We start from the raw sequence: 40959 nt of genomic DNA, 5'->3' as shown, positions 1-40959 counted from the left end.
GTACTGTAGGCGCTGGTGTTGTTGCTAACGTATTGAACTAATCCTTAAGTCTCAGCAATGAGCTTATGAATTAGTCACAAAAAAGGTCATCCTATCTAGGGTGGCCTTTTTTTTTGGGAGAATGTGAATCATTATTATAATTAGAATAATAGCTTTAGCGAAACAATAACTCACGATATGTGAGATAGAGATAATTATTTGTTAGATAGCATATTGTAATCTACGGCATAGCTTGTTATATTATCGCTGCACTTAACGCTAGCAGTTATTTTAGACTGCAGTGGTGCAAAATCAGGTAAAATTAATAATTTTACCGTCAAGGGCTTGCATTCTATGCTAAATATTGTATAATGCTGTCCTTTACACCCATAGGCGATTGGCTCAATTGGTAGAGCATCGGTCTCCAAAACCGAGGGTTGTAGGTTCGAGTCCTACATCGCCTGCCATCTTCTTATCATATCTTTGTTGTACCCCACCATCTCCGAAGCGAGTTCTTTATGAGCAATGATCAAGATAACCTCGAGACTAAGTTATCTGATGCCAAGGCGGTTGCTGGTGGAATGCTGTCTAAAAATAAGCATGTTTCAGCTAGCGGTACTACTGCTGTTGAAGTGGCTAAGACTGGCTCAATAAAAGATTTGATTTTGTGGCTACTTGCCGCAGCTGTGTTAATCGGTGCGACTCTAGTAAATCAATACTTACCAGGCTATTGGCAACCTGCCAATGACGTCTGGGTACGTATTGGTATTATTGTCGCACTTGTTGTATTTGCATTAGTCTGTTTGGCGCTAACGCATCAAGGCCGTGCTTTTAAAATATTATTAAAAGACGCTGCCGTTGAGCTTCGCCGAGTGACGTGGCCAGGTAAAGACGAAACCTTTCAATATACATGGCAAGTGATTGTCGTAATTGCGATTGCCGGTTTCTTTATTTGGTTATTGGATAACTTTTTTAATTGGTTCGTTGGTATCTTTATCGGTTAATAGCACGTATTAGTGACTATTAGCGAGACATTTACTCATAACGACTTATTTATAATGATCAGGAGCGTGATATGCGTTGGTATATTGTCCAAGCGTTTTCAGGATATGAAAAACAAGTACAACGTTCATTAACTGATCGTATTAACCGTAGTGACTTCGCTGAGTCATTCGGTGATGTATTGGTTCCTACTGAAGAAGTCGTCGAAATGAAAGACGGCAAAAAACGTAAGAGTGAGCGTAAGTTCTTTCCTGGATATGTATTGATCCAGATGGAGATGAACGATAATACTTGGCACATCGTAAAAGATTGCCCACGTATTATGGGCTTCATCGGTGGTACGCCTGAGATGCCTGCACCGATTACGCAAGTAGAAGCTGATCGCATTTTAAACCGTTTGAACCAGACTGAAACTGACCCACGTCCTAAGACTCTATTTGAGCCGGGCGAAGAGTTGTTGGTTATCGACGGTCCCTTTACTGACTTTAAAGGGTTGGTAGAAAAAGTGGATTATGAGAAGTCTAAGCTACATCTGACAGTAAACGTATTTAATCGACCTACACAGGTTGAGCTTGAATTTAGTAAAGTTGAAAAACTGGACTAAATTAGCAAAAAATTCATCAACCGGGGAGCTGTTAGTCAATTAGGTATATACCACGTTGATTTGGCGCTATTACCCATTTAGGAGAGTATCATGGCTAAGAAGATTGATGGTTACATCAAACTGCAAGTGCCTGCAGGCAAAGCAAATCCTTCACCACCTATTGGTCCAGCTTTGGGTCAAAAAGGCGTGAACATCATGGCGTTCTGTAAAGAATTTAACGCTGCGACCTCAGGCCAAGAGCCTGGTCTACCGATCCCAACTGAGATCACAGTATACAGCGACAAATCTTTTACCTTCATCATGAAGTCACCACCAGCTGCATACTTACTACGTAAGGCTGCTGGTATTGCTAAAGGTTCAGGTACACCGAACACTGCTAAAGTTGGTAAAGTTGACCGTGCACAACTAGAAGACATCGTTAAGACTAAGAATGCAGATTTAACTGCTGCTGATCTTGACGCTGCTGTCCGTACCATCGCTGGTACTGCACGTTCAATGGGTATTACCGTGGAGGGTGTATAATGTCTAAGCTAACCAAACGTCAAAAAGAAATTCAAAGCCGTATTGATAACGAAAAACAGTACACTATTGAAGAAGCGGTTCAAATCCTAAACGATTTGCCAGCGCTAAAATTCAAAGAGTCTATCGATATCGCGGTAAACTTGGGCGTTGACCCACGTAAATCTGATCAAGTAGTTCGTGGTGCAACTAACCTACCTGCTGGTACTGGTAAAACCAAACGCGTTGCTGTATTCGCTCAAGGCGCTGCTGCTGAAGCCGCTAAAGAAGCTGGTGCAGACATCGTTGGTTTTGAAGACCTAGCAGAGCAAATCAAAGCCGGTAACATGGACTTTGATGTTGTTATCGCAGCTCCAGATGCAATGCGTGTTGTTGGTCAGTTAGGTACTATCCTAGGCCCACGTGGTCTAATGCCTAACCCTAAAGTTGGTACGGTAACGCCAAACGTTGCTGAAGCTGTGACTAATGCGAAAGCTGGTCAGGCTCAGTACCGTGTTGATAAAGCTGGTATCATCCATGCAACTATCGGCCAAGTTGGTTTCACTGCTGATCAAATCGAGCAAAACGCGCAAGCGATTCTTTCTGATCTAAAGCGTGCTAAGCCTGCTACTTCTAAAGGTACTTTCATTAAGAAAATTACCTTGTCTAGCACGATGGGTCCAGGTCTAACGATCGACGCTGTTCCTTATCGTACTGCTAAATAATTAAAGTTTTTATCTTCAAATATTTTGAATGATAAACACAAACAGTTTTTAAAGAATTAGGTCAGCGTAGTATTTGCTACGCTGTCTAAGACCGTAGGTAGAGAGTAGTTTAGAGTCATAGTTAGCGATCTTCGGATAGTTGTTTATGACAATAAGTCACTTTTGTTAATCGACGACAGATGAAAATCTTAGTTGTCCTACGCAGACGGTGGCCCACACAGTTTAAGACACGAGCGAATAGGGCGATAAGATTATTTATAATCTTCAAACTATTACTCAACGTCATTCTGATAACGGTGCCGTAATCAGTCGTTACCAGTAGATGCTTTTTTTATTAATTGAATCCGCTGGTAATGTGTCGTATCAAGTCAGTCTTAGCTTACAGTTTGAGCGCATAAAAACCTTGTTTTTGGCACTTTTATTATAAGTCGATTGATAAGATTAAAGGAGTCAACTTATGGCATTAACGCTAGAACAAAAACAACAAGTTGTGGCTGAAGTGTCTGAAGTTGCTGCTAATGCTTACTCAGCAGTAGCTGCCGAATATCACGGTATTGGTGTTGCACAGCTTACTAAGCTGCGCGAACAAGCTCGTGATAAAGGTGTCGTTTTAAAAGTGGTAAAAAATACACTAGCAAAACGCGCTTTTGAAGGCACTAAGTTTGAGAGCATGTCAGACCGTATGACTGGTCCACTACTTTTGGCTTTCTCTATGGAAGATTTGGGATCTGCTGCTCGAGTCGTTTTCGACTTCAGCAAAGATAACAAAGCTTTAGAGACCAAATTAGTATCAGTCGGTGGTGAAGTTTATGGTCCAGAAGAGCTAGAGCGCGTATCGAAGCTACCAACTCGCGACGAAGCAATCTCTATCTTGATGGCTACTATGAATGCACCAGTGACCAAGCTTGTCCAGACTATGAACGCTGTTCCTGGCAAGTTCGTTCGCACTGTAGCGGCAATCAAAGACGCAAAAGAAGCTGCTTAATTGCTTGTTTTAACGTAACTTTAACATCGCTAATTTTGGTTGCATTTTATTGTCACATTAGGCAAGCAATCAAGGCGATATTAGAATCAATTAATTTTTATCAGATAACGGAGAGTTCTCATGGCACTATCTAAAGATGACGTGTTAAATGCAATCGCTGAAATGTCAGTAATGGATATCGTTGAGTTAATCAGCGACATGGAAGAAAAATTCGGCGTAACAGCTGCTGTTGCTGCTGCACCTGCTGCTGCTGGTCCTGCTGCTGCTGCTGCTGAAGAAAAAGACGAATTTGACGTAGTTCTTGCTAGCTTTGGCGAGAAGAAAGTTGGCGTAATTAAAGCCGTACGTGAAGCTACTGGTCTTGGCCTAAAAGAAGCGAAAGATTTGGTTGAAAGCGCTCCAGCTCCAATCAAAGAAGGCGCATCTAAAGCTGAAGCTGAAGAGTTGAAAAAGAAACTTGAAGAAGCTGGTGCAACTGTTGAACTAAAATAAGTTTAACACTGTACGAAAAAAAGCTGGTAATGCCTTGCATTGCCAGCTTTTTTTTACTATAATTCGTAGCTTGACCTTTTGTGTCTGCCAACAGTCGTATGCAACATCACGGTGGATACCCATCAAAAGGACAGACGATATACATGCAAGCACACATGCCAGTTTTTGAAATCAGTTAATATGAGCTAAACGTCTGTAGATGTTTGGCATTTTTTTGTGTCTGCATGCTTTCCTATCAACACTATAGTTTATACTGATTCTAAAAGTTATAGTTACCCCGATTATTAATCCTGAAAAAAGCGGTATTCTTAAAAAAGCTGTTGATCATAAGTTGCCTACTTGGTGTGGCATGACTGTCGACATTCAGTCTTATAGACAGTTTGTATGTGTAGGGAACATGGTTCGGTAATAAGTAGTCTAGATGGCAAGTGGTATGGATGCAATCTTAATAGACATTATTTCCCAGCAATGTATTTGTAAAGTAAGCCTGATAGGCAATGCGTTATAGATTATATAATATTGAATTTTTTGGTTGCAACAGTCATATAGACTGATTCACTTACCATGAATATAGCAACCAACGACGAGATTAAGTGAAGTGTGCTAGGTAAGCACTGAAGAGTAAAGTAGTAATTGACAGAAAAGACATGAACTGAACACGAAGACCCGTTTTATATTATCGTTTACGTCGCCATGTTTGCATCGTATTTATGCATACTGGCCACGCTTTTAATTTGTTTCCACGTTTACTGTAAGGACTCTCGATGGCATATTCTTATACTGAAAAAAAGCGTATTCGCAAAAGTTTTGCTGAATTGCCCACTGTAATGGACATTCCCTATTTACTGTCTATTCAAGTAGATTCTTATGAGCAATTTTTGCAAGAGCACAAAAAGCCGAAAGCTCGTGAGAATACTGGTTTGCAAGCTGCGTATTCCTCTATTTTCCCAATTGAGAGTCACTCTGGTAACGCTGAGTTGCAATTTGTTGAGTACTATTTAGGCACGCCTGAATTTGATGAGCGTGAGTGTATCTTACGCGGTTCAACGTTTGCAGCGCCCATGCGTGTCAAAATCCGTTTGATCATCAAAGACAAAGACAGCAAAGACAAAGATAGCAAAGCCGCTATCAAAGATATTCGTGAGCAAAGCGTCTATATGGGCGAGATGCCTTTGATGACTGCTAACGGCACCTTTATTATCAATGGTACTGAGCGTGTTATCGTATCTCAGCTACATCGTTCACCTGGTGTATTCTTTGATCATGATAAAGGTAAGTCGCACTCAAGTGGTAAAGTGCTTTATAACGCCCGTATTATCCCTTACCGTGGTTCATGGTTGGACTTTGAATTTGATGCAAAAGACTTAGTATTTGCTCGTATTGACCGTCGCCGTAAGCTGCTTGCGTCAATCATTCTGCGCGCACTTGGCCTAACAACATCTGAAATTTTAGATTTGTTCTTTGATAAAGTCGCTGTTTATAAAGCCGAAGAGACGTTTGAGATTGATCTAGTTGCTGATCGCTTGCGTGGTGAGATGGCGCAGTTTGATATCGTATCACCTGAAGGTGACGTTATTGTAGAGCAGGGCAAACGTATCAATGCACGCCGCATCCGTCAGCTTGAAGAAGCAGGTATGACGAAAATTGCTGTGCCTGATGAGTATTTATATGAGCGTATTTTAGCCGAAGATATCGTTGTTAACGACGAGATCATCGCTAAAGCAAACACGCCAATCGACCATGAGTTATTGGTAAAATTGAACTCATTTGAAGCCAGTGGTGCCATCAAAGAGTTTAGCATCCTATTCACGAACGATATCGATCAGGGTAGCTATATTGCTGATACGCTACGTGCAGATAGCACATCAAGCCGTGAAGAAGCGTTGATCGAAATCTATAAAGTAATGCGTCCAGGTGAGCCACCAACGGTTGAAACTGCTGAGAAACTGTTTGAAAGCATGTTCTTTAACGCAGATCGTTATGACTTATCAAATGTCGGTCGTATGAAATTCAACCGTCGTCTTGGTTTAGAATTTGATAACACTGATGATCCTGATATCCAGCGTGAACGCAGTGTATTGACCAACGATGATATCGTTAACGTTCTAAAAGAACTTATCGAGATTCGTAACGGTCGCGGTGAAGTCGATGATATCGATCACTTAGGTAACCGCCGTATTCGTTCAGTGGGCGAGATGGCAGAAAACCAATTCCGTGTTGGCCTAGTACGTGTTGAGCGTGCGGTTAAAGAGCGTTTGAGCTCAGCGGAATCTGATAACTTGTCACCACAAGATTTGATTAACTCTAAGCCAGTAGCAGCTGCGGTGAAAGAATTCTTTGGTTCAAGCCAGTTGTCACAGTTTATGGATCAGAACAACCCGTTGTCTGAAGTTACCCATAAGCGCCGTGTATCAGCGTTAGGACCTGGTGGTCTAACTCGTGAACGTGCAGGCTTTGAAGTACGTGACGTACATGATACGCATTATGGCCGTGTATGTCCTATTGAGACTCCTGAAGGTCCAAACATTGGTCTGATCAACTCACTAGCGACTTTTGCTAAAACCAACAGCTTTGGCTTCTTAGAAACGCCTTATCGCCGTGTGGTTGATGGTAAAGTTACTGACGTTATTGAATATCTATCAGCAATCGAAGAAGTAGGTACTGTCATTGCACAGGCTGATTCTCCGATGACTGAAGATGGCGCGTTATCTGACGAGATGGTCAGTGTACGTAGCTATGGTGAATTTGTTCGTATGCCGCCAGAAAAGGTGACACATATGGATGTATCACCAAGTCAGGTAGTATCGGTTGCAGCAGGTCTGATTCCGTTCCTAGAGCATGATGATGCTAACCGTGCCTTGATGGGCTCGAACATGCAGCGTCAGGCTGTTCCTACGCTACGTGCTGATAAGCCGTTAGTAGGTACTGGTATGGAGCGTCACGTTGCTCGTGACTCTGGTGTCTGTGTTATCGCTAAGCGTGGCGGTGTGATTGAAGATGTTGATGCATCGCGTATCGTTGTTCGTGTAAACGAAGACGAGATGACTGCTGGTGAAGCGGGTATCGATATCTATAACTTGATCAAATACACGCGCTCTAACCAGAACACTTGTATCAACCAACGTATCATCGTTAACCAAGGTGACGAGATTGCTTTGGGTGATATCTTGGCTGATGGTCCTTCAACGGATCTTGGTGAGCTAGCACTAGGCCAGAACATCCGCATTGCATTTATGCCGTGGAATGGTTACAACTTCGAAGATTCAATCTTGCTATCTGAAAAAGTAGTTAAAGAAGATCGTTTCACTACTATTCATATTCAAGAATTGACTTGTGTGGCTCGTGATACCAAGCTAGGTACAGAAGAGATCACTGCTGATATTCCAAACGTTGGTGAAGCAGCACTATCAAGTCTTGATGAAGCAGGTATCGTCTATATCGGTGCTGAAGTTGATGCTGGCGATATCCTAGTTGGTAAAGTGACGCCAAAAGGTGAAACGCAACTAACGCCAGAAGAGAAACTGCTACGGGCTATCTTTGGCGAAAAAGCGGCTGATGTGAAAGACACTTCACTACGCGTACCGACTTCTAGTAAAGGTACGGTTATTGATGTACAGGTCTTCACCCGTGATGGCGTTGAAAAAGACGCACGTGCAAGAGCGATTGAAAAATCGCAGCTTGATAGCTATCGCAAAGATTTAAAAGAAGAGCTACGTATCTTTGAAGAAGCGGCTCGCGGCCGTATTGGTAATCTATTAGATGGCCAAAAAGTCAGCGGCGGTGCTGGTCTAAAAGCTGGTACGGTTATGGCATTGGCTGATATGAAAGATATGAGCCTTGAGACTTTGCTTGATATCCAACCAGTAGAAGAAGAAATCTCTGAGCGTCTAACGCAAATCGCTGATTACTTGGTTGACAAGCAAAAAGACATCGATGTGAAGTTTGCTGAGAAAAAACGCAAATTGACTGCTGGCGATGACTTGCAACATGGCGTACAAAAAATCGTTAAAGTATATCTAGCGGTTAAGCGTCGTATTCAGCCTGGTGATAAGATGGCTGGTCGTCATGGTAACAAAGGTGTTGTATCGCGCATCATGCCAGTTGAAGACATGCCTTATGATGAAAATGGTAATACCGTTGACATCGTATTGAATCCACTTGGTGTACCATCTCGTATGAACATCGGTCAGGTTCTAGAGACGCATTTGGGTATGGCAGCGAAAGGATTGGGCGAGAAGATTGACGGTATGCTCAAATCGCAAGCAGCGATCAAAGAGCTACGTGACTTCTTGGACAAAATCTATAACCAAGTAGGTGGTGAGCAAGTTGATCTTGATAGCTTGAGTGATGATGACATCATGGCGCTAGCAGACAACTTACGTGGCGGTGTACCGATGGGCACAGCAGTATTTGACGGCGCGAGAGAAAGCCAAGTTAAAGACTTGCTCGAGCTTGCTGGTATGGATCGCGATGGTCAGCAGACGTTATATGATGGTCGTACAGGTCAGAAGTTTGACCGCAAGGTAACGGTTGGTTATATGTACATGCTCAAGCTTAACCATTTGGTTGATGACAAAATGCATGCGCGTTCAACGGGTTCTTACTCGCTAGTCACTCAGCAGCCACTCGGCGGTAAAGCACAGTTCGGTGGTCAGCGCTTCGGTGAGATGGAAGTATGGGCACTAGAAGCATACGGCGCGACTTACACGTTGCAAGAAATGCTAACGGTGAAGTCGGATGACGTTGAAGGCCGTACTCGTATGTACAAAAACATCGTTGATGGTGAGCAGTATATGGATCCAGGCATGCCTGAGTCGTTCAACGTACTGACCAAAGAAATCAAATCACTGGGTATTAATATTGAGTTAAAACAAAGCAACTAGCCCGTTGTTTAACTTAGTTGTCCACTAAAGGCAGTCTGCTTTATTGCTGCTGCTTTTAGTGATTTGTCTCAACCCTATTCATTGCCTTCATTCATCTTATCTGCGTCAATGGTACGCTGTCAGATGATTATAAAGATAACGGAGAAGCAACTTGAAAGATTTACTCGATATCATGCAAAGCCCTACCGGCAACGGTAACCAAGAGTTTGATAGCATTCAAATTACTTTAGCCTCACCTGACGTTATTAAGTCATGGTCGCACGGCGAAGTGAAAAAGCCTGAAACCATCAACTATCGCACGTTCAAGCCTGAGCGTGATGGTCTTTTTTGTGCCAAAATCTTTGGTCCAGTAAAAGACTTCGAATGTTTATGTGGTAAATATAAGCGCCGTAAGTTCCAAGGCGTTATCTGTGAAAAATGTGGTGTTGAAGTTACCACTGCTAAAGTTCGTCGTGATCGCATGGGTCATATCGACCTAGCCAGTCCAGTTGCGCATATTTGGTTCCTAAAATCATTACCAAGCCGCATCGGTCTATTGCTAGACATGACGCTACGTGATATCGAGCGCGTTCTATATTTTGAAAGCTATATCGTTACTGAGCCTGGTCTAACTAGTTTAGAAAAGTACCAGTTGCTTGATGATGAAGATTATTACAAAGCGCTTGAAGAGTTCGGTGATGAATTCACAGCCAAAATGGGTGCTGAAGCCGTTCAAGACCTATTAAAAGACATCGATATCGATCTTGAAATCGATGAGCTACGTGAAGCGATTCCACAAACAGGTTCTGAGACTAAGCTTAAGAAAATGTCTAAGCGTCTCAAATTATTAGAAGCATTCCGTGATTCTAATAACAAGCCTGAGTGGATGGTAATGAACATCTTGCCAGTACTACCACCAGATTTGCGTCCTCTAGTACCGCTAGAAGGCGGCCGTTTTGCGACGTCAGATCTAAACGATCTATATCGCCGTGTGATCAACCGTAACAACCGTCTTAAGCGTCTGCTTGAGCTAAGCGCACCTGACATCATCGTACGTAACGAAAAGCGTATGTTGCAAGAGTCAGTAGATGCGTTGCTTGATAACGGTCGTCGCGGTCGTGCCATCACTGGTAGTAACAAGCGTCCATTGAAATCTTTGGCAGATATGATCAAAGGTAAGCAAGGTCGTTTCCGTCAGAACTTACTTGGTAAGCGTGTCGATTACTCTGGTCGTTCGGTTATCGTTGTAGGTCCAACACTACGTCTACATCAGTGTGGTCTACCTAAGAAAATGGCACTAGAATTATTCAAGCCATTTACTTATAACAAACTATTGTCTCATGGTTTAGCGACGACAATTAAAGCTGCCAAAAAGATGGTAGAGCGTGAAGAGCCACAAGTGTGGGATATGCTGGCCATGGTTATCCGTGAGCATCCAGTACTTCTTAACCGTGCGCCAACACTTCACCGTTTGGGTCTACAGGCATTTGAGCCAGTACTAATCGAAGGTAAAGCAATCCAGTTGCATCCGCTTGTTTGTACTGCATTCAACGCCGATTTCGATGGTGACCAAATGGCCGTTCACGTGCCATTGACGCTAGAAGCGCAGCTTGAATCACGTGCCTTGATGATGTCTACCAACAACATCTTGTCACCTGCGAACGGTGATCCGATCATCGTACCATCTCAGGATGTTGTACTAGGTCTATATTACATCAGTCGCTCGTCTATCAATGCCAAAGGCGAGAGCATGATTTTTGCTACCGTTAATGAAGCATTGCGTGCAATTGGTTCAAACGATCTACATGTAAACGCCAAGATCAAAGTGCGTGTTACTGAGACGCAAATTGACGAAGAAGGTAACGAGACCAAAGAAATCAGTATCAAAGATACGGTTGCTGGTCGTCTACTTATCTGGAACATCATGCCTAAAGGTATGACGTTTGATGAGTGTAACCAAGAGATGACGAAGAAAAATATCTCTCGTTTGATTAACTCTTGCTACCGTAAAGTTGGCGTCAAAGAAAGTGTTATGTTTGCTGACCAATTGATGTATCTTGGTTTTGCTCAAGCAACACTGTCTGGTGTGTCTATCGGTATCGACGACATGGTCATTCCACCACTTAAAAAGCAAATCATCGAAGTGGCAGAAGGCGAAGTTCGCGAAATCGAAGATCAGTTCGAGCAAGGCTTTGTAACTGCTGGTGAGCGCTATAACAAAGTAGTTGATATCTGGTCACGTACCAATGACAAAGTCGCTAAGGCGATGATGGACAACTTGGCAACAGATAAAGTTATCAACGCACAAGGTGAAGAAGACGAGCAGAAATCATTCAACTCGATCTTTATCATGTCAGATTCTGGTGCTCGTGGTAGTGCGGCACAGATTCGTCAGTTGGCTGGTATGCGTGGTTTGATGGCGAAACCAGATGGCTCAATCATTGAGACGCCGATTAAAGCCAATTTCCGTGAAGGTTTGACCGTACTACAGTACTTCATCTCAACTCACGGTGCACGTAAAGGTCTAGCGGATACGGCACTGAAAACAGCTAACTCGGGTTACCTAACTCGTCGTCTGGTTGATGTGGCACAAGATTTGGTTATCACTAGCGATGATTGTGGTACTGAAGAAGGCCTACTCATGAAACCACATATCCAAGGTGGTGAAATCATTGAGAAGCTAGGTGAGCTAGTACTGGGTCGTGTCACTGCTCGTGACGTTACTTATAATGACGATGCTGATAAAGTATTGATTCCAGCTGGTACATTGATCGATGAGTACTGGGTTAACGTCCTTGATAACAACGCAATCGATGATATCTGGGTACGTTCAGTAATTACTTGTGATATCGAACATGGTGTATGTTCACAGTGTTATGGTCGTGACCTTGCTCGTGGTCATAAAGTGAACATTGGCGAGTCAGTTGGTGTTATGGCTGCACAGTCTATCGGTGAGCCAGGTACTCAGTTAACTATGCGTACATTCCACGTGGGCGGGGCAGCAAGTTCAGCCTCTGTGGACAACAGCATCTCTGTACGTAACGCTGGTCAAGCGCATTTTGAAAACATGAAAACGGTTCAACATACTGATGGTCACTTAGTCATCGTATCGCGTTCAGCTGAAATCGCGTTAACTGATGAGCTTGGCCGTGAGCGTGAGCGCTATAAAGTACCGTATGGTTCAAGCGTACTTGTGAAAGACGAAGAGCAGGTTGAAGGCGGTCAAACTATCGCTAAGTGGGATCCGCATACGCATCCAATCATCACAGAATTTGCTGGTACAGCACGCTTCAGTGACATCACTGATGGTATGACTGCCACAGTAAAAGTTGATGATGCGACTGGTATGAGCTCATTTGAGATTCTTGCTACTCGTGACCGTTCAAGCTCAGCAAAAGACTTACGTCCTGCAATTATCTTGAACACGGACGAAGGTAAAGAAGTGGTTTACTTCTTACCAGCTGAAACCATCATTCGCGTTAGCGATGGTGAAAAAGTAGCAGCTGGTTCGATCCTAGGCCGTGTACCACAAGCATCTTCTGGTACTAAAGATATCACCGGTGGTCTACCACGTGTTGCTGACTTGTTCGAAGCACGTCGTCCAAAAGATCACGCCATCATGGCAGAAATGACTGGTGTGGTTAGCTTTGGTAAAGAGACTAAAGGTAAGAACCGCTTCATTATTACTAATGAAGATGGTGAAGTGCATGAAGAGCTAATCCCTAAATGGCGTCAAATCAACGTCTTCGAAAACGAGACGGTAGCACGTGGTGAAGTGATCGCTGATGGTCCACAGAACCCACATGATATCTTACGTTTGAAAGGTCAGACTGCACTTGCTGATTATATCGTCAACGAAGTACAGGACGTTTATCGCTTGCAGGGTGTAAAAATCAACGACAAGCACATCGAAGTTATCATTCGTCAGATGTTGCGTAAAGTTGAAATCACTGACGGCGGCGATTCAAGTCACTTCAAAGGTGATCAGGTCGAGTATGCAGATATCAAAGCATTGAATGCGAAGCTAGAAGCGGAAGATAAATTCCCAGTACAGTTTGAGCGTCAATTACTAGGTATCACCAAAGCAAGTCTAGCAACTGAAAGCTTTATTTCAGCGGCTTCTTTCCAGGAAACAACCCGTGTACTAACTGCGGCTGCTGTGACTGGTAAAGTGGATGAGCTACGTGGTCTGAAAGAAAACGTGGTTGTGGGTCGCTTGATTCCTGCAGGTACGGGTCTTGCTTATCATAAAGCACGTAAAGAGAAAGCAGATCAGAAGCTACAAGATAAAGATTTGAATGCAGCGTTTGATATGACTGCAAGCACTGATAGCAAAGACTTTGCAAGCTTTGATGAAGCATTTGCTCAAGAGTTAAATCAAGATAATTAATCGCATTAAGTATTTTGATTCATTCTTAATTTGATAAAAAAGCCAGCCTAAGTTGCTGGCTTTTTTGTGCGTATAAAAAACTGAGAAAGGCATGGTGCTATTATCTAAAAAAATAGTACACTGGAAATAGGCTCTAATTCACTACTTATAGAAGGATAATTAGCAAATGGCAGGTAAAACTCGCGTCGCCAAATATCAAGCAGATCGAACCAATCAAAAGTTATATTTCTGTCGTTTATCTTGCCAATCTGCAGGAAGTACCAATGATAAGCAGTTATACCAAGCACACTGTGAGACTGCTATTTTTCACTTGCATGGTGCTTTATTGGCATTTATTCAGGAGCTCGGTCATTTCTATAGCCTAAATATGACGGCGCCAACTTTGCTCGATATTGAGCAAGCACTGAGCGAGCGTACCCAAGTATCTCCTGAGATTCAGCGTTTGCAGCAATTACAGCAGCAAGGTTTTATCGCCAATATAGAACGTGCTTATCAGCGTTGTCTGTATGCAGTACCGCCAGATACTATCGTCGATGAAGCGCCAAGCAGTCATTCAGCGTCGCCAGACTTGATTGTCAATGTTGTCACTTTATCTAACCAATGGCTACCTGATGAAACAACGATACGGGAATGGCGTAATCAGCTTTTGGAGCTGATTGAACAACTGCGTGCAGGTATGGTTGAATTCTAATAGGAAGTAAACTAGCAAATTTATTCTTTGACCGCTATTTATTGAACCATTTTAAAGTATGATTAAGTAGGGTAGGCCATAGTCTACAGCGCATAAAAAAGGCTTATTCAGTCATTGCTGAATAAGCCTTTTTCTTATTAACTAAAAATAGTCTTGTTTGTTACTCTGGCATCGGTGGCATACTTTCAACGGGTGTCACCGTTAATGGATTTTCCGGTACGCTGTCATCACTACGATTGCTACTTGGTTTCGTTGATGGTGGAGTGCTCGTCTCCTCAGTAGGCTCTGGAACCGAAGGCTTACGCTGCTGGGTTTGAGTCTTGACTGGTTTTGCTGATTTATTGGAGGAGTCGTTAACTAGGACGCCATCATCAGTCATCTCTATGATACTTTGCTGTTGCTTTCTGGATTTTGAGCGATTATTGATAGATACCCATTGGCTTGGCGTGTCTTTCAGCTGAGCTTTCATAAAGTCCATCCATACTGGCAGCGCTGCTACACCACCATATTCACGGCGGCCCATAGTAGATGGTTGATCGAATCCCATCCATACTACTGTCGCATTGGTAGGATGGAACCCTGCAAACCATGCGTCTTTGGCCTGATTGGTGGTACCAGTTTTGCCACCGATATCATTGCGACCTAATGCCTTTGCTCTTACCGCTGTACCGCGTTGGACTACATCGCGTAGTATATCGGCCATCTCAAAAGCGACTCTAGGTTGCAGTATGCGCGGTGCTTGTTTGGCCCTTACATATTGTACGGCAGGCGCTTTCAGGCGGTCTGACTGTGGACCTGCGTTATATACCGTTAAATCAAGCTCTTTATCTGTTGTTTCGCTATCATCATTGCTTTCTGATGATGAATTATCGGCGGTTATTTCATTAGTAGTCTCATCAAGCGCTTCAATTGACTTCTCATACTCTTCAACTAAGCTGCTATTAACCTTCTCAAGTTTTTCGTTAAAGCATAGTGCACACGCTTGACGTGGATTTGCCTGAAACAACAGCTCGTTTTTATAATTGTAAATTTGTTCAATAAAGTAAGGTTGGACACGATGACCACCATTGGCGAAGGTTGAGTAAGCCGTGGCCATTTGTAATGGTGTGGCTTGTCCTGCTCCAAGTGCTAATGACAAGGTTGTTGGTAGCTTTTCTTTATCAAGACCGAATTCATCTAATAGGTTGCGCGTACTTGAGATACCGATCGCTTGTAACAAGCGAATAGATACGAGGTTACGCGACAAATATAAACCACGACGTAAAGTGATATCACCTAAGAAACGTTCATCAGAGTTTTTCGGTTTCCAGTCACCTACTTGAATAGCTCGGTCAGAAACGATGGTATCTGGACGATAACCTTTTTCTAAAGCAGCGGTATAAACAAGTGGCTTAATGGTTGAGCCAGGTTGACGCCAGCCCTGTAGAGCGCGGTTGAACTTACTGTGGTTAAAATCAAAGCCACCAACCAATGCATTGACAGCACCAGTCTCTGGATTTAACGAGACCAAACTGCCTTGAATTTTAGGTATTTGACCTAGTTGCCAGTTGCCATTCGTAGTAGGTATCACACGAACGATATCGTTTTTCTTAACAACTTGACTGGCATTGCTAGGGTAATAACCAATACGGTCAGCAGAAATATATTTGCGTGCCCATTTCATACCAGACCAATTAACGGTCACTTCTTCACCAGATTGTAGGACTGCATTAAAACTACGAGAATTGACTTTGGTCACTTTGGCAGGAGACATATTGCTGTAGCGTTGGAAGTTCTCGAGAGGCTCATCATTTGCTTCAGCCCCGCGCCAACCATGGCGATGCTCGTAGGCAATCAATCCTGTTACTACTGCTGCTTCTGCATCTGTTTGTGCTTTACTATCTACTGTGAGACGTACGCGCCAGCCACCGTGCATGACTTGATCGCCATAACGTTCGACCAAAGAAGCGCGCGTCATTTCTGCCAAATAAGGCATATTTACATCGAGCTTTTCTTTATATAGGTTGATACCTATAGGGGAGTTGACCGCTTCATCGTACTGAGCTTTAGTAATATAGCCAAGCTCATGCATGCGTCCAACGATCCAGTTGCGGCGAGTCAGTGCACGGCTAGGATTGGCAACAGGATTATATTTAGAAGGGGCTTTCGGTAGGCCGGCTAACATGGCCATTTCAGCAATGGTTAAATTGTCTAATGACTTACTATAGTATTTTTTGGCCGCAGCACGAATGCCGTAGGCACCTTCGCCTAGATAGATTTTATTGACATATAGCGTCAAAATATCATTTTTACTCAGCTCGTCTTCGATTTTCCGCGCCAAAAACAACTCTGTGAGTTTGCGGTTTAAAGTACGTTCTGGACTTAAGAAATAGTTTTTAGCGACCTGCATCGTAATGGTAGAGCCACCAGTTTGACCATCGTCATCAGTGACTGCTTCGGTGACAGCGCGACCAAGACCTTTAATACTAATTCCGCTATGCTGAAAGAAAGAAGCATCTTCGGCCGCTAAAAAAGCATGAGTTAAATCTTCAGGAATCTCATCAAAACTAACTGGTAATGATAAACGATTGCCGTATTGGCCGATTAATTTATCATCACTACTATAAATCTGTAATGGCATTTCTAATTTGGCTGTTTTAATTTCTTGCGTACTAGGTAGGGTCGGCGATAGATACATGGCCATCCCATAAAAACCAATAGGTACAGCAAGTGCTAGAACAACTGCCAATGCTAGGCAAGCGATAAAGAGTCCCACCAAAAAGCGAATGAGACGAGCGGTAGCATTTGTTTTGGCCATAATAAGACTTATTAGTTAGAATTTGTAGCAGACAATATTATTATACATTGAACAAAATAGGCAGGTCATAATAAATGTGTAAGTTGGCCTTAATATATTTTTAAATGCTTGAATCTATCAATTAAGTAAAGTATTGTATTGAATTATTACAAATAACTACCAGATTGTACACTTAATATAAGGTATAGAGCTAGTGAGGCTATTTACTTCCAAAAGTCGACATTTGATTGGCGTGGATATTTGTGCCACTTCAGTAAAGTTGGTTGACATACAGCGTCAGCAAGGCATGTTCCACCTAAAATCTTATGGTATTGAAAGACTACCGGAAGGTATCGTGGTTGATAAGATTCTAGTAGATACAGAAGCTGCCGGCAATATTATAACGAGCTTGGCACGACGCTGCCAAGTCGCGGGTAGCAATGCTGCGACCGCTGTTTCTGGCTCTGCAGTGATTACTAAAATCATTGATATGGATATGACACTCAGCGATGTAGAGCGTGAGGCGCAAATACGTTTAGATGCCGACCAGTATGTGCCTTATCCATTAGAAGACGTTAATCTAGACTTTGAAGTATTAGGACCGTCTTTGGTTAGTGACGATATGGTTCAGGTGTTGCTTGCTGCTTCTCGTTCAGAGAACGTCGACCAACGTGTCGATGCTTTAGCCTTTGGTGGCCTACAAACGAAAGTCATGGATATCGAATCTCATGCAATCGAGCGTGCGTTTGGATTGATGGTAGATAGTTTGCCAAATGTACCAGAACTAGTAGCGTTGGTAGATATCGGCCACAATCAGACCACGTTATATATTGCTAAGAATGGCGAGTTTATTTATAGTCGTGAGCAGTTATTTGGCGGTGCTCAGCTGACCGAGGCAATACAAAATCGCTATGGCCTATCAGCAGAAGAAGCGACACTAAGTAAACGCGAACGTACCTTGCCTGATGACTACTATCCTGAAGTACTAACCCCTTTTATAGAAAATACCATTCAACAGATCACTCGCTCTTTACAGTTTTATTTTTCATCAAGTCAATATAGCAGTATCGATCATGTGGTGCTTGCAGGGGGCAGCAGTTCTATTGCAGGTCTCGCTGGTATGGCACAACAAAAGCTTGGTGTAACTGTCAGTGTTGCCAACCCTTTTACCAATATGACTATTGCACCAAATATCGATAATGAGCAACTGGCGGTTGATGCGCCAAGCTTAATGGCTGCATGCGGTCTTGCGTTAAGGAGCTTTGACTAATGGCTCGTATTAACCTTTTACCTTGGCGACAAGAAGAACGTGAACGTCGTAACAAAGAATTTATGACATTGATAGTGGCGGTGACGTTACTGACCCTATTAGCAGCCTTTGCTTCATGGAGTTATTTCAATAATGAACTTGATGAGCAGCTTGATGCCAACGCATTGATCGAACAAGAAAACACTCGCTTAGACACCGCATTGACCGAGATTGACAGTTTAGAGCAGCGCCGTGAAGACATTATTTCACGCATGCAAGTTATTCAAGATCTGCAGGGGCGACGTCCTGTACCTGTACGTTTATGGGATGATCTCGCTAAAGCTATTCCACCAGCACTGTATCTAAATAACCTTAAACGTGAAGGCGATACGCTAACTTTGACAGGCTTAGCGGACAATCCAAACATTGTATCCAGCCTGATTCGTAACCTTGATAACAGTAAATGGATGGGTAACTCAGCAGTGAGTAACATTCAGCAGAATATTAGCGCTTATGAGGCTGCTCCAGTCCTCAATAATACGGTTAATACTGGTGAGCAGGCGCGACCTGTTTATCCTGAAGACAGTTACGTACAGTTTGTAGTAACGACTAGAGTACAGTCGGAAACTCCGACTACTGATACCGATACTGGTCTTGGAGGTGCGTTATGAAGCTTATCCGCAAAAAGAGCCTCTCTAAAACCAAAAAATCTGCTTTAAAGCCAAAAAAGCAATTCGATTTAAATGAGTTTCGCCGTAGTTTTGAGTCGCTAGATTCAGAAAACTATGGCAGCTGGCCATTGCCTGTCAAGGTGACAGTGATTGGTCTTATCATTACCTTCATCGCGGCATTGTCATGGGCATTACCCATCAGTAGTAAAATTGACGAGATTAATGCGGCTGAAAGCCAACAGCAGACCTTGCTCGATAGCTACCGTGAAAAAGAATCTCGCGCACGTCATTTAAAAGCGTATCAAGCGCAAGTGGTGCAAATGGAAACTGAGTTTAATACTTTATTAGATCAGTTGCCGAAAGATACGCGTGTGTCAGAATTGGTAGAAGGCATAAACATGACAGGCGTTGGTAGTAATATCCGTTTTCAGGATATTTCAGTAGAACCTGAAATTGAAAATGAATTCTTTATTGAGCAGCCAATACGTATCGCAGCTTTGGGTGAATACCATCAGTTTGGTAGCTTTATCAGTGGTCTTGCCGCACTGCCTCGAATTATTACGATGCATGATTTTGAAGTCAGCAATCCGCAGCCTACATTGGATGTTTTGCCAGAGCTTAATCTAGTCTTGCAAACTAAGACTTATCGCTCTAAAGAAGCGGCTCCTGAAGGTGATACCGCCGCCGCTACTGATACAAATGCAGGAGGCAACTAATGAGTATCCAAAAAATGCCCATGCTATTGGTTTTAAGTGTCGCTGTTTTATCTATGACAGGGTGTAGTGACCGCATAGGTATGGCAGAGCAGGCAATGACCGATATCCGCAACCAGCCTGCGCAGCCTATTGAGCCGCCGCCTAAAGCCGAGCTGGTAGAGGATTTTGTATATAGCGCTAGTTCGCAACGTAGTCCATTTTTACCACCGAGTTTAGTCAATGTGCAAGGCCCGACCACTCCTATAGATGGTGTACGACCAGATATCAACAGAATCAAAGAACCGCTTGAGCAGTATGAACTGTCGCAACTAGTCTTCCGAGGTGTGGTGATTTCGCCCGAAGGTCAGCGATATGCATTGATACAACGTCCAGATGGTTCGGTTGCCAGTGTTAAAGTAGGCGATTATCTTGGATTGAATGACGGCCGTATTGTTGAAATCACGCCGACCCAGGTTAACTTGATTGAAATTGTGCCAGATAGCCGCGCAGGGTTTGTGGAAAAACCCCAGTCGCTGGTATCCCCTATAAGCTAAGTCGGCAGATTTTTTGAGGAATAAATAATGACAGTACGCAATAACAAGGTAATGATGATGAGCAACCGCATGTCTTCTGCTTTTGCCATTTCAGCACTGGCAGTCAGTATGGTGGCTGTAACTAATAGTGCTCATGCTGCACAGCGCATCGATAATGTCTCTGTAGTGCAGACCGCACCTGCAGTGACGCAAATGCGTTTGGGATTTACAGGATTGCCAGTATTGCCTGCAGCCTATCAGCTTAATGATCCTAGTCGCTTAGTCCTAGATTTCGAACAAGTACAGAATGGGCTTGCTAGCCGCTTTAACGAATATAACATTGGTGCGATTAATGACGTTACTACGCTAAGTAGTGACAGTACCACGCGCCTCATCGTTGGTTTAAAAGAGTCAGGCAATTATACGACAGCGATTGAAGGCAATGATTTATTGCTGACCATCACTGACCCAAATCGTCCCTTCATTACTAGCGACCCGATTCAAGATGTACTTAATAACAATAATAGTATGACAACGACCGCTGTCGTTACGCCTATTGTTGAGAGCTCTACCGTACCAGTGGCACCTGTACGTACTACGAGCAAGGTTGTCGTGAAGAACGAAGTACCAGCTGATACGATGGTGGTCAGAGTCAATCCGCTTTTGAATCCTCAATTGGCCGCTTTACAAGTAAGTAAGCAGTATAGCTATGATGGACTAAGTGCAGTCAATTTTTCAGCAGGTAACGATGGTGGCGGTAACGTCAGTATGGTACTGGCAAACGAAGCTATCCCAGTAGATGTGCAGCGCCAAGGTAACAAGCTTGTCGTACGTTTGACTGGTAGTACGGTTCCGAGAAACTTGTTACGCCGATTGAATATTAATAGTGGTCTTGTTGGTAGTATTGATACCAAAAACCAAGGACAGAATGGCGTCGTCACCATTAACATGAATGACGATTATGAGTATCAGGCCTACCAATCAGGTAACCAGTTGAATATTGGTATTAAAAAGCCTGAGCTGTTACGTGAACCGACGTTGGAAGAAAGGGTCTATAGTGGGGAACCGCTATCTATGGAATTCCAAGATGTTGAGGTTCGTAGTGTCTTAGATATTTTGGCGCAGTTTACTGAGATGAATATCGTGGCAAGTGATTCTGTTGCTGGTAACATCACTTTGCGTTTGATTAATGTTCCTTGGGATCAAGCCCTCGACATCATACTTAAGAGTAAAAATCTAGGCAAGCGTGAGAATGGTAATGTGATTTTGGTTGCGCCTTCTACTGAGCTCGCTGAGCAAGAAGCACGTGAACTAGAAGCACAGCAAGCTGTTCAATCTTACGCACCTCTGCGTACTGAGTATATTCGTTTAAGCTATGCAAAAGCACAAGATGTCTTGACGCTTATTTCGCAAGGTAGCGGCGCGACTGGTAATAGTAGTGGCCTCGCAAATCGTGAGGATAATAATACGTTGTTATCCAATCGTGGTACGGTAACAGTTGATGAACGTACCAATACTTTGATTATTAAAGACGTTGCTGACAGTATCGAAAATATCCATAAACTAATCAGCAAAATTGATATTCCTGTTCGCCAAGTTATGATCGAAGCACGTATCGTTAGTGCAACTGATAGCTTCAGTAAAGAGATTGGTGTTCGTTGGGGTATCTTGTCAAACGGTGCGGCCAACAACCGCAGTTTATTGGTTGGCGGTAGCGATCAAACCTTATGGGATTTAAAAGATTTTGATGTAGAGACGACGACGGTCAATGGTCAAACTGTTTCTTATCCTTCTTATGACATTACTCGTCCTGATAACCTAAACGTTGATTTAGGCGTTTCTAACCCAGCAGGTAGTATCGCCTTTGGTTTGCTCAGTATGTCTGATGTGATGCTAGATCTTGAGCTGTCAGCACTGCAAGCGGACAACCGTGGTGAAGTTATTTCTACACCAAAGATTTTGACGGCGGATAAGCAGACAGCGAAAGTCTCTTCTGGTACTCAAATTCCGTATCAGGAAGCATCAGCCAGTGGAGCTACGACAACCAGTTTTAAAGAGGCTGCATTAAGTCTGGAAGCGACACCAAATATCACGCCTGATGGTAAAATTGGTTTGCAATTGGTCATTACTAACGGCACACCGACTATCATTAATAATCAGGTTGCTATCTCTGAAGACTCTATATCGACCAATGTAATCATTGAAGATGGTCAGACAGTCGTACTGGGCGGTGTTTTTAAAAATCGCACTAGTAATGGCGTAGATAAAGTACCTTTCTTAGGAGACTTGCCTTATATCGGTCGTGCATTCCGTCGTGATGTACGTAGTAATAGTAAGGAAGAGCTACTGATTTTCGTAACTCCGAAGCTTATTAATGACGGTACTAGCCGTATTAACTGATTTAGTTTTTTTAATCTTTCATTGAAAAAGTAAGCCATAGTGCTTGCTTTTTTTATGCGCGAGATTAGTGGTTTTAGCGTTGCAATATCTATGTATGTACTGATAAATAGTGTGCTCTAAATTTTACTCACAATAATCACGGCTCATTACTAGCCAGAATAACAATGACGTTGTATCATACCTAATTTAGCTGAGTAAGTATTATGGGGCAGGAATTACCGTCGGTGTTTTTAGTGGGTCCGATGGGAGCAGGGAAGACGACAATCGGAAAACTGCTTGCCAAGCAGTTAGGTCGCACGTTTGTAGACAGCGATTGGTATATTGAATCGCAGACGGGTGCCGACATTGCTTGGATATTTGCCAAAGAAGGCGAGGCAGGTTTCCGTGAGCGTGAAACGCGTGCCATTGATGAATTGACTCAAAACTCTCAAGTCGTATTAGCCACCGGTGGCGGTGCAGTCATGTGTGCTGAAAACAGAGAGTTTCTAAAACAGCGTGGCATCGTGGTTTATCTTAATGCACCTGTCGAGGTGCAGCTGGCACGTACCTCTAAAGACAAGTCTCGACCATTATTGCAGCAGCCTAATCCTAGAAAAATACTGCAAGATTTGTATAGTGCTCGCGATCCACTCTATCGCCAAGTCGCCCATATTATTATGCCTACTGGTCACACGTATCCACGCCACATGGTCAATCAATTGATGCAGCAGCTAGAATCATTCGTCGACTGCACTACCGACGCATCAGCGCACCAAGAAGACTAGTAATAGACTGGCAACTACGATTGATATGCAGACTCAATTACTTTTACCTCATTAGAAATGCTTTAGGAGTATCACATGGTAATGACGTTTCATGATGGCCTAATAGTTCATACGCAAAGTCATGATTATCCTATTGTCATTACTGAACAATCTGCGACTGAGCATAGCAGTATGGCGAAGCAGATCAAGCCTTATATCAGTGGCCGTCAGGTTTTGATTGTTACTAATGACACTGTGGCACCTTTATACTTAAAAGCGTTAGAAGATGAGCTAGCAGAGCAGTTTACGGTAAAGGTGTGCGTACTGCCAGATGGCGAACAATACAAAAATCAGGCAAGTATTGATCAGATTTACGATGCGCTAATGACAGAACACTTCAATCGCGATGTGACACTTATTGCTCTTGGTGGTGGTGTAATCGGTGATATGACTGGTTTTGCTGCTGCTAGCTTTATGCGCGGTGTCAATTTTATCCAAATTCCAACGACGCTATTGTCACAAGTAGATTCTAGTGTTGGTGGTAAAACGGGTATCAATCATCCGCAAGGTAAAAATATGATTGGTGCTTTTTGGCAGCCGCAAATGGTGCTTGCCGATATGAGTACGCTTAAGACACTGCCTGCGCGTGAGCTATCGGCTGGAGTGGCTGAGATTATTAAATATGCCCTTATCATGGATGAGGCATTTTTAACGTGGCTTGAGGCAAACCTGCCTGCAATGATGGCGCTTGACTTGGCTGTACTTGGTGAAGCTGTAAAGCGCTGCTGTCAGTACAAAGCTGATGTAGTGGCACAAGACGAAAGAGAGTCAGGTGTGCGCGCGCTATTGAACTTTGGTCATACTTTTGGTCATGTGATTGAAACACATGAAGGCTATGGTAATTGGTTACATGGCGAAGCAGTAGCGGCTGGCATGGTACAAGCAGCTGAGCTATCGCAAAAAATTGGCTGGCTAACTGATGTTGAAGTCGTACGTATTAAGCGTGTTTTAGAATTGGCAAACTTACCTATTACTCCACCAGCTATCGGTGTAGATACTGCTTTAGATTTAATGGGTCACGATAAAAAGGTGAAACACGGACAAATTCGCCTAATTTTGTTAAAATCAATAGGCGATGCGGTAATGACTAATGAGTTTGACGGCCAACTATTGCATGAAGTTTTGTCAAAACATAGCGCGTAACGTCTCAAGAATTTATCGTTTATATATTTATACTAAAATCTCGTACTTATAGCCAACTGGTTAGCTGTACCTTTGTTTAAATAAGCATTTATATCATGCTGTAAAACATGTGTTTACCAAGGACCGCCTCATGGCAACATCAAAAACAAAAACGCGTACTGCTAGCCAATCATACAGTCGTCAAGCACTGATTTGGCTAATAGTGACCCTGCTTTTAGGGGTGGTCACAGCGTTAGTATGGATGTTTAGTCAAACGCCAGCCATGGGTGCCAAAATTGAGAATGCACCGATATCAGCGCCAGAGATTTTGAATGAAGAGTTTGAGCAACCACTAAAGGTCGAATCGCTACATGAGCTAGATACGGATGTACAACCGATTAACTTTGATGCAACGATTCGAGATTTGCGCGATTATCCCGATGAGTTTAAAGACAAGCGTTATCTGCTGGCTAACAAAGGCAAGTGGACTGTTCAAGTAATGAATGTCGCTGAAAATGATGTGATTGTTAGTTACTTAGAAGGCCGTCGAGATCGTGATAAATTCGCTTATTTCCGTTATCTTGATGATGAAAAACAAGTCCGTTATATGCTGACTTATGGGATTATGAGTAGCCCGCAAGAAGCGGTAGGAGCCGCAAAGCTAATAGACTTTAAGTTACCTACAAATGTACGTGTACTGCCAGAAGAGATTAATCGGTATGTCAGTATCATTGATAATTATGAGCGTCCTGATCCAGTAAAAGATCTAAGTACAAAACGTACACGTGCCGTCGATTTAAAACCTACTAAGCGCGAAGTGCCTGCTCGTTTGCAAGAAGAAGCTGATGACGCCGCTGCTGCTCAAGCAGCTAGTGCTAACAGTAATCGAGGTAACCAAGAAAGCGCTAATAGTAGCAGTACTCAAGAAAGTATTCGTCAGTCGGTAGATACCTCTGCTACGCTGTCTGTTAGCGAAGAGCGCACGGTTGGTGGTGAGACGCAGACAATATCTGAAGCATCGCCAAAAGAAGAAAACAACGCAAGTAAGCCTGCGCCAGAAAACAAAAAGCCTGCGGCACCGGCGGAGAGCAGTACCAGTAAGAAGCCCCCAGTCGTGCCAACGCCTAAGCCCCCTAGTAGCACAAATAATAATTCAAATGCTAATGGCAAAAGTGCTAACGCAAATCCTCCCAAAAATAATAGCGACAGTATAAAAGCGCTAATAGAAGATAAGAGTAATTAGTTTTTGCTTGATTAATTTAACCCACTAGCGATTTGGTTAGTGGGTTTTTTTAGCACTATACAAAATAGTTTTATCGTCACAATAAGCGGCAAGCTACTACTGCTAAGTATTATCAAAGCCTTTTACTAACTGTCATTTATATGGTTTGCATTAAAATTTTAATAGCAGTTTTATTTGTCTCATAACCAATAGTAATAAGTCCTCTTACAATTTATGGCTGATGAATCGATAGAAAAGACTAGATTTTTCGACAATCATTAACTAATATAACTGTGGGCGACGTTCTGTATAGTTATCGTAAAAAATGTCTATTTAACAACTATTTAGTGGTTTTTTCTTAGTTTTTAGAGTTCTTTACTAAATATTATTGTCTCAAGCGCGGTTACTTACTATCTATAATAAGGCTATCGTAAGTGACGCAACCTCTCTTATTGTCACTCTTTTTAGGGTAAACAAAGTGCTTGAATACAGGGCGTCAGATATTCAAGATAAACAAGTGCACCGTTATTAAGTTATTTTATGCTTAGCGCTAAATGCTAAACATGACAACATAACAAATGATGCTTAAATGAATGGCATTAGATATCACTGATTGAGTAACTGGCATTTAAGGGCGTAGATTCTCCCGTTGCCAAGGGCTGCTACTTACTATCTTTTGATACACGGACCACATGTCAAGACATCAGCTAATGACCAGGAGGGTCAAGGGTTTTACTTTCTCTTAAAGTATGATGTCTATCGAGCATTGCACTATTTGCTAATTCGAACACACGAATATCCACTATCAGCCCGTTCTGCTTACGGGTACCAACTTATACTCCGCATTGGAAATGTAAGTTGCCCGTCTACTTAAAAGGACAAGCTATGTCAATGATTTCCTCACAAACACACCTGGCCACGCCAGATGATTTTTCTGATAATTGCGGTTTTGGCCTAATTGCCCATATTGAGGGTGAAGCGAGCCATGATTTGGTAAAAACTGCCATTCATAGTTTAAGTTGTATGACACATCGCGGCGGTGTTGCTGCTGACGGTAGAACTGGTGATGGTTGTGGCTTACTATTAGCGACGCCTACCGATTTCTTTAAACAGATTGCTGACGAGCAGCAATTTGCCATTACGGACAACTTTGCTGTCGGTATGGTGTTCGTTAATTTAGATAGCGATAAAGCCAAGCATAGCCAACAAGTATTAAGCGATGAGATTACGGCCCAAGGATTAGAAGTGGCTGGCTGGCGTGATGTACCACTTGACTTGAGTATAGTTGGTGAGATTGGTCGTGAGACATTGCCAGACTTTAAGCAAGTGTTCGTTAATGCGCCAGATGATCTAGCTGCCGATGATTTCAACCGTAAGCTGTTTGTTGCACGCAAAAAAGCAGAGCAGCGTTTGACGGATGATGATCTATTTTACGTCTGTTCATTGAGTTGTCAGACTATTATTTACAAAGGCTTGGTAATGCCTTCAGATTTACCAGCGTTTTTCTTGGATTTGCAAGATGAGCGTTTGGCATCACATATCGTAGTCTTCCATCAGCGTTTTTCAACCAATACCTTGCCGCGCTGGCCATTGGCACAGCCATTCCGTTATCTTGCGCACAATGGTGAGTTAAATACCATTACAGGCAACCGCAACTGGTCTAAAGCCCGTACGCCAAAGCTAAAATCAGACAAACTGCCTAACTTGAATGAGCTGACACCACTTGTAAATAGTACGGGTTCAGATTCATCTAGCTTAGATAACATGCTCGAAGTGCTTATGTCTGGTGGTATGAACCTGTTCCATGCAATGTCTATCTTGGTACCGCCAGCGTGGCAGAATGTTGATAGCATGGATATGGATCTGCGTGCGTTTTATGAGTTTTACTCACAGCATATGGAAGCGTGGGACGGTCCAGCAGGTCTAGTCATTCAAGATGGACGCTATGCGGTCTGTATGCTCGATAGAAACGGTCTGCGCCCGTCACGTTGGGTAACCACTAAGAACGGTTATATCACTGTTGCATCAGAAGTGGGTGTTTGGGATTACGAGCCACAAGATGTATTGGCAAAAGGTCGCGTTGGACCTGGTCAAATGCTGGTCATTGATACGTTAACAGGTCAAATTCTAGATACAACCGCTATTGCAACTTTACTAAAAACGGCGCATCCATATCGTAAATGGTTGCGTGAAGAAGCGACGCGTGTCCGTGATGATGAGCGTCTAGAAGAGACATTGGCAACGCAAGCGTGCCGCGGTGATAAGCTCAAAGCGCTACAAAAGATGTATCACATCACCAATGAAGAGCGCACAGAAATCATTCGCCCTAATGCTGAAAATGGTCAAGAACCAGTCGGCTCAATGGGTGACGATACGCCAATGGCTGTACTGTCGCAGCAAATTCGCCATGTCGGTGATTTTTTCCGCCAGCAGTTTGCACAGGTAACCAATCCGCCAATCGATCCATTACGTGAATCAATCGTGATGTCGTTGCAGACCTGCTTAGGCGCTGAGACTAACGTATTTGCACCATCTGCGAGAGATGCTCATCGTATTATTTTGTCATCGCCAGTATTGTCAGCCAGCAAGATGCAGCAGCTTGAAACTTTGGATGATCCAGCGTTTAAGATGGCTCGCATTGATCTGAACTATGACCGTACTTTAGAACTATCTGATGCTATCGTCGCTATCTGTGAGCAAGTGGCAGATAACATTCGCTCAGGTAATACGTTGATTGTCTTATCTGATAAAGATATCGATGCAGACAAAGTACCCGCCAACGCCATTATGGTAACTGGTGCTGTGCATCATTATCTAATCGCGCAAGGTATCCGTACCGATGCTAATTTAATCATTGAGACAGGTCTTGCCCGTGACTCGCATCAAATAGCGGTATTGATTGGTTTTGGTGCAACTTGTGTATATCCATATCTGGCATACGATGTCATTGATGATTTGGTCGCGACTGGTGAGCTACTCGGTGATCCGATTCAAGCCCGTGTTAATTTCCGCAAAGGCTTAGATAAAGGTTTGCTGAAAATCTTATCAAAAATGGGTATCTCTACCATTGTTTCTTATCGCGGCGCGCAGTTGTTTGAAGCAGTCGGCCTATCAGAAGAAGTCGTCAATTTATGCTTTAAAGGCGTACAAAGTCGAATCAAAGGCGCTACCTTTGCAGACCTTGCTACTGATCAAGCGCAACTGGCTGCCAATGCGTTTAAGCGTCGTGCCCCTCTAGATCAGGGTGGTCTGCTCAAATTTGTCTTCAACAAAGAGTACCATGCCTTTAATCCTGATGTGATTAATAGCCTGCATACTGCAGTACGTACTGGTGATTACGATAATTACCGTAATTATGCTGATTTAGTTAATAGCCGTCCGGTAGCGACCTTACGTGATTTGTTGCAACTGAAAACCGACAACAGTATCGATATCAATGAAGTGGAAGATATCTCTGAAATCTTGACGCGTTTTGACTCAGCTGGCATGTCATTAGGGGCGCTATCTCCTGAAGCGCATGAGTCGATTGCGATGGCTATGAATACCATCGGTGGTCGTTCAAACTCTGGTGAGGGCGGTGAAGATCCTGCACGTTATGGCACATTGCGTAACTCAAAGATCAAGCAAGTTGCCTCTGGTCGTTTCGGGGTGACACCTGCCTACCTTCGTTCCGCTGAAGTCATGCAGATTAAAGTAGCTCAAGGTGCCAAGCCTGGTGAAGGTGGACAGCTACCTGGTGGTAAAGTCAACGCGCTGATTGCACGCTTGCGTTACTCGGTGCCAGGTGTGACTTTGATTTCACCGCCGCCGCATCATGATATTTATTCTATCGAAGATTTGGCACAGCTGATTTTTGATTTAAAACAAGTCAATCCAGATGCATTGGTATCGGTTAAATTGGTCTCACGTCCAGGTGTTGGTACGATCGCGACAGGCGTTGCAAAAGCCTACGCCGATCTGATTACTATCTCGGGCTATGACGGTGGTACGGCAGCGTCTCCGCTATCGTCTATCCATCATGCAGGCTCACCATGGGAGCTAGGTTTGGCTGAGACTCATCAGTCTCTACGAGTGAACGGGTTACGTGATAAGGTGCGTGTCCAGACTGACGGTGGTCTAAAAACAGGACTGGATGTAGTAAAAGCTGCTATCTTGGGTGCAGAAAGCTTTGGCTTTGGTACCACGCCGATGATTGCAGTTGGTTGTAAGTACCTACGTATTTGCCATTTAAACAACTGTCCGACAGGTGTTGCTACTCAAAAAGCCAAGCTGCGTGATGAGCATTTCATTGGCGAAGCAGAAATGCTGATTAACTTCTTTAAGTTTGTCGCGACCGAAACACGTGAATGGTTGGCAGCGTTAGGTGTTCGCAGTATGGAAGAGCTGGTCGGTCGTACTGACTTGCTTGATATTCTAGAAGGTAACACTGATAAGCAGCGTCATCTTGATTTAACACCATTGCTATTTAGTCACCCAGCCAGTGTGGGCAAAGCCCAGACGTGTCAGGTGGAGCGTAACGAGCCGTTTGATAAAGGCTTGCTTGCTGAGCAAATGATTAGCGATATGCTCGTGAACATTCGTAAAGGAGCAGGCGGCGACTATAGCTATTTCGTTGGTAACTGTGACCGCTCTATCGGTGCTCGTATTTCTGGTGAGATTGCGCAAGTCTGGGGCAACCTTGGCATGAGCGATATGCCAATCAAACTTCGTTTAACTGGTACTGCAGGACAAAGTTTGGGTGTGTGGAATGCTGGCGGTTTAAATATCGAGCTTGAAGGTGATGCCAATGACTATGTGGGCAAAGGCATGGCTGGTGGTGAGATTGTTATTTATCCGCCAAAAGACTCAAACTTTATAGCACAAGAAACGGCCATCATCGGTAATACCTGTCTCTATGGTGCAACTGGCGGTAAGCTATATGCTGCTGGTACTGCAGGTGAGCGTTTTGGCGTCCGTAACTCTGGCGCACACGCAGTTATCGAAGGCACAGGCGACCATTGCTGTGAATATATGACTGGCGGTATCGTCACGATTCTTGGCCGTACTGGACTCAACTTCGGTGCTGGTATGACGGGTGGTTTTGCGTATGTACTCGATATGGAAGGCGACTTCTTTGACCGTTGCAACCATGAGCTAATCGATCTAAATCGTATTTCAAGCGAGCAAACAGAAGAGCATCGCATTCATTTGCAACAAGTGATTGAAGCTCATGTAGATAAAACAGGCAGTGCATGGGGTCAGACAATTCTGAATGACTTTGAGCACTATGTTCGTAAGTTCTATTTGGTTAAGCCAAAAGCGGCGAACATTGCAAGCCTTCTTAAAACTACCATGGCCGACCCACAATAGCCGATACATGACTGCCTATCGTATCAATGGAGTGCATTGATAGAATGTATTGATGGATCGGCAGTCGCTTTGATTAGGTTAGCCAGCGTTCCGTTTTTAGAGACGTTTTAACTCACAGGTTTTCAGCAGGTACGTGACAGCAGTGATATATGTCTTAGATTTTAGACAAACAACACATCGCATGACTGTCGCCACCCACTGCAAAAGAGCCTTATATAAAAGAGATAGCACCATGGCAAAACGCTTAGAAAATAACTTCCAGTTTTTAGATGTACCGAGATTTGATCCAACCAAAAAAGACATTGCAACGCGCTCAACAGAGTTTGTTGAGATTTATAAACCTTTTGAAAACGAAGCTGTTGCCCAGCAAGCGCATCGTTGTCTTGAGTGTGGTAACCCGTACTGCGAGTGGAAATGCCCAGTACACAACTATATCCCTAACTGGCTAAAACTGGCCACAGAAGGACAGATATTCCAAGCCGCTGAGTTATGCCATCGCACCAATACCTTGCCTGAAGTATGCGGACGAGTTTGCCCGCAAGATCGCTTGTGTGAAGGCGCTTGTACATTGAACGATGGCTTTGGGGCAGTGACGATTGGTAATGTTGAGAAATATATCAACGATACCGCGTTTGCACTTGGCTGGCGTCCGGATATGTCTGAAGTCGTTTGGACAGACAAAAAAGTTGCTATCATTGGCGCAGGACCAGCAGGTCTTGGCTGCGCAGATATCTTGGTCAGAAATGGTGTCAAGCCTGTCGTCTTTGACAAACGTCCTGAAATTGGTGGCTTATTAACTTTTGGTATTCCTGAGTTCAAAATGGAAAAAGACGTCATGCGTAACCGCCGTGTCATCTTTGAAGACATGGGTATGGAATTTCGCTTAGAGACAGAGATCGGTACAGACGTCACCATTGATGAGCTATTGGCTGAGTATGACGCGGTCTTTATGGGTATGGGTACATACACCTATATGCGTGGCGGCTTCGCTGGTGAAGAGTTGACAGGCGTCTACGATGCGCTAGATTACCTGATTGCCAACGTCAACCGTTGTAATGACTGGGAAAAAGATGCCGAAGAGTACATCGACCTTAAAGGCAAAAGAGTTGTCGTACTAGGAGGTGGTGACACAGCGATGGACTGTAACCGTACCAGTATTCGTCAAGGTGCTGAAAAAGTCGTCTGTGCTTATCGCCGTGATGAAGAAAATATGCCTGGCTCACGCCGCGAAGTAGTCAATGCTCGTGAGGAAGGGGTTGAGTTTTTATTCAACCGCCAGCCAACAGAAATCATCGGTTTAAACGGTAAAGTTAACGGCGTAAAAGTTGTTACTACTCAGCTAGGTGCACCAGACAACCGTGGTCGTCAACGCCCTGAGCCAATTCCTAATTCTGAAGAGATTATCCCATGTGATGCCGTGATTATGGCATTTGGCTTTAGACCAAGTCCTGCTGATTGGTTCGAGTCGAAGCAAGTGGCAATGGACAGCTCTGGTCGAGTGTTGGCTGCAGAAAAACAAACCTTTAAATTCCAAACGCAGAATCCCAAAATTTTTGCAGGTGGTGATATGGTACGTGGCTCTGACTTGGTTGTGACCGCGATTTGGGAAGGCCGTGAAGCTGCGGAAGGTATTCTAGACTACCTAGAAGTATAATACGCTAGCGCAATAGACTATTACTCATTCACACTGATGCGGTTCTCAATGAATAATTTGTTGAGTCATTTGATAAATAATCTTCAATAGCGTAGATTTCAATATAGTGTGCTAGGATATTTTTTATAACGCCTTTTACCTGTGAATAATAGGTAGAAGGCGTTATTTTTTGCCCGTCATTTTGCTGATAGAATATCAACTTATACTTACCGCTAGTTAGTGAGATTTTTTAATAATCTTTTATTAAAGTGTCTCACTTAAATATTCCACCCAAAAAGAGTAGCCTTGCGTGAAACCCACCCTTTATCAGCGTATTATTGCTCCATTTGTCGAACCCTATGTTCGCTACCAACATGCAGATATTTTACATGCCACACGCCTAGGCACGGCTGTGATATTGGCTTTATTGATCAATAAAATCACCAATCTTCCGCACGGTGAATGGACGACCATTACAGTATTCATTATTCTAGGGTTATTGCAATACCAAGGTGCTATTTATACTAAGGCGAAAGAGCGCGTGATTGGTACTTTGTTAGGTATTGGTACTGCGCTTGGGGTGTTATGGTTTAATCAGAACGCAGGCGCATGGCTATGGGTAGACTATGCCCTCATTGGTCTGCTCAGCGGCATCATTGGCTATTTAGCCGTCAGACAGCTTGGGTATACAGGGCTGCTAACGGGCATCACTATGTTGATGATTGTCTCTGATTTAGGCAATAATAGCATTGGTCAAGATGGTATCTACCGCGCGCTAAATATCTTACTGGGGACAGGCGTTTCGGTAGCAGTGACGCTAATTTTGCCGCTCAAATCAACGTTGATGTGGCGGTTCTTATTGAGTAGTAACCTTGACGCTTGTAGTAGTCTCTACGCGGGCGTAGGTCATCATATTGATGCAACGGATGGAGTGGTGGACGACTCTGTTCAAAAGTTAAACCCAGTGGCTTTTCCTGTTAAGGAAGTACCCGTTGATAGGGCATTGGTCACAGCGTTACAGCAGATTAATAAACGTCTGCTGGCTGTGCGACCACATATCGCGGCGACAGCCAGTGAGTCAGGAATCGAAAAAGAAACGCTAGAGACGATCCAACGTACCCACCGTAATATTATCGGGACGATTGATTTACTGTTAAGTGCGGCACCGCGCTTGGCAAATATCGAGATTGATGAAGAAAATCATGTTTTATTGGTACATTATCAGCATGAGCTTACCCAAGCGATGCAGCACATGGCAGCGGTGTTACGTAGTCCAAGCGATGAAGTATTTCGACCCATTACTCGTATTGCTGTCTCGGAGTATCCAAGCGTACAGCACCTAGCATTTGAGTGGCAGGGCTATTTTTGGTTGACACAAACCTTACAAACTCAGTTGCAGCAGCTGAGTGATTTACTACAAACATCGAAGCCGCATTGGTTTGCTGCATCTGGTCTAGGCTATCAGCGCCGTGAGCAGCGCCGTATGAAAGAGCAGGGCGGCGAGACAGATTTACATTTGTAACGCAAAAAAAACGCTGGCCATTTAAGATCAGCGTTTTTATTTTTCAAAGACTACTTTATTTTAAAATGCTAAATCAAAACTATTATCGACCGGTCTTTAGCTTATCCCAGTACTGTTGATACACTTGCAACGCCTCATCGCCTACATCTTCTTGGAACTCAGCTTTTGCCAATACCTCTTTAGAAGGGTAAATCGTTGGATTGTTTTGGACACTCTCATCCATCAGCTCACGTGCTGCTATATTTGGTGACGCATAGCCGATCTCTTCACTAACAATTTTGGCGTTTTCAGGGCGTAATAAATAATCAATAAATTTATGTGCTGCATCAACTTGCTTGGCATTTTTTGGAATGACAAAATTGTCCATCCACAAGATAGCGCCTTCGGTTGGATACTTATAAACCAAGCTAGTCAAACCTTCGTCATTGGCCATGACTGCCTCACCATTCCATGTCATACCAAGCGCAGTCTCACCTTCGATATATGGCATACGTGTCGCATCAGAGTTAAAAGTTTTGACGTTTGGCATCAACGTGGTGAGCTTATCGTAAGCGGCTTCAATTTCATCAGGATTGCTACTGTTACCTGAGTAGCCAAGGGTCAGCAGTGCCATACCAAATACTTCACGCACGTCATTAGTCAGCATCACCTGACCTTTATACTTAGGATCCCATAGGTCATTCCAGCTATTGACAGTTTTCGGATCGACACTGTCACCGTTAATGGCGAGACCGGTGCTGCCCCACATATAAGGGATAGAGTATTTGTTATCAGGATCAACTTTGGTATTGGTAAATGAGGTATCAAGGTTTTTGAAATTGCTCAATTTAGATTTGTCTAGCTCTTGCAACAGCCCTTCTTTCGCCATCTTTTCAACATAATAAGTCGATGGAATCGCTAAGTCATACTGGCTCGAATCATCCAATAGTTTGAGCTTGGCATACATGGCTTCGTTAGAGTCAAATGTGGTGTAATTAACTGAGATGCCAGTTTCTTCTTCAAAACCATCTAAAATCTCTTGCGGCATGTATTCTGACCAGTTGTAAAGGTTCAGCGTCTCATTGCTCGCCGCAGCACTGCCATCTGCTGCATTGTCAGAGTTGCTGCAGCTGGCAAGTACCAAGCCTACAGCCGCTGCTAACAATGCTTTTGGCACTATGCGACTGACACTAGCCAAGGTGTGAGTAGTTGGATGGGACGATGATAAATGGGTCAAAATATCTCTCCTAAATAAAGATAATGCAAATCAGAAAAATTCAATAAAAAGCCAAAAAGATAAAAGCCTGACATGGCCAATAAAACTATTATGGTCATTAGTTTATACAATTTAAAGGGTTATTATTAAGGCAATGCTTAACAATACTAATAAAAATAGCCAGTTGGGCTAATGAGATGAGTAGCAAAACTAACTGAATGACAGCTAATTTTGTGTAGAATTGCTAGCGAGCTGCTAACGTCGAATCGAAAAAAGATAGCATATAACCATGCTATGATTGGCGCAGGCCGAAGTATGACGAACATCATCTAAGCAGATATCAACCTTTGGCTCTAAGACACTAACCATACCATAATAATAAAGGATACAGCACAATGACCGAAAGTACCTCAACTCAAAACGCCTTGAATAAAAGCCACTCAGTTATACCAGCATTGCTCACAGATAAAGTTGCCATAGTCACCGGTGCCAGTCGAGGGCTTGGTGCACAGATTGCACAGCAAATGGCAGCAGCAGGTGCTATCGTTTGCGTCAACTACCTCAATAGTAAACAGGCTGCTGAGGCGGTAGTGGCTGACATCATCGCGATAGGCGGTCAAGCATTTACTTATCAGGCGGATGTCACCGATCTTGAGCAAGTGCAAGCAATGGCAGCTGAAGTCATCACTCGTCATGGACGTATCGATATACTGGTCAATAATGCTTTGCCGAATTATCAGTTCAATCCAAGCGCTGCGTACACCAGTATTGAAACAGTAAAGTGGTCGCATTTTTCACAACAAATGGACGGTATTGTTAAAGGCGCAGTCAATACGGTGCAAGCAGTGCTTCCGCAAATGAAAGCGCAGCAAGTAGGTAAAATTATTAATATCTCAACCAATCTTGTCTACAACCCAGTGGTGACCTATTATGATTACACCACGGCTAAATCAGCGTTGATTGGACTGACTCGCAACCTAGCAAGCGAGCTTGGACAGTATGGTATTCGGGTTAATTTGCTGGCAGGTGGATTATTAAAAACTACCGACGCAAGCAGCTTAACCACTGAAGAGGTATTTGATTATATCGCGACTACAACGCCGCTGCGCCAAGCGACTTCGGTAGCTGATTTTGCCAATTCAGTATTGCTCATGGCATCTGATTTGAGTGCAGCTATCACAGGACAGTCGATCGCTGTTGACGGTGGTTTGACGATGCCTTAATTGAGGCCTTAACTGATGCCTCAACGCTCTATTGGATTTGTAGAAGGGATGAAATGAATACTCGACAAAGTATTGGAATCATCACCGCTACAGTTTTCAGTTGAAACGTCTATATAAAATTAGCCCATAACAAAAAGCCCTTACTAATCGGTTAGTAAGGGCTTTTTTTAAATGAACGTTAATTAGATGAACATTAATGGCTTTATGTGCCTGGACAGTCTTATGACTTCATTGCTAACTGATTAAGCACGGTTTGAATACCATACTCTTCAATCGTCCCAGTGACAAAGTCAGCGCGTTCTATTAAAGCTGGCTGCGCATCTCCCATGGCCACAGCAAATCCAACCAAGTCGAACATTTCTAAGTCATTCATACCATCACCAAATGCCATACACTCGCTTGCATCTACCGCATAGTACTCGCATACATCTTTGATACCGCGAGCTTTTGATGCCTCTGCTGGCAATATATCGGCACCAATCTGATGCCAATGTACCAGCTTTAAATCATACTGGGCAAAGTCGATATCCTGCATTTTTTCTTGCTGATTGTTAAAAAATACCGAGCATTGATAGACGGTATTTGTCTTGTAGTACTCAGGATCAAGGATCGAATTGGGCGTGACCGCATTGAACTCGCGTAAACGTTCATTTTCACCTGACCAAGCGATATGAGTGGCAGAGTCAAACTTATGAATCAAATCACTCTGCTGGCATAGGCGTACGATTTTATCTGTCTGTTCAGCCGTTAGCGGGTAGTGGCTGATTCGGCCGCTTTTATCAAAACTATATTGTCCATTCATACAAATAATAGCGTCCAATATATTTGCGTCAAGCAACGTTATAATGTCTTCAGGCAATATGGCTTTAGAACGACCAGTCGAAATCACTAGTTTAATATCGGTATCTGCAAGCTGCTCAAGCGTCGCTTTATTGTGTTCAGCGATGATGCCGTTACGGCTTAAGGTATCATCGATGTCAAAAAAAATGATTTTTGGGGTCGAAATCTTAGTAGTCATACTTTCTTTGGCAATTTTATCTTCGATAAACATGATGATCCTATTATTTTTAATCGTGTAGATACAATGATTCAGATACTACTACAACATACCCAATCAGATAAATACCTATCGAGTAACCTACGATGCTGCAAGCATGCTTATTAATTCAGTATCCGCATAATTGTCTGTAAGTTTGTTAATTGCTTGTCCAGAGGATTAACAAAAATGCTAAACGATATGATTAACTTAACCGTGTCTATGTATTATAAAGTTATATTCAATTATCAAAAACAATCTACCAAATAAGATGGACTCTCGTTATTAATGCATCAGCTACCTAAAGGAATAAGTATGAAATTCTTTACCTTAAAATCGGTTACAGCCTTGGCAATCTTGGCTTTATCTGCCAATGCTCTTGCAATGGATGTTAAATTTAATGATGCTGCTTGGGATGGCAAAAAAGTACCTGAAGGTCAGCAATGTCTAAATTATAATGGCAAAAGTCCAGCCACGCCTAGCATGACTGTTTCAAACATTCCGGCAGGCGCGGAAAGCTTGGTATTCGTCTATAACGATGTAAGCAACAAACGTATGCAGCATGGTGGGCATGGTATCGTGGAGTTCGCACTACCAGAGGGTGCTACGAGTGCAGAAGTACCACGAGTATTTGGTCATACTTACGAAGTACCAGTAGGTATTGAGATGGTCGCAGAATACCGTAACCGTAAAGGCGAGGCGGGCGGTGCATATAAGCCGCCTTGCTCTGGCGGCAAAAACCATCTGTATACGGTAGATGTACAAGCATGGCAAAGTGATTCGGTACTTGCTGAAACAACAGTCGAGATGGGTCGGTATTGATACGTTAGCTATTCAATCAATATGCAACAATTAGTATGCAATAAAGCCGCCTATACCAAACTGTGTATACATAGCACAGACGGCTTTTTATTGAGGGTAGGTTATGTTTCATATACCTATAAACGGGCTAGCTTAATAGACATGACAGACCCTGATTGATGTTTATAATATTTAGTCTATAAGTAAACATGACTTAGTCATATAAGTGCGTTGAGGCAGGGTTATAGGAGAATATAGATTAGGCTTGTTAACTATTGGAATAATGCCAAGATACTGAACGTGACAACTTTGTAGTATAATTTTACTACTATGGATATTGGTATGCTATATCATTGAAACTTCTATGTTATAAATCTAAAAAAATCATAGCAAATGATAAAAAACGTTATTAATTATACTTTATCTTAAAGTATACCTTGATTTGAATGAATTATTTTATAAATAAGGTTTCTTATGAACATAACGACAAGCCAACCTTCAGAAGATAGAAAAAGGCATGGCGAGCATATTCTTATCCATATGACATATATCGCCAAAAATGTCGATCTAGATTCTGGGATTGAGCTGACTCGCGCACTTGAGTACTGGCGCAGATATTTTGAAGAAAACGATATCGTTTCAGCTTTAGTCATTAGTGAAGGTTATTTCGTTCAAAGTTTTCAAGGGACAAGGCCTGCTATCAATACTGCCTTGGAAAAAATACTTGACGAGCATTCAACTATTGTCCCTAATATCGTGAATATAGAGGAAATAGAATCGCGCCAATGGAGTGGGTTTTTAGTTAAGCATCTAACCTCAAGTGTTGAAGACGAAGAGCATGCTCTAAAGAACTTCTCAGCAGGCTCCGACTACAATCCTTATCTAATGAAAAGCTCTCAGATTGAAAGCTTCTTGAAAGCGGTTTTTGAAGATGCTGAATCTAATTAATTTTAAATGAGTGGTATTTGGTTTTTAAGCATTTACCTCTTAGAATAGGTAATATCCACTTGTCCTAGCTAAAATATAAAAGCCGTCTATACCTGTGTATAGGTGGCTTTTTGTTGAAAGCAAGTTAGCAGTATGGGTACAGGATGTTTTCTTAGCAGTTGGACAGAATATTGGTGAATGTTCATAAGTGACTATTCATACCTGACTCTTGCAGGATTTAACTACTAAAAATGACCTAGTGATATCTGTTTTTATCATGTTATTTTAAGGTATGGATGATAAGAAGCTGATCAATTCCCAAGAGTTTTATTGATTATACTTTATGATAAAGTGTATATTAATTTATATACCTATTATATAAATGGATTTTCTTATGTATATAACGACCAATCAAACGTCAGAAAATAGGAAAAGACATGGCGAGCATCTGCTGATTAGCCTAACGTATATCGGTAAAAATATTGAAATGAAAACAGGTATAGAGTTGACTCGTGCTCTTGAACAGTGGCGAAGATACTTTGAGGAAAGTGGGTTGGTTGCAGCGCTTGTGATCAATGACGGTTACTTTGTTCAAAATATTCAAGGCTCAAGACCGGCGGTCAACGCTGCTCTAGCGAAGATAATTGATGAGCATTTCAAGATTGTTCCTAATGTTGTCAAGGTGGAAGAAATAGAAGCGCTTCGGTGGGATGGGTTGGTAACCAAGCACCTGACGGAAAGTGCCGAAGATGAGGAGTATGCCTTAAAAAGTTTCTCAGCAGGGTTTGATTTCAATCCTTACCTAATGAAAAGTACTCAGATTGAAAATTTTCTAACAGCGATATTTGAAGGTGCTGAATCCGATAGGTTTTAGATGAGTAGCCTTTACATATCATAAGAGTCATCTATTTTAATTGGCGTAAAAAAGCCGTCTATAAAGTGTCTTTTGATTTAGATAATTTTTTATAAATAAGGTTTCTTATGCATATTACTACCAGCCAACCTTTAGAAGATAGAAAAAGATATGGTGAGCATATCACTCTAAGCCTAACGTATATCGGCAGAAATAGTGACAGTAATAATGGAATAGGATTGGCTCGTCTGCTTGAGCAATGGCGAAGGAATAATGAAAAAAGTGGTGTAACCTCAGCGCTTGTCGTGAATGACAATTACTTTATTCAAAATATTGAAGGTCCAAGACCTCTTATCAATGAAATACTAGTAAAATTGATCAGTGAGTACTCTTACCTAGTACCCCATCTCAGTGAGATTGAGGAAATAGAAGAACGTAGGTGGGATGGGTTTTTAATAAAATATTTAACATCAAGTGCAGAAGACGAAGCATATACCCTAAAAAGCTTCTCGGCAGGTGCTGACTTTAATCCGTATCTAATGAAAAGCACTCAGATTACAAGCTTCCTGAGAACGATCTTTAAGGATACCGAATTCAATAAAGCTTAAATAAATTCTATATTTTGATTAACGTAAAAAAGCCGCGGGAGTTTCCTAAAAACTGTGTAACTGCTTATAATCCATTAACAGGAGAATAAGCAATGACTACTCAATCTGACATT

Annotated in this window: 28 protein-coding genes and 1 tRNA gene; 26 read left to right on the top strand and 3 right to left on the bottom strand. The window is 42.9% G+C overall.

The window, feature by feature from the left end; translation table 11 throughout:
- The first annotated feature begins 370 nt into the window (after positions 1–370).
- The 10 genes from JMY00_RS12170 (at position 371) to JMY00_RS12125 (ending at position 14228) form a co-directional block, all read left to right on the top strand.
- Positions 371–446 (top strand) — tRNA-Trp (locus JMY00_RS12170).
- A gap of 51 nt (positions 447–497) precedes the next feature.
- On the top strand, positions 498–983 hold the full coding sequence (gene secE / locus JMY00_RS12165) for a preprotein translocase subunit SecE (RefSeq protein ID WP_057761731.1): 486 nt from the start codon (positions 498–500) through the stop codon (positions 981–983).
- Positions 984–1054: 71 nt separating this feature from the next.
- On the top strand, positions 1055–1585 hold the full coding sequence (nusG, locus tag JMY00_RS12160) for a transcription termination/antitermination protein NusG (protein WP_057761729.1): 531 nt from the start codon (positions 1055–1057) through the stop codon (positions 1583–1585).
- 90 nt (positions 1586–1675) lie between these two features.
- Positions 1676–2107, top strand: coding sequence for a 50S ribosomal protein L11 (rplK, locus tag JMY00_RS12155; protein ID WP_057761727.1), 432 nt, complete (start codon positions 1676–1678; stop codon positions 2105–2107).
- Entirely contained in the window at positions 2107–2808 is a 702-nt protein-coding gene (gene rplA, locus JMY00_RS12150) for a 50S ribosomal protein L1 (protein ID WP_057761725.1), read from the top strand. Before rplK ends, rplA begins: the two co-directional genes overlap by 1 nt.
- Before the next feature lie 457 nt (positions 2809–3265).
- On the top strand, positions 3266–3793 hold the full coding sequence (rplJ, locus tag JMY00_RS12145) for a 50S ribosomal protein L10 (RefSeq protein ID WP_057761724.1): 528 nt from the start codon (positions 3266–3268) through the stop codon (positions 3791–3793).
- A 120-nt stretch (positions 3794–3913) separates the two neighbouring features.
- Positions 3914–4285: a 50S ribosomal protein L7/L12 gene (rplL, locus tag JMY00_RS12140; RefSeq protein WP_057761722.1), complete on the top strand. Its 372-nt coding sequence runs from the start codon at positions 3914–3916 to the stop codon at positions 4283–4285.
- Between the two features lie 764 nt (positions 4286–5049).
- On the top strand, positions 5050–9168 hold the full coding sequence (gene rpoB, locus JMY00_RS12135) for a DNA-directed RNA polymerase subunit beta (protein ID WP_201580326.1): 4119 nt from the start codon (positions 5050–5052) through the stop codon (positions 9166–9168).
- 151 nt (positions 9169–9319) lie between these two features.
- On the top strand, positions 9320–13537 hold the full coding sequence (gene rpoC / locus JMY00_RS12130; protein ID WP_102090387.1) for a DNA-directed RNA polymerase subunit beta': 4218 nt from the start codon (positions 9320–9322) through the stop codon (positions 13535–13537).
- Between the two features lie 166 nt (positions 13538–13703).
- On the top strand, positions 13704–14228 hold the full coding sequence (locus JMY00_RS12125) for a DUF6586 family protein (protein ID WP_101204294.1): 525 nt from the start codon (positions 13704–13706) through the stop codon (positions 14226–14228).
- 160 nt (positions 14229–14388) lie between these two features.
- Here the strand turns inward: JMY00_RS12125 and JMY00_RS12120 are convergent, their stop codons facing one another.
- Positions 14389–17025: a PBP1A family penicillin-binding protein gene (locus JMY00_RS12120; protein WP_201580325.1), complete on the bottom strand. Its 2637-nt coding sequence runs from the start codon at positions 17023–17025 to the stop codon at positions 14389–14391.
- Positions 17026–17218: 193 nt separating this feature from the next.
- Here JMY00_RS12120 and pilM point away from each other — a divergent pair, with 193 nt between their 5' ends.
- From pilM to JMY00_RS12065, 11 genes are all read left to right on the top strand, one after another.
- A complete protein-coding gene (gene pilM / locus JMY00_RS12115) occupies positions 17219–18274 on the top strand; it encodes a type IV pilus assembly protein PilM (RefSeq protein WP_201580324.1) in 1056 nt (351 codons plus the stop codon).
- Entirely contained in the window at positions 18274–18924 is a 651-nt protein-coding gene (locus JMY00_RS12110) for a PilN domain-containing protein (protein ID WP_201580323.1), read from the top strand. Before pilM ends, JMY00_RS12110 begins: the two co-directional genes overlap by 1 nt.
- Positions 18921–19640 carry a type 4a pilus biogenesis protein PilO gene (gene pilO / locus JMY00_RS12105; protein WP_102093192.1) on the top strand — a complete coding sequence of 240 codons (720 nt, stop codon included), beginning with the start codon at positions 18921–18923 and terminating at the stop codon, positions 19638–19640. The genes JMY00_RS12110 and pilO overlap by 4 nt, the downstream gene beginning before the upstream one ends.
- A complete protein-coding gene (locus JMY00_RS12100; protein ID WP_102090382.1) occupies positions 19640–20173 on the top strand; it encodes a pilus assembly protein PilP in 534 nt (177 codons plus the stop codon). The genes pilO and JMY00_RS12100 overlap by 1 nt, the downstream gene beginning before the upstream one ends.
- A 27-nt stretch (positions 20174–20200) precedes the next feature.
- On the top strand, positions 20201–22552 hold the full coding sequence (pilQ, locus tag JMY00_RS12095) for a type IV pilus secretin PilQ (RefSeq protein ID WP_201580322.1): 2352 nt from the start codon (positions 20201–20203) through the stop codon (positions 22550–22552).
- 203 nt (positions 22553–22755) lie between these two features.
- The gene (gene aroK / locus JMY00_RS12090) at positions 22756–23316 is read left to right on the top strand and encodes a shikimate kinase AroK (RefSeq protein ID WP_201580321.1); all 561 of its coding nucleotides are present in this window, start codon (positions 22756–22758) and stop codon (positions 23314–23316) included.
- 81 nt (positions 23317–23397) lie between these two features.
- Positions 23398–24498 carry a 3-dehydroquinate synthase gene (gene aroB, locus JMY00_RS12085; RefSeq protein WP_201580327.1) on the top strand — a complete coding sequence of 367 codons (1101 nt, stop codon included), beginning with the start codon at positions 23398–23400 and terminating at the stop codon, positions 24496–24498.
- A gap of 130 nt (positions 24499–24628) precedes the next feature.
- The gene (locus JMY00_RS12080) at positions 24629–25720 is read left to right on the top strand and encodes a hypothetical protein (protein WP_201580320.1); all 1092 of its coding nucleotides are present in this window, start codon (positions 24629–24631) and stop codon (positions 25718–25720) included.
- Between the two features lie 864 nt (positions 25721–26584).
- Positions 26585–31048 (top strand): glutamate synthase large subunit, encoded by a 4464-nt coding sequence (gene gltB, locus JMY00_RS12075; RefSeq protein ID WP_201580319.1) that lies wholly within the window; start codon positions 26585–26587, stop codon positions 31046–31048.
- Positions 31049–31280: 232 nt separating this feature from the next.
- The gene (locus JMY00_RS12070) at positions 31281–32702 is read left to right on the top strand and encodes a glutamate synthase subunit beta (RefSeq protein ID WP_201580318.1); all 1422 of its coding nucleotides are present in this window, start codon (positions 31281–31283) and stop codon (positions 32700–32702) included.
- A gap of 289 nt (positions 32703–32991) precedes the next feature.
- The gene (locus tag JMY00_RS12065; RefSeq protein WP_201580317.1) at positions 32992–34203 is read left to right on the top strand and encodes an FUSC family protein; all 1212 of its coding nucleotides are present in this window, start codon (positions 32992–32994) and stop codon (positions 34201–34203) included.
- An 82-nt stretch (positions 34204–34285) separates the two neighbouring features.
- Here JMY00_RS12065 and JMY00_RS12060 read toward each other — a convergent pair whose 3' ends face one another.
- On the bottom strand, positions 34286–35419 hold the full coding sequence (locus JMY00_RS12060; RefSeq protein WP_201580316.1) for an extracellular solute-binding protein: 1134 nt from the start codon (positions 35417–35419) through the stop codon (positions 34286–34288).
- A gap of 374 nt (positions 35420–35793) precedes the next feature.
- Between JMY00_RS12060 and JMY00_RS12055 the strand changes: the two genes are divergently transcribed.
- A complete protein-coding gene (locus tag JMY00_RS12055; protein ID WP_201580315.1) occupies positions 35794–36621 on the top strand; it encodes a 3-oxoacyl-ACP reductase in 828 nt (275 codons plus the stop codon).
- Positions 36622–36841: 220 nt separating this feature from the next.
- On the opposite strand, the gene JMY00_RS12050 is transcribed toward JMY00_RS12055, so the two are convergent.
- Positions 36842–37672 (bottom strand): HAD family hydrolase, encoded by an 831-nt coding sequence (locus tag JMY00_RS12050; RefSeq protein ID WP_201580314.1) that lies wholly within the window; start codon positions 37670–37672, stop codon positions 36842–36844.
- A 300-nt stretch (positions 37673–37972) separates the two neighbouring features.
- Here JMY00_RS12050 and JMY00_RS12045 point away from each other — a divergent pair, with 300 nt between their 5' ends.
- From JMY00_RS12045 to JMY00_RS12030, 4 genes are all read left to right on the top strand, one after another.
- On the top strand, positions 37973–38479 hold the full coding sequence (locus tag JMY00_RS12045) for a hypothetical protein (protein ID WP_201580313.1): 507 nt from the start codon (positions 37973–37975) through the stop codon (positions 38477–38479).
- Positions 38480–38932: 453 nt separating this feature from the next.
- Complete coding sequence (locus JMY00_RS12040; RefSeq protein ID WP_201580312.1) at positions 38933–39406, top strand: BLUF domain-containing protein; 474 nt, start codon at positions 38933–38935, stop codon at positions 39404–39406.
- Between the two features lie 373 nt (positions 39407–39779).
- On the top strand, positions 39780–40259 hold the full coding sequence (locus JMY00_RS12035; protein WP_201580311.1) for a BLUF domain-containing protein: 480 nt from the start codon (positions 39780–39782) through the stop codon (positions 40257–40259).
- Positions 40260–40366: 107 nt separating this feature from the next.
- Positions 40367–40846 (top strand): BLUF domain-containing protein, encoded by a 480-nt coding sequence (locus JMY00_RS12030; RefSeq protein WP_201580310.1) that lies wholly within the window; start codon positions 40367–40369, stop codon positions 40844–40846.
- Positions 40847–40959: the final 113 nt, after the last annotated feature.

Origin of the sequence: Psychrobacter sp. Pi2-52 (assembly GCF_904846705.1) — a bacterium.
In the GTDB taxonomy this organism is placed as follows: domain Bacteria; phylum Pseudomonadota; class Gammaproteobacteria; order Pseudomonadales; family Moraxellaceae; genus Psychrobacter.
The sequence above is the reverse complement of the archived record's forward strand: the minus strand, read 5'-3'. Positions and strand labels throughout refer to the sequence as shown.

Bases quoted from the DNA above. Each gene is read 5' to 3' on its own strand.
- secE (WP_057761731.1), top strand. From the start codon at position 498: ATGAGCAATGATCAAGATAACCTCGAGACTAAGTTATCTGATGCCAAG.
- nusG (WP_057761729.1), top strand. From the start codon at position 1,055: ATGCGTTGGTATATTGTCCAAGCGTTTTCAGGATATGAAAAACAAGTA.
- rplK (WP_057761727.1), top strand. From the start codon at position 1,676: ATGGCTAAGAAGATTGATGGTTACATCAAACTGCAAGTGCCTGCAGGC.
- rplA (WP_057761725.1), top strand. From the start codon at position 2,107: ATGTCTAAGCTAACCAAACGTCAAAAAGAAATTCAAAGCCGTATTGAT.
- rplJ (WP_057761724.1), top strand. From the start codon at position 3,266: ATGGCATTAACGCTAGAACAAAAACAACAAGTTGTGGCTGAAGTGTCT.
- rplL (WP_057761722.1), top strand. From the start codon at position 3,914: ATGGCACTATCTAAAGATGACGTGTTAAATGCAATCGCTGAAATGTCA.
- rpoB (WP_201580326.1), top strand. From the start codon at position 5,050: ATGGCATATTCTTATACTGAAAAAAAGCGTATTCGCAAAAGTTTTGCT.
- JMY00_RS12125 (WP_101204294.1), top strand. From the start codon at position 13,704: ATGGCAGGTAAAACTCGCGTCGCCAAATATCAAGCAGATCGAACCAAT.
- JMY00_RS12120 (WP_201580325.1), bottom strand. From the start codon at position 17,025: ATGGCCAAAACAAATGCTACCGCTCGTCTCATTCGCTTTTTGGTGGGA.
- JMY00_RS12110 (WP_201580323.1), top strand. From the start codon at position 18,274: ATGGCTCGTATTAACCTTTTACCTTGGCGACAAGAAGAACGTGAACGT.
- pilO (WP_102093192.1), top strand. From the start codon at position 18,921: ATGAAGCTTATCCGCAAAAAGAGCCTCTCTAAAACCAAAAAATCTGCT.
- JMY00_RS12100 (WP_102090382.1), top strand. From the start codon at position 19,640: ATGAGTATCCAAAAAATGCCCATGCTATTGGTTTTAAGTGTCGCTGTT.
- pilQ (WP_201580322.1), top strand. From the start codon at position 20,201: ATGACAGTACGCAATAACAAGGTAATGATGATGAGCAACCGCATGTCT.
- aroK (WP_201580321.1), top strand. From the start codon at position 22,756: ATGGGGCAGGAATTACCGTCGGTGTTTTTAGTGGGTCCGATGGGAGCA.
- aroB (WP_201580327.1), top strand. From the start codon at position 23,398: ATGACGTTTCATGATGGCCTAATAGTTCATACGCAAAGTCATGATTAT.
- JMY00_RS12080 (WP_201580320.1), top strand. From the start codon at position 24,629: ATGGCAACATCAAAAACAAAAACGCGTACTGCTAGCCAATCATACAGT.
- gltB (WP_201580319.1), top strand. From the start codon at position 26,585: ATGTCAATGATTTCCTCACAAACACACCTGGCCACGCCAGATGATTTT.
- JMY00_RS12070 (WP_201580318.1), top strand. From the start codon at position 31,281: ATGGCAAAACGCTTAGAAAATAACTTCCAGTTTTTAGATGTACCGAGA.
- JMY00_RS12055 (WP_201580315.1), top strand. From the start codon at position 35,794: ATGACCGAAAGTACCTCAACTCAAAACGCCTTGAATAAAAGCCACTCA.
- JMY00_RS12050 (WP_201580314.1), bottom strand. From the start codon at position 37,672: ATGTTTATCGAAGATAAAATTGCCAAAGAAAGTATGACTACTAAGATT.
- JMY00_RS12045 (WP_201580313.1), top strand. From the start codon at position 37,973: ATGAAATTCTTTACCTTAAAATCGGTTACAGCCTTGGCAATCTTGGCT.
- JMY00_RS12040 (WP_201580312.1), top strand. From the start codon at position 38,933: ATGAACATAACGACAAGCCAACCTTCAGAAGATAGAAAAAGGCATGGC.
- JMY00_RS12035 (WP_201580311.1), top strand. From the start codon at position 39,780: ATGTATATAACGACCAATCAAACGTCAGAAAATAGGAAAAGACATGGC.
- JMY00_RS12030 (WP_201580310.1), top strand. From the start codon at position 40,367: ATGCATATTACTACCAGCCAACCTTTAGAAGATAGAAAAAGATATGGT.